Annotated in this window: 55 protein-coding genes (2 of these 55 only partly in view); 26 read left to right on the forward strand and 29 right to left on the reverse strand. The window is 32.5% G+C overall.

The window, feature by feature from the left end; all coding sequences use genetic code 11:
- From C6368_RS05680 to C6368_RS05695, 4 genes are all read left to right on the forward strand, one after another.
- Window positions 1-510: the final stretch of a CTP synthase gene (locus tag C6368_RS05680; protein WP_107038218.1), read on the forward strand. Its footprint begins 1,101 nt before the window's first position; 510 of the gene's 1,611 nt are visible here — the last part of the coding sequence; its start codon lies off the left edge, out of view; it ends in the stop codon at window positions 508-510.
- Window positions 511-545: 35 nt separating this feature from the next.
- Window positions 546-2,513: a membrane protein insertase YidC gene (yidC, locus tag C6368_RS05685; RefSeq protein ID WP_107038219.1), complete on the forward strand. Its 1,968-nt coding sequence runs from the start codon at window positions 546-548 to the stop codon at window positions 2,511-2,513.
- A 134-nt stretch (window positions 2,514-2,647) separates the two neighbouring features.
- Complete coding sequence (locus C6368_RS05690; protein WP_107038220.1) at window positions 2,648-3,121, forward strand: DUF2141 domain-containing protein; 474 nt, start codon at window positions 2,648-2,650, stop codon at window positions 3,119-3,121.
- A 116-nt stretch (window positions 3,122-3,237) separates the two neighbouring features.
- A complete protein-coding gene (locus C6368_RS05695; RefSeq protein ID WP_107038221.1) occupies window positions 3,238-3,852 on the forward strand; it encodes an L-threonylcarbamoyladenylate synthase in 615 nt (204 codons plus the stop codon).
- A 502-nt stretch (window positions 3,853-4,354) separates the two neighbouring features.
- Here C6368_RS05695 and C6368_RS05700 read toward each other — a convergent pair.
- The 11 genes from C6368_RS05700 to hemB form a co-directional block, all read right to left on the reverse strand.
- On the reverse strand, window positions 4,355-5,248 hold the full coding sequence (locus tag C6368_RS05700) for a WD40 repeat domain-containing protein (protein ID WP_107038222.1): 894 nt from the start codon (window positions 5,246-5,248) through the stop codon (window positions 4,355-4,357).
- A 5-nt stretch (window positions 5,249-5,253) separates the two neighbouring features.
- On the reverse strand, window positions 5,254-6,084 hold the full coding sequence (locus C6368_RS05705) for a phosphosulfolactate synthase (RefSeq protein WP_107038280.1): 831 nt from the start codon (window positions 6,082-6,084) through the stop codon (window positions 5,254-5,256).
- Window positions 6,071-7,501 (reverse strand): tetratricopeptide repeat protein, encoded by a 1,431-nt coding sequence (locus C6368_RS05710; protein WP_107038223.1) that lies wholly within the window; start codon window positions 7,499-7,501, stop codon window positions 6,071-6,073. The genes C6368_RS05705 and C6368_RS05710 overlap by 14 nt, the downstream gene beginning before the upstream one ends.
- Before the next feature lie 108 nt (window positions 7,502-7,609).
- Window positions 7,610-7,843 (reverse strand): hypothetical protein, encoded by a 234-nt coding sequence (locus C6368_RS05715; RefSeq protein ID WP_107038224.1) that lies wholly within the window; start codon window positions 7,841-7,843, stop codon window positions 7,610-7,612.
- 45 nt (window positions 7,844-7,888) lie between these two features.
- Complete coding sequence (locus C6368_RS05720) at window positions 7,889-8,353, reverse strand: FKBP-type peptidyl-prolyl cis-trans isomerase (RefSeq protein ID WP_107038225.1); 465 nt, start codon at window positions 8,351-8,353, stop codon at window positions 7,889-7,891.
- A 155-nt stretch (window positions 8,354-8,508) separates the two neighbouring features.
- Window positions 8,509-9,231: an outer membrane beta-barrel protein gene (locus C6368_RS05725; RefSeq protein WP_107038226.1), complete on the reverse strand. Its 723-nt coding sequence runs from the start codon at window positions 9,229-9,231 to the stop codon at window positions 8,509-8,511.
- Between the two features lie 110 nt (window positions 9,232-9,341).
- Complete coding sequence (locus C6368_RS05730) at window positions 9,342-10,124, reverse strand: MBL fold metallo-hydrolase (RefSeq protein ID WP_107038227.1); 783 nt, start codon at window positions 10,122-10,124, stop codon at window positions 9,342-9,344.
- A gap of 98 nt (window positions 10,125-10,222) precedes the next feature.
- Window positions 10,223-12,538, reverse strand: a complete 2,316-nt coding sequence (locus tag C6368_RS05735; protein ID WP_107038228.1) for a T9SS type A sorting domain-containing protein — start codon at window positions 12,536-12,538, stop codon at window positions 10,223-10,225.
- Window positions 12,539-12,641: 103 nt separating this feature from the next.
- The gene (locus C6368_RS05740; protein ID WP_159038465.1) at window positions 12,642-13,436 is read right to left on the reverse strand and encodes a DUF4249 domain-containing protein; all 795 of its coding nucleotides are present in this window, start codon (window positions 13,434-13,436) and stop codon (window positions 12,642-12,644) included.
- Window position 13,437: 1 nt separating this feature from the next.
- Window positions 13,438-15,777 (reverse strand): TonB-dependent receptor, encoded by a 2,340-nt coding sequence (locus tag C6368_RS05745; RefSeq protein WP_107038230.1) that lies wholly within the window; start codon window positions 15,775-15,777, stop codon window positions 13,438-13,440.
- Window positions 15,778-16,173: 396 nt separating this feature from the next.
- Window positions 16,174-17,145, reverse strand: coding sequence for a porphobilinogen synthase (hemB, locus tag C6368_RS05750; protein ID WP_107038231.1), 972 nt, complete (start codon window positions 17,143-17,145; stop codon window positions 16,174-16,176).
- A 242-nt stretch (window positions 17,146-17,387) separates the two neighbouring features.
- On the opposite strand from hemB, the gene C6368_RS05755 reads away from it, so the two are divergent.
- The 3 genes from C6368_RS05755 to ung are packed head-to-tail and all read left to right on the forward strand — an operon-like array spanning window position 17,388 to window position 20,799.
- On the forward strand, window positions 17,388-19,274 hold the full coding sequence (locus C6368_RS05755) for an LTA synthase family protein (RefSeq protein WP_107038232.1): 1,887 nt from the start codon (window positions 17,388-17,390) through the stop codon (window positions 19,272-19,274).
- Window positions 19,271-20,137, forward strand: a complete 867-nt coding sequence (locus C6368_RS05760) for a diacylglycerol/lipid kinase family protein (RefSeq protein WP_107038233.1) — start codon at window positions 19,271-19,273, stop codon at window positions 20,135-20,137. The genes C6368_RS05755 and C6368_RS05760 overlap by 4 nt, the downstream gene beginning before the upstream one ends.
- The gene (ung, locus tag C6368_RS05765; protein WP_107038234.1) at window positions 20,134-20,799 is read left to right on the forward strand and encodes a uracil-DNA glycosylase; all 666 of its coding nucleotides are present in this window, start codon (window positions 20,134-20,136) and stop codon (window positions 20,797-20,799) included. The genes C6368_RS05760 and ung overlap by 4 nt, the downstream gene beginning before the upstream one ends.
- Window positions 20,800-20,970: 171 nt before the next feature.
- Here the strand turns inward: ung and radC are convergent, their stop codons facing one another.
- The 8 genes from radC to pyrE all read right to left on the reverse strand — a co-directional run bounded on the left by radC (window position 20,971) and on the right by pyrE (window position 29,539).
- A complete protein-coding gene (gene radC / locus C6368_RS05770) occupies window positions 20,971-21,666 on the reverse strand; it encodes a RadC family protein (protein WP_107038235.1) in 696 nt (231 codons plus the stop codon).
- 169 nt (window positions 21,667-21,835) lie between these two features.
- Window positions 21,836-24,103 carry an aconitate hydratase gene (locus tag C6368_RS05775; RefSeq protein WP_107038236.1) on the reverse strand — a complete coding sequence of 756 codons (2,268 nt, stop codon included), beginning with the start codon at window positions 24,101-24,103 and terminating at the stop codon, window positions 21,836-21,838.
- A gap of 97 nt (window positions 24,104-24,200) precedes the next feature.
- Window positions 24,201-24,968 (reverse strand): NYN domain-containing protein, encoded by a 768-nt coding sequence (locus tag C6368_RS05780; RefSeq protein ID WP_107038237.1) that lies wholly within the window; start codon window positions 24,966-24,968, stop codon window positions 24,201-24,203.
- Between the two features lie 30 nt (window positions 24,969-24,998).
- Window positions 24,999-26,084, reverse strand: coding sequence for a toxin-antitoxin system YwqK family antitoxin (locus C6368_RS05785; protein ID WP_107038238.1), 1,086 nt, complete (start codon window positions 26,082-26,084; stop codon window positions 24,999-25,001).
- Window positions 26,085-26,089: 5 nt separating this feature from the next.
- A complete protein-coding gene (locus C6368_RS05790) occupies window positions 26,090-26,482 on the reverse strand; it encodes an acyl-CoA thioesterase (protein WP_107038239.1) in 393 nt (130 codons plus the stop codon).
- On the reverse strand, window positions 26,479-28,383 hold the full coding sequence (locus C6368_RS05795; RefSeq protein WP_107038240.1) for a polysaccharide biosynthesis protein: 1,905 nt from the start codon (window positions 28,381-28,383) through the stop codon (window positions 26,479-26,481). The genes C6368_RS05790 and C6368_RS05795 overlap by 4 nt, the downstream gene beginning before the upstream one ends.
- A 103-nt stretch (window positions 28,384-28,486) precedes the next feature.
- Window positions 28,487-28,888 carry an SRPBCC domain-containing protein gene (locus C6368_RS05800; protein ID WP_107038241.1) on the reverse strand — a complete coding sequence of 134 codons (402 nt, stop codon included), beginning with the start codon at window positions 28,886-28,888 and terminating at the stop codon, window positions 28,487-28,489.
- Between the two features lie 9 nt (window positions 28,889-28,897).
- The gene (pyrE, locus tag C6368_RS05805; protein WP_107038242.1) at window positions 28,898-29,539 is read right to left on the reverse strand and encodes an orotate phosphoribosyltransferase; all 642 of its coding nucleotides are present in this window, start codon (window positions 29,537-29,539) and stop codon (window positions 28,898-28,900) included.
- Between the two features lie 8 nt (window positions 29,540-29,547).
- Here pyrE and C6368_RS05810 point away from each other — a divergent pair, with 8 nt between their 5' ends.
- On the forward strand, window positions 29,548-30,159 hold the full coding sequence (locus C6368_RS05810) for an NUDIX hydrolase (protein WP_107038243.1): 612 nt from the start codon (window positions 29,548-29,550) through the stop codon (window positions 30,157-30,159).
- Between the two features lie 101 nt (window positions 30,160-30,260).
- Here C6368_RS05810 and C6368_RS05815 read toward each other — a convergent pair whose 3' ends face one another.
- On the reverse strand, window positions 30,261-31,118 hold the full coding sequence (locus C6368_RS05815; RefSeq protein ID WP_107038244.1) for an OmpA family protein: 858 nt from the start codon (window positions 31,116-31,118) through the stop codon (window positions 30,261-30,263).
- 253 nt (window positions 31,119-31,371) lie between these two features.
- Here C6368_RS05815 and C6368_RS05820 point away from each other — a divergent pair, with 253 nt between their 5' ends.
- The 8 genes from C6368_RS05820 (at window position 31,372) to C6368_RS05855 (ending at window position 38,790) form a co-directional block, all read left to right on the forward strand.
- Window positions 31,372-32,682, forward strand: a complete 1,311-nt coding sequence (locus C6368_RS05820; RefSeq protein ID WP_107038245.1) for an aspartate kinase — start codon at window positions 31,372-31,374, stop codon at window positions 32,680-32,682.
- Window positions 32,683-32,685: 3 nt separating this feature from the next.
- Window positions 32,686-33,825 carry a diaminopimelate decarboxylase gene (gene lysA / locus C6368_RS05825; protein WP_107038246.1) on the forward strand — a complete coding sequence of 380 codons (1,140 nt, stop codon included), beginning with the start codon at window positions 32,686-32,688 and terminating at the stop codon, window positions 33,823-33,825.
- Between the two features lie 353 nt (window positions 33,826-34,178).
- A complete protein-coding gene (locus tag C6368_RS05830) occupies window positions 34,179-35,684 on the forward strand; it encodes a glycosyltransferase family 39 protein (protein WP_107038247.1) in 1,506 nt (501 codons plus the stop codon).
- Window positions 35,685-35,712: 28 nt separating this feature from the next.
- A complete protein-coding gene (locus C6368_RS05835; RefSeq protein ID WP_107038248.1) occupies window positions 35,713-36,702 on the forward strand; it encodes an aldehyde dehydrogenase family protein in 990 nt (329 codons plus the stop codon).
- A 13-nt stretch (window positions 36,703-36,715) separates the two neighbouring features.
- Entirely contained in the window at window positions 36,716-37,285 is a 570-nt protein-coding gene (locus C6368_RS05840; RefSeq protein ID WP_107038249.1) for a Crp/Fnr family transcriptional regulator, read from the forward strand.
- 94 nt (window positions 37,286-37,379) lie between these two features.
- Window positions 37,380-37,763, forward strand: a complete 384-nt coding sequence (locus C6368_RS05845; protein ID WP_107038250.1) for a VOC family protein — start codon at window positions 37,380-37,382, stop codon at window positions 37,761-37,763.
- 98 nt (window positions 37,764-37,861) lie between these two features.
- Window positions 37,862-38,233 carry an iron chaperone gene (locus C6368_RS05850; RefSeq protein WP_107038251.1) on the forward strand — a complete coding sequence of 124 codons (372 nt, stop codon included), beginning with the start codon at window positions 37,862-37,864 and terminating at the stop codon, window positions 38,231-38,233.
- 107 nt (window positions 38,234-38,340) lie between these two features.
- Complete coding sequence (locus tag C6368_RS05855) at window positions 38,341-38,790, forward strand: KTSC domain-containing protein (RefSeq protein WP_107038252.1); 450 nt, start codon at window positions 38,341-38,343, stop codon at window positions 38,788-38,790.
- A gap of 228 nt (window positions 38,791-39,018) precedes the next feature.
- Here C6368_RS05855 and C6368_RS05860 read toward each other — a convergent pair whose 3' ends face one another.
- From C6368_RS05860 to C6368_RS05875, 4 genes are all read right to left on the reverse strand, one after another.
- Window positions 39,019-39,474, reverse strand: coding sequence for a cold-shock protein (locus C6368_RS05860; protein ID WP_107038253.1), 456 nt, complete (start codon window positions 39,472-39,474; stop codon window positions 39,019-39,021).
- A gap of 174 nt (window positions 39,475-39,648) precedes the next feature.
- Window positions 39,649-40,188 (reverse strand): glutathione peroxidase, encoded by a 540-nt coding sequence (locus tag C6368_RS05865; RefSeq protein ID WP_107038281.1) that lies wholly within the window; start codon window positions 40,186-40,188, stop codon window positions 39,649-39,651.
- A 158-nt stretch (window positions 40,189-40,346) separates the two neighbouring features.
- Entirely contained in the window at window positions 40,347-40,883 is a 537-nt protein-coding gene (locus C6368_RS05870; protein WP_107038254.1) for a Smr/MutS family protein, read from the reverse strand.
- Entirely contained in the window at window positions 40,864-41,814 is a 951-nt protein-coding gene (locus C6368_RS05875; protein ID WP_107038255.1) for a site-2 protease family protein, read from the reverse strand. The genes C6368_RS05870 and C6368_RS05875 overlap by 20 nt, the downstream gene beginning before the upstream one ends.
- 64 nt (window positions 41,815-41,878) lie before the next feature.
- Between C6368_RS05875 and C6368_RS05880 the strand changes: the two genes are divergently transcribed.
- The 3 genes from C6368_RS05880 to C6368_RS05890 all read left to right on the forward strand — a co-directional run bounded on the left by C6368_RS05880 (window position 41,879) and on the right by C6368_RS05890 (window position 44,132).
- Window positions 41,879-42,529 carry an ABC transporter ATP-binding protein gene (locus tag C6368_RS05880; protein WP_107038256.1) on the forward strand — a complete coding sequence of 217 codons (651 nt, stop codon included), beginning with the start codon at window positions 41,879-41,881 and terminating at the stop codon, window positions 42,527-42,529.
- Window positions 42,513-43,301 (forward strand): TIGR02757 family protein, encoded by a 789-nt coding sequence (locus C6368_RS05885; protein ID WP_107038257.1) that lies wholly within the window; start codon window positions 42,513-42,515, stop codon window positions 43,299-43,301. The genes C6368_RS05880 and C6368_RS05885 overlap by 17 nt, the downstream gene beginning before the upstream one ends.
- Before the next feature lie 69 nt (window positions 43,302-43,370).
- On the forward strand, window positions 43,371-44,132 hold the full coding sequence (locus tag C6368_RS05890) for a DNA alkylation repair protein (RefSeq protein WP_107038258.1): 762 nt from the start codon (window positions 43,371-43,373) through the stop codon (window positions 44,130-44,132).
- Between the two features lie 10 nt (window positions 44,133-44,142).
- Here the strand turns inward: C6368_RS05890 and C6368_RS05895 are convergent, their stop codons facing one another.
- Window positions 44,143-44,754 (reverse strand): hypothetical protein, encoded by a 612-nt coding sequence (locus C6368_RS05895; RefSeq protein WP_107038259.1) that lies wholly within the window; start codon window positions 44,752-44,754, stop codon window positions 44,143-44,145.
- A gap of 266 nt (window positions 44,755-45,020) precedes the next feature.
- Between C6368_RS05895 and C6368_RS05900 the strand changes: the two genes are divergently transcribed.
- The 5 genes from C6368_RS05900 to C6368_RS05915 all read left to right on the forward strand — a co-directional run bounded on the left by C6368_RS05900 (window position 45,021) and on the right by C6368_RS05915 (window position 48,057).
- Window positions 45,021-45,728: a coiled-coil domain-containing protein gene (locus C6368_RS05900; RefSeq protein ID WP_107038260.1), complete on the forward strand. Its 708-nt coding sequence runs from the start codon at window positions 45,021-45,023 to the stop codon at window positions 45,726-45,728.
- Between the two features lie 108 nt (window positions 45,729-45,836).
- Window positions 45,837-46,313, forward strand: a complete 477-nt coding sequence (locus C6368_RS05905; protein WP_159038466.1) for a DMP19 family protein — start codon at window positions 45,837-45,839, stop codon at window positions 46,311-46,313.
- A 131-nt stretch (window positions 46,314-46,444) separates the two neighbouring features.
- Window positions 46,445-46,609, forward strand: a complete 165-nt coding sequence (locus C6368_RS17380) for a hypothetical protein (RefSeq protein WP_199851596.1) — start codon at window positions 46,445-46,447, stop codon at window positions 46,607-46,609.
- Window positions 46,610-46,804: 195 nt separating this feature from the next.
- Window positions 46,805-47,731 carry an alpha/beta hydrolase gene (locus C6368_RS05910; protein WP_107038262.1) on the forward strand — a complete coding sequence of 309 codons (927 nt, stop codon included), beginning with the start codon at window positions 46,805-46,807 and terminating at the stop codon, window positions 47,729-47,731.
- Window positions 47,732-47,799: 68 nt separating this feature from the next.
- Window positions 47,800-48,057 carry a hypothetical protein gene (locus tag C6368_RS05915; protein WP_107038263.1) on the forward strand — a complete coding sequence of 86 codons (258 nt, stop codon included), beginning with the start codon at window positions 47,800-47,802 and terminating at the stop codon, window positions 48,055-48,057.
- Between the two features lie 78 nt (window positions 48,058-48,135).
- On the opposite strand, the gene C6368_RS05920 is transcribed toward C6368_RS05915, so the two are convergent.
- Entirely contained in the window at window positions 48,136-51,990 is a 3,855-nt protein-coding gene (locus tag C6368_RS05920) for a T9SS type A sorting domain-containing protein (protein ID WP_159038467.1), read from the reverse strand.
- Between the two features lie 216 nt (window positions 51,991-52,206).
- Between C6368_RS05920 and C6368_RS05925 the strand changes: the two genes are divergently transcribed.
- Window positions 52,207-52,719: a rhodanese-like domain-containing protein gene (locus C6368_RS05925; protein ID WP_107038265.1), complete on the forward strand. Its 513-nt coding sequence runs from the start codon at window positions 52,207-52,209 to the stop codon at window positions 52,717-52,719.
- Between the two features lie 149 nt (window positions 52,720-52,868).
- Here C6368_RS05925 and C6368_RS05930 read toward each other — a convergent pair whose 3' ends face one another.
- Entirely contained in the window at window positions 52,869-53,432 is a 564-nt protein-coding gene (locus C6368_RS05930) for an REP-associated tyrosine transposase (protein WP_107038266.1), read from the reverse strand.
- Window positions 53,433-53,723: 291 nt separating this feature from the next.
- Between C6368_RS05930 and C6368_RS17260 the strand changes: the two genes are divergently transcribed.
- A complete protein-coding gene (locus tag C6368_RS17260; protein ID WP_159038468.1) occupies window positions 53,724-53,861 on the forward strand; it encodes a hypothetical protein in 138 nt (45 codons plus the stop codon).
- Between the two features lie 347 nt (window positions 53,862-54,208).
- Here C6368_RS17260 and C6368_RS05940 read toward each other — a convergent pair whose 3' ends face one another.
- Together C6368_RS05940 and C6368_RS05945 are read right to left on the reverse strand one after the other, a co-directional pair.
- Window positions 54,209-54,454: a hypothetical protein gene (locus C6368_RS05940; protein WP_107038268.1), complete on the reverse strand. Its 246-nt coding sequence runs from the start codon at window positions 54,452-54,454 to the stop codon at window positions 54,209-54,211.
- 389 nt (window positions 54,455-54,843) lie between these two features.
- On the reverse strand, window positions 54,844-57,671 hold the 3' portion of the coding sequence (locus C6368_RS05945; protein ID WP_107038269.1) for an ATP-binding cassette domain-containing protein. 1,666 nt of this gene lie beyond the right edge of the window; only the last 2,828 of its 4,494 coding nucleotides appear in the window; its start codon lies beyond the right edge, outside the window — the gene reads right to left on this strand; the stop codon is at window positions 54,844-54,846.

The following is a 57,671-nucleotide window of genomic DNA, read 5'->3' on the forward strand; positions in this document are numbered from 1 at the left end:
AACGCAGTTCAATATGCTAGAGAAAACAAAGTTCCATTTTTAGGAATCTGTTTGGGTATGCAATGCGCAGTTATTGAATATGCTAGAAATGTGATTGGATGGGATGACGCCAATACGGCTGAAATTTCTCCAGAATCAAAACGTCCGGTGATCAGTTTGATGGAAGAACAGAAAAACATTTCTGACATGGGAGGTACCATGCGTTTGGGTCAATATAAGTGTGAGTTGAAATCAGGTTCTAAAATTTATGAGGCTTATAACACCGAAGTTATTGATGAACGTCATCGTCATAGATTTGAGTTTAACAATGATTATTTAGAAGACTTTGAGCAAAACGGACTTAAAGCTACAGGGTTTAACCCTGAAACCGGTCTTGTTGAGGTAGTGGAGGCAAACGATCATCCTTGGTTCGTTGGAGTTCAATTTCATCCTGAATATAAAAGTACAGTAGACAATCCACATCCCCTATTCACAAGTTTTGTAAAGGCGGTTATGGACAATAAAAACTAGACAATTTTAAATATTGCGAATAGAAAAAAAGTGTAATGGATAAAAATACAATAATTGGTTTAGGTTTAATAGGAGTAATTCTTGCTCTTTTCACCTTCTTTAACCAACCTTCGGAAGAAGAACTTAAAGAAAGAATGGCTCAGCAAGAGCAGCTTGCTCAAGAACAAAAAGAAGCTGTTGAAAAAACTGAAAGTAAAAAACCTGAAGTAAATAAGCCTGAGGAAAAAGCAGAACCAATTGCAAAATTAGACATAAACGGAGAACCTGTTTTAGATAGTTTAGGTAATGTTGTTTATTTAACTGAAGAAGAGATTGTTCCAGTAAAAAAAGAAGGGATAATTAAAGCTAGAGATGTTGAAGAGGAAACCTACTTTTTAGAAAATGAACACATTAAGGTTGTATTAACAAATAAAGGAGGTGGTGTAAAAAGTGTTTTCCTAAAAGATCATCAAACTTATGACGATTTTAGAAAAAACGAAGGGACAGATAAAATCGAACCACTTCAACTATTTAATGAAGAAGTAGCCTCTAATGGCTTGAGATTCAAAACAGATAATGGTGAGCAAAACACATCTGGAATTGCTTTTGAAATTTCAAAAAACACTGAAAATTATATTTCATTCATTGCTAATTTTGAAAAAGGAAAATCAATTGAACAAATTTATACTATAACACCAGATCAATATTACATCAACTATGAAGTAAAAATGAATGGTTTTGATGGAGAAGTAAATCCGGATAAAGTATTTTTAGATTGGCAAGTCGAATTACTAAAAACAGAACGTTTACTATCTGAACAAAGAAGAATATCTACAATCTTTTTCAAGGAAACCAATGGTTCTTACGATTATCTTTCTGAATATTCAGATGATGAATTCAATGCTGAAACGAATGTTGATTGGGTTGCTTTTAAACAAAGTTACTTCTCCTCTATTATGATGCCTGCTAAAGGATTCAAAAAGGAAGGAACAAATTTTAAAGTTACGAATTACGCTGAAGGTTCTGAAAAAGATTCAACGCATATTAAGGATTATTCTTCTTCTATGAATATTGCAATGAGCAATACCAATAGCGGTAGTGTTGAAATGAAATGGTTTTTTGGTCCAAACGATTATGATTTATTAGAATCCTATGCCAATGGATCAGAAGATATTATCAATTATGGTTGGGGATTATTTAGATGGGTTAACATCTATGCAATTCAACCCCTATTCGTTTGGTTGGCCGGATTTGGAATGAACTTAGGTATTGCTATTTTATTATTAACAGTAATCGTGAAATTAGTTTTAACACCTATTCAATGGAAAATGTATGCTTCTTCAGCTAAAATGAGAATTTTAAAGCCTGAGGTTGAAGAAATTAACAAAAAATACCCGGAGAAAGATGACGCAATGAAAAAACAAATGGAAATGATGTCGCTTTATCGAGAGTCTGGCGCTAGTCCACTTGCGGGTTGTGTTCCAATGTTGATTCAAATGCCAATCTTGTTTGCGGTATTCCGATTCTTCCCTAGCACTTTTACATTACGTCAGGAAAGTTTCTTATGGGCAGAAGATCTTTCAAGTTATGATTCTATCTTAGATTTAAGTTTCAGTATTCCTTTTTATGGAGCTCACGTAAGTTTGTTTACTTTATTAATGGCAGTTACTACATTATTTTATACTGTTTTGAACAGTAGTAATATGCAGCAACCATCACAACCAGGAATGCCAAACATGAAAATTATTATGTACTTCTTCCCTATCATGATGATTTTCTTCTTTAATAATTACGCTTCTGGATTAAGTTACTACTATTTCATCTCCACATTAATGTCTATATTAACAATGGTAATGATTAAAAACTTCTTTGTTAATGAGGATAAATTGAAAGCAAAAATGGCAGCTCGTCAAGATGCTAGTAAAAAAGATGGTAAGAAAAAAGGAGGTAAATCTAAATTTCAAGAGCGTTTAGAGCAAATGCAAAAAGCGCAACAAGAAAAACTGAAAAACGGTAAAAAATAAAATACCTTCTTCTAGATAACATTAGAACAGCCTTATTCAAATATGAATAAGGCTGTTTTTTTATGCTTTGTATTTTTTTGGACAAGTTTTAATTTTTTTTTGTTCTATATTTAGTGGTAAAATAAATTCTATCAATGCTAAAGAAGTTTCTTCCGGCTTTACATCTAAATTTTAAAAAAATCACAATAGTATTTTTGGTGAGTTTTATATGCTCCTCCTTTTCCTTTGCTCAAGAAAATGGCAATTTAATTATTGAAGTAAAAGGAATAAAAAATGAAATGGGTAAAGTTCGTTTCATAGTTTTTAGTCACCCCCATGGATTTCCAAGTTCACCAGAAAAAGCAAAATATATAGCAGAAGGAGAAATCAACATCAATTCTTCTAAAATAGAAATTAAAAATATCCCATTCGGTGAATATGCTGTGAGTGTTATGCACGATGAAAATAATGATGGCAAAATTTCTAAGAATTTTTTAGGAATTCCGCAAGAAGGCATTGGGGTGAGCAATGACACAAAAAGTACTTTCGGACCTCCTAGATTTGACCAAGCCAAATTTAAATTTACACGAGACAAACAATCGATTGAAATCAATATGCAATACTATTGATGTTCTATTTCCAATTTTAACAATTTGAAGTAATTTCCTTGAAGAATTTATCCTCTATTTATTTTTCTAATGAGTTTTTTCATTAACTTACTTGAGTAAATTATAAAATTGAATCTATGTTAATAGAAATTAATAACGACAACATCGACAAGCGATTAATTGATGATGTAGTAAAAGAATTAAAAAATGGCGAAATTATTATTTATCCAACTGATTCAGTTTATGCCATCGGTTGTGATTTAAAAAATAAGAAAGCATTAGAGAAATTAGCCAAATTTAAAGGGATGAAACTCAAACATTCTAAATTCTCAATCATTTGCAAAGACTTGAGTCAGGTTTCTGAATATGTTAAACATCTCCCTCAGCCCACTTTTAAAATGATGAAACGTACTTTACCTGGTCCATTTACATACATATTAAATGCTTCTGGTGAAGTAACAAAATTATTTGACACCAATAGAACAGAACTAGGAATTAAAATTCCAAATAACAATATCGTTTTGGAAATTGTTAAAGAATTAGGGAATCCCTTGGTAACAACTTCTTTAAATAACAATGAAGATGATATGTTGGAATATTTTATTGATCCTTATAAAATATATGAAGAATTTGATGAGGAGATTAATACTATCATTGATGGTGGGCCAGGAAAAATTGAGGCTTCGACAGTTATTGATTGTACAGGTGATGCACCGGTATTAATCCGTCAAGGTGTTGGAAATTTAGATTAAAATATTTCTATATGGGTTGTTTTGATTAAGCAACCCATATTTTATCGCAAATAATCTATAATCAAATTAATATGAAAATTTTAATACTTTTATTCTTTATTCCGATTGTATCATCTGCACAAAATTACAGAAATTTAGAATTGAAAGAATTAAACGTCTACTGACCTTCTTCGTATAAGTTTGATGAAAATAAATTGTTTGTTCAAACAGATACAATATTAAATTATGGATTTCAATACAGGAACTATTCTGAATTTATACCAATGAATGATTCTATTTTTTCATTGAAATTTTTAAAACAATAAACTAGAAATAATAATTCATTACTTGTAATTAAACCAACTAAATCATCGAAAATACGATACTTTGAATTAATTACAGATCGCAGTACGTATTGGACTTTAAAAAAAGTTGGAGAGAAAAAGTATAGAATGATTGCTAATAGAATCGACGAAGGTTATTATTATTCTTCACTTAAATTTGAATTAATCGAAATTGATAATTAGAACTTGGTTTTCCAAACTTTTATTTTCCGGTCATCACTCACTGTCACAAATTTTTCTTCAGAAATTTTCGCAATTCGATTTACGGTATGGCGATGTCCCCTATTTTTAAATTCAATTCTTTCCACTATAGAGATATCCTCCGTTTTCCAAAGTTTAATAGTTTTATCAAAACTTACCGAAATTAGATTTTGCTTATTATTTATAAATTCTAAATCATAAATAGAAAAATTGTGTGCAGGAACACTTAGAATCAACTGTTCATCCTTCCAATTCCAATTTTTGATATATGCATCTTTTCCTGCAGTGTATAACATATCTCCATCAAATAAAGCACAATTAACACCATCTTTATGGGTTTTGAATTCATGAATTACATTAAAGAAAGATGTTTCTAAAATTCTTATGAATCCGTCTTGTCCACATATGGCTATAAAATCCCCATTTTCACTTGTACTAATTTCGCGAATCTTACCACAATTAAATGGTAAAGTAATGAGTAAGTCAAAATTTTCAGAATTCCATGCACAAAAAACTCCATCATTATCTCCTGAGTAGAAATGATGTTTAGTAAATGAATGAGACAAGGCGAAAACAGATGACTTATGCTGAGACATCAAGCGAATTTCTTCACGCTTTTCTGTATCTATAACATGAATTCCACCATTATTTGTTCCTACAGCTAAAAGTTTAGATTCTGGTGAATATGCAATATTGTATGCTGGTCTTTCGAGCTTTACTGCAAAATTTGTTTGTTCACCAGTTTCTGGATTCCATTGCACTACATATTGGTCGGCACTTGTAGTATAAATGAAAGGTTCACAAAATATTATATCATAAATAGCACCATTATGGCCACTAATAGACAATATATTTTCCAAACCTTTCGCCACAAATATTAAATATTATTGTCATCGTCTTCTTCACCCTCATCAGAATTAACCTGCTTCAAACGCGTAGCATAATCCTCAGGAAGACTTTCGAAGAATGTGTCTCCACGCAAACCAATTCTCAAGCACTCCAAAGGAATAACTTCATTAGGTGCGATATTTCCAAGGTTCACATTTGCACCAAATAATTTAATAAACCAAACTTGTTGATTTTTAATTGGTGCTTCCCATAGAATATCATTTGGATTTATCTTAGCTATAATTTTATTAATCAAAAATGTGTGAGCAGTTCCATTAGGTCTAAATACACCTACATTTCCACTTTCCCTTCCTTCGGCTATTACTTTCCATGATCCTGCTTCTAATTCAGTACTCATCATTTTAATCCACTTATTAGGTGAGATTAAGATCCCTGAATCTTTTGAACCTACTTCAGAAAGTACGGTTCTTCCCTGCGCCATTGTACGAATCAATTCACATTTTTCATCATGCGGAATAATGATAGAACCATCAGAAATTTCAGCTAAATCTAATCCGTATTTATCATTCAGTCTCAAAAAGTCTTCGAACATTCCTCTAGCATAAAATGCTTCAAATAGTGTTCCTCCAAAATAAGGACGAATATTATGTGCTTTATAAAGTGCTATCTTTTCTTCTAATTGATTGGTAACAAAGGCAGTTCCAAAACCAAATTTCACAATATCAGTCAAGCCTTCATTGGCTTCAATAAAATGTGCTGTTTCAGAAAGGCTTAGGCCTTTATCCATCATCATGGTTAATCCTTTTTCACGAGGTTTTTGTCCTCTATCTGGAATAAATGGTAAACTAAAATTCTTCATTGTCTTTACTTTCATCAAATTCTTGCAACCTGTCAATGAAATAAGATGCTTTATTCATCTCAGGAAAATGCAAAAATAAACTTTTTGCTAAATTAGCATCAATTTCCAAAACTTCATCAAATATTATCATTGATTCTGACTGATTTCCTACCATCCAATGACAATAGCAAAGCACCATTTTTGTTACATTATTATTTACAAGGTTTTTATTTTTTTCAACAGCTACAAAAACAGATTCTATCGATTGACCTGCCAAAAATGAAAGATAGTCGATGATTACTTCTTTATCATGCGGTTCTAAATCGATTGCTTTTTCATAGGCATTTAACGCTTGCGTCTTCTGTTCATTATTTTCATAGGCATTAGCCAATGCCCTCCAATAATCTCCTTTTTCGGATTCCAAATCTACCGCAATTAAAAGCTCTTGAATTGCCCTCGTATGTTTTTCTAACAAATCACTCATAATCCCCTTACCTAACCAAGCATCAGCTAATTGCGGTAAAAGCTCTGTGCTTTTATGATACATTTCATAGGCCTTTTCGTATTCATCCAATTCTTCATAACACTCTCCCATAGAACAAAATACCATAGGATCATTTTTATCTAATTCAAGACACTTTTTGTAATATTCTAGTGCCAATTCTATTTTATTGGCGTCTAAATAGGCATTGGCGATATTATATAAAGCAGGTACAAAATCATCTTGAATGAGAATAGCAAATTCATAAGCCCAAATTGCTTTATCTGTATTTTCTAATTTTGAGTAGGTGTTTCCTAGGTTATACCAAGTTGTATATGAATATGGATCTTCATCTATATAAGTCAAGAAGCTTTTAATAGCATTCTCATAATCTCCTATTCTTTCATAACAATGTGCTAGTTCGTACACCAACATATCATTTTTATGACCTTCTTGAATGGTACTAGACAAAACAGTGATAGCAGATAAATAGTCATCTTTATTTTCAAGTTCCATGGCTAAATCAATAGCAATTTCTACTTTCTCATCTCCGGTTGCAACAGAAAACGCTTTACGGAAATATTTAATCGATTGAATACTGTGTTTCAATTGACTATAAAATGAAGCTATTGAAAGTAAAACATCTAAATTGTTGGGTTCAATTTGTTCAAGATTAATTAACTTTTTTAAAGCCGTATTTATTTCACCAGTCATTGACATAACTTGTGCCTGACGAATAATTATTGTGCTATTGTTTGGGAAATGTTGCAGAGCTTTTTCAGCCGCCCATTTAGCTTTAACAAGTTGATTGGAAATCATAAGATGATCGAGTATATACTCAACGTCCTCCGAATCTATATAAATATATTCGTTTCTTTTGTACATTTCATCAAAGTCGGCCAAACTTCTTTGGTAGTCATGGTTCAACCAATCATCTTCATTATCGTCTTCAAACATTGTGCTAAGTTACAAATTTCTTATTCAAATGTACAGTAAAAAGGGCTTGAAACAAATAATTGTTTGAGACAAAAAAAAGTGCCAATGAAAACATCAGCACATCTAATTCTATCCTACTCCGGTATTTGCTTTAGGAGGAATAGTTAAAATTGTTTCTTTATTCATTACCTCCTCAAGAACCCCATTCCTTTTGGCATAAATAGCCGTTAGATGATCAAAAACTTCTTGTTGTCGATCTGGAAACTTCTTTGCAATTTCCTCGGATAAATATTTATTCTGAGGATCATGCCTATCAAATACTTCATTTAATTTTTGAACATACATTTCTGGACTATACTTCATATCTTTTTTTGTATGAATATAATTGAAAAAGAGAAAAATATCAAACTATTCAACAATTGTTAACAAATCGACATCAAAAATTAAAACTTCATTTGCGCCAACAGAACCTGATCCATTTTCACCGTAAGCTAAATTTGAAGGAATAAGCAGAACCCCCTTTCCTCCTTCTTTGAATTTTTGTATTCCTTCTGTCCAACCTTTTATGACCTGTTGCAGATTAAATGTAATTCCTTCTTCGTCGCTTTGATCAAAAATACTTTCTTCCAATGTATACCCTTTATATCTCACTGTTACATTGTCATTCGAAGAAGGAAAATTCCCTGTTCCTAATTCATTAATAACATAATGTAAACCGGTAGATGTTTCCATTGCATTTAGTCCCTTTTCAGAAATATATGCTTTTATTTCTTTTATGTCTTTTTCATATTGCTCTTCAGGACTTAAACTTTTCTCACAAGAGGTACTAAGAAATATTAATCCAATCGAGGCAAATAACATTATTCTTTTCATATTCAATTTTATTTACAAATCTAAGGATAACAGTTAGATTATCGTTGATAAACCTATAAATCGTTGAAGGGTCTGATAAAATTCATGAAAAACCGAGCATAAAAAAAGGATTTATGATGTATTCATAAATCCTTTTATTAAAAAATTATTTTTGATTAGAATCTCCAACCAAAACGTAAAACTCCTTGAGTACCAAGGTAAGATTCTTTAAAACCTCCAGTAACTGCTGTAACTGTAGTAGTTGCTCCACCTGCGGTAAAACTATTAGTTTCCTCAGAATCTTTATAGTTAAATGCATTAATTCCTAAACCTAACTCAGCACCAACATATAGGTTTTCAGCGAAATAAAAATCCATTCCTAAACCTAGAGTTGCACCAAATAAAGAATATGAACCTTCACCTGTAAAGGATACATCTTCATTAAATTCCATCCCATCATACATTGTTCCGGTAACTTCTCTATTACCTCCTCCTAGATTTATACCTAGAGCTGCATAAGGATCAAGTTTTTGAGTACCTAGAAAATGATATTCTGCTCCAACTTGAATATTCCAAGCCATTCTGTTGATCTCTAATGTTCCCTCTTGTCCAGATCCATCTGTATTTTCATAGAATCTTTCTGTATAAGACATTGGACTTACACCGTCACCTAAACCTAATTGAAGACGAGCAGCTATGTTATTATCAAAAAAATAACGTGCACGTAAAGCTGGTGCTGTCCAATTAATACCCGTTCCGTATACTCCACCAACAAGCGTCTCTATTGAGAAAGGAGTAGCATCTGTTGGTTTTTCAACATCAGCAAAAGTTTGAGCATTAACATTACCTACAAATAAAGCTGAAAATGCTAAACAACCTGTTAAAATGATTTTTTTCATAACTATAAGATTTAATAATTCACATTAAAGATAGCAAGTCAAACGACTTTTTCATCTTTTTTACGTTGTTTTTTTCAATAACTCAATGTTAATAACAGTTTAATAGATAGTTAGCATTCACAATTAATAACCAATCCATCATGTGCGGGAGCAACACTTCTGGGTAATTTATTCAATATTTGGGTATGTGTACCAAATAAATGAGAAATATGTGTTAAGAAACTTTGTTCTGGCTTTAAGTAATCAATAATATCTAATGCTTCTTCTAAGTTTAGATGTGAAATATGAGGCTCCTCCCTTAAACAATCTAAAATTAAAGTTTTGACTCCAATCAGTTTTTTTAACTCATCAACTGGTATTGTTTTAACATCAGTCATATATGCGAAATCTCCAATTCGAAATCCAAAAACTGGCATTTTATAGTGATACGCTAATATTGGAGTGATTTCTGGTCCATCTGGCAATTGAAATTTTTTATTCTCAATAATATTAATGTTCACCCTTGGTACACCTGGATACAGATTGTCACCAAATGCATAATGAAATTCACGCTTTAAAGTCTCTGATACTGCTTTTGTACAAAACAACTCCATACTTCTCCCTTCCAAAAAATTGAAAGACCTTACATCATCCAAACCAGCAACATGATCTTTATGCTCATGAGTAAAAACGACTGCACGTAAACTGCGAACATCTTCTCTCAGCATTTGGGTTCTAAAGTCTGGACCTGTATCAATTACAAAATTGACATCATTCCATGTAAATAATAATGAGCTTCTTAACCTTTTATCTCTATTGTCTTTAGACAAGCAAACATCACACTGACACCCTATAACAGGTACGCCTTGAGATGTACCAGATCCTAAAACTTTAACAGTAAGTTTATTTTTCATATTCCATAAATTTAGAAACTAATTCTGTTTCTAAAAATAAATTCCAAAAAAAAGTCCAGACGATAACGCCTGGACTTTTCTTTAAATATCTAAATGTATTATTTAACAACCTTGAATGTTTTAACACTGTTTGAAGTGCGAACATTAACAAAATAAACACCGGCATTTAAATTTGAAGTGTTTACAACAAAGTTAGTAGATGATATAGTTGAAGAGTACACTTCGCTACCTGATGCAGAAACAACTACTACAGACTCAAGTAACCCGTTCTCGTTAGTAATGTTCAAAACATCAGTAACAGGATTAGGATATACAGAAACTCCTGCAAATTCTTCAGTTGAAACACTTACATTAGTAATCGCAACACAATCAGAAGTATCTGAACAAACACCGTTAGTAATAATAACAGCATAATTTCCATTCATTGTAGCTGTGAATGTTTGACCAGTTGAACCTGCAATATCAGCCATGGCATCACAATCATACCATTGGAAAGTTGCTCCAGCTGCTGTTTCTAAAGCAGTGATCGTAGCACCATTTAAAGCTGTTCCATTATCAATATCACAGTCTGGAGTAACACTACAAGGGAATAATTGGTAACCTGAATCATAAGGAGAACTAGTGTCGAATTGTTTCCCAATTCCTGTTAAAGAGAAAGAAGCACTTGGCGTAGGCGTACCTGCAATTGGAGATGCACCTGGTATTCTAACTGCATATGTATTAACACCATCAGTTACATCAATGTTACCGTTATTAGGCCAATTTGCTTCAGCATTAACTAAAGTTAAGTTTTCTAAAGTAACCAATTGACTCTCTGTAGTTTCATCTAACATTGTAACAACAGTTGCAGTTTGTAATGTTGCTCCTTGAGAAACAACAGTAATTGTTTCTGGATTGATTTGCAACAATCCATTGAATTGTGAAATTTGACCATTGATAGTTAACTCATCACCTTCCATTGGAACATAACCATTAATATCATTAAAACTAAAGATGTTGATTCCATCATTGTTGGCGTCAATCAATGTAAGATCATATCCAGTATTTCTGAAATTATCACAGTGAACAACTCCAGTAAGCGTAACATAATCTCCAACCGAAGTACCTTCACCATTCACATCTACTTGAGTAACATTTGCTATTGATGAAACAACATAATTTAAAGTTTCACCAGTTAAAGCTACAATTATATCAGTTGCTCCAGTAGAAGAAACAATAAGGTCACCTGATTGCGCCAAATTAAGAATTGGACCATTCAAACGAACATATACTTTAGTTGAAGCAACAGAACCAGTAGTATTAATTAAAGTAACTGAAGGAGAATATGGGCCTGCTAAAGATGTTGAAACTTCGAAATTAGTTGGAGCTGTAACAACTAAGTCAGCTGTTAAGTTAAATCCTTCAACCATTAAAGAATCTGCATCTGAAGGAGTTCCAACAAAATGAGAGAATCCAGAAATAGAAGTTTCTGATGCAGTAACCGTAGGTGCTGGAGCTGCAATTTCTCCTTCAAGCATCACGGATACATCTGTAGCACCTGTTGAAGTAATAAGTAACTCACCATTTGATGGGTTTGCGATAGTAGAACCATTCAAACGAACATAGATTGGGGTTGATGTAATAGTACCTGTTCCAAAAGGAAGAGTTACTTGTGAACCAAACCCTGAACCTGACGTATTAGATATTTCATAATCTCCTGAATTTACTGAAATAACCACATCAGCTGTCAAGTTCGTACCTGAAACTCCCACTGTTTGTTCAGCCGATGGCGTCCCAATAAACTGAAGGAAACCTGAAACTGTAGAAAATGAAGAGCTTAATGTAGGTCCACTTGCTAGTATAAACGAACCTGCATTAGAAATTGTTTGATAAGTAGTTGTTCCACATAAATTATCTATTGCTCCATTAAAGAATGTCCAGTTACCTGGTACAAATGTTCCATCAGGTCCTGTATTGTCATTTCTTTTAGCATAACCATCCTTGTATTCCCAAACAAGACCTGTTCCACTTATTCCATCCACACCATACTCATCAATTAAAGTACTTGTTGCAGTTTCGATAATTCTAATTCTATCATCTCCGTTAAAACTGATTACTGAACTAGTTATCGCAAGCGAATTTGTTACATTAGGAAATTCTGTTGCGAAACTAGGATCATCACTGTGAAGATAAACAAAGTCATTACTAACTATACCAAGTGCACTTAAATCAAAAGTATTACCCCATGTAGTATTAGCATTAGTTTGGTTTTCCAAAGAATAGTTTGAAAAATCCACTGTTCCTTGTGCGTAAATTTCAAGTACTTTAGGATTACCTCCAATACAATCACCATCCATTATCATGGTAATAATAGGAGACTGTCCCATTACGGTTGATGTTATAAACAACATCATAAATAAATAAATTTTTTTCATAACTTTTTTTTTATAAGATTTTGTACAAAAATAGGACAAGTAAAATCCATTAACATTAAGAAAACGTTAACTATTCTCCAATAGTTATTAACAAATTACAATATTATTCTGAAATAATTATAGTTTTTGTGTCATATCCAAATACCGTGAAACTTCCTAAAGCTTCTTTAGACCAAGTTGAAACTGGATTAGCCGGAGCTGCTGAACCGTCAGATCCTTGAGCTATTGCTACCAATTCACTGAAGTACACATATGATTTTTCACTGTAAGAAATAAGCTCAATTTGGACAGTGTCTTCTAACTGATAGAATTCAAAGAAAAGTGGAACACTTTGAGAATTACCTTCAGAAAAGCTATCATCAAAAAGAAATTGATCAGATAAGTCTCTTTTGTATTCACCATTCACTTTTCTAATCGCTCTATAGAAATTAGAACCAACTGGATCAGTAGCGTTCATTGATAGTAAATATCCTTCATCTGAAAAAACAGACTGAGGTTGGAACTCCGTTGTAAGAGAGTCCAATGGAACAACAGGTACTAAATAGTCTGAGGCTTCATAAACCTCCCCTTCCACATTTATTTTTATGGTATATTCTGAATTATACTGTGGTGCATAATTCGTCAAAGAATAAGCGCCATTGCCGTCATCATTCAAAGTTGAAACAACACCATTGGCATCAATAATTTCAATATTAGCCCCACTAATTTGAGGATAACCTTCATTTGAAAACACATTTATAGTTTTCGACAATTGTACTGTTACAATTTCTTTAATCGCATCATATTTCGCCTCAATTACCATTTTTGGTTCAGCGTCATTAACTTTTAAGTCAATAACCTTCTGACAAGAAGTTGCTGTAAATAAAAGAGCTATTATTATATAGAATATATTTTTCATCTTATTTGAAATTAAAGTTATAGGTAATGGAAGGTATAATTTTGAACAATGCTGTTTGAACTGCCTGTGTTTGACCTGTTGTGTTATCTTCAAAATCATCAACAAATCTAACAGCAAAAGCATTTTCTCTATTGTAAACGTTGTATATTGAAAAACTTAAATTGTGCTTGTAATTCTTTTTGTCCTTCAAGTACCAGGTTAAACCTAAATCTAATCGGTGATAATCTGGTAAACGATTTCCATTTCTACTCCCTACATAGGGTACTTCGTAACCATCCATTTCATATAGTGCACTCGGGAATGTTACCGCATCTCCAGTGTAATAAACAAAACTCGTGCTCACAACAAATTTTTTACTGATGTTATAAGTTAAAACTAAATTTAAATCATGAATTCTATCTTGCCTTGCAGAAAATTCTTGTCCTCCATCAATTTCATCAAATGATCTAAGTGCTCTTGATAATGTATAATTAAACCACCCTGTAAAATCACCTTTAGTTTTTTTAATTTGAAATTCAATTCCATAGGCTCTTCCTTCACCATAAACCAATTCACGTTCAATTTGACCATTTAAAATTAAATTTGCATTTGGTCTATAATCGATTTGATTTTGAAGCCATTTGTAATATGTTTCTACAGATACTTGATACTCATCTTTCTTGAAGTTTTTGTAATAACCAACAGCAATTTGATCTCCAATTTGTGGTTTCACGTTGTTGGAGGTTGGTACCCAAACATCTGTTGGACTGCTTGTTGTTGTATTTGATAATTGATGTATGTATTGGAAAATTCTGTTGTAACCCACTTTAATTGAATTACTTTCATTAATAATAAAACTGGCAGATAAACGCGGCTCCAATCCTTGGTAATATTTTATAGATTCAAATGAATCATAACTTTCTTCTGAAGTAATAGCTCCATCTTCTGCATATTCGTATGCTGTACCTTTCCCCATATAGTTAAACCCAGAATATCTCAAACCGTACATAAACGCCCAACGATTTCCAACTTTTTGTTCATTTTGAAGGTATGCTCCAACTTCCAAAGCATGTCTCTTTTCTAAATCAATTTGATTAAACCCAACGTTATCCCCACTTTCTAAGACACCTGGTTCGAATGTATGGTGGATGGCATTAACTCCAAATTTCAGACTATTATTAGTGTTCAAATAGTAATTATAATCTTGTTTCACATTAAAATCTCTAATAGAAGATCGAATTCCAAATCCATCTTCACCTTGACCAATACTAAATTGATAATCGAATGCACTATAAATAATAGATGTATTCATAAATAACTTATCGTTAAATAAGTGATTCCATCTTACTGTACCTGTTTTATTTCCCCAATCAAATCCAAAATCATCGCTAAGACCAAATTTATCCCTACCAAAATAACCTGATAAATAAATTCTATCCTTGTCACTTAATTTATAATTCACTTTAGCATTTAGATCATAGAAAAATAATTTAGTATCTCTAATATCTTCATCCGGTGAAAAAACTAAAAACAGATCAGCGTAACTTCTTCTTCCTGAAATTATAAATGAACTTTTATCCTTGACTAAGGGACCTTCTATGGTTAATCTTGAAGAAATTAATCCAATTCCTCCAGATGCAGCGATCTCTTTATTGTTTCCATCTCGCATCCTTACATCCATTACAGAAGATGCTCTTCCTCCATATTCAGCTGGAATTCCAGATTTATATAAAGCTACATCTTTGATTGCATCAGAATTAAAAACGGAAAAGAACCCCAATAAGTGAGATGCATTATATACTGTTGATTCGTCTAAAAGAATTAAGTTTTGATCTGCACCCCCACCTCTAACGTAAAACCCAGCACTACCTTCTCCTCCACCCTTCACTCCAGGTGTTAATTGAAGGGTTTTCATAATATCTTGTTCTCCAAATAAAATTGGAATTGTTTTAATGGATTGTGGATCCAACCGTGTTACTTCCATTTGAGCTGAAGTAATATTACTGTTGCTGCGTTTGGAGGTAATATTCACCTCTTCAATTTCTTGAACCTCTTTTAATAAAAATAACTCAAGATTAATTACTGTGTCTTGTGTAATAACTAGGTCAAAAATTTGATCTTCAAAACCAGAATTTCTGTAAGCCAATTGGTGCCTCCCTACCGGTATAGTAAGAGAATAAAACCCATATACATTCGTTCTTGCTCCAGTATTAGTCATATCGGTAGCAATAACTGATGCTCCAAAAAGGTCTTCACCATTTTTGCCATCGGTAATAGTTCCACTGATAGTAATATCCTGTGAAAATGTATGAAATACTGTAGTTAGGAAAAATGTTAGTACAATTAAGCAATTTTGTTTCATTAGTTAAAAATGTTTGGTACGCTATTATTTACAATTAAAAACCTTAAATGTTTGATCATATTTCACATAGGAAAGAAGTTAAGATTTCATCCTTAACGACTTGTCTTAATTGAATCCCATTTCAATTATATAAATTGAAAAAATTAAACATAGATGAACATGAACATTATCAAAAATTCTTTTACACAATTCAATAGTTTAATCCTTATGGAATGGACTATTAAAATGATTATTAATTCTTGACAAATGTAATAGAAAATTAAACAGATACTATTACCGTTCAAATAGTGTATTGATTATTTAAATAATAATTAACAGTAAAAAAACAGACCTCATTTACATGTTTCGATTAACGATTAAATAGTTCAAAACATAATTCCATGAACAATTAATTAACTAGCCTTTATAAAGTTGTGCGAAATCTTTAGCGTGATAAGTTAATATAGAATTCGCTCCTGCTCTCCTCATGCTTAGAAGCGTTTCTTGCATTGTTGCATCATAATTCAACCATCCATTTTTTGCAGCAGCTTTAACCATTGCATATTCTCCTGAAACATTATAAGCCGTTATGGGCTGAACGAAATTTTCATTCAAAACATGAATGACATCTAAATAAGAGAGAGCCGGTTTAACCATTAAAAAGTCAGCTCCTTCTTCAACATCCAAAATTGCTTCAAGAATTGCTTCCTTTTTATTAGCTGGATTCATTTGGTATGTTTTCTTATCACCAGATTTTGGTGTAGAATCCAATGCATCTCTAAACGGTCCATAAAACGCACTGGCGTATTTAGCACTGTACGCCATGATGCTGGTTTGTGTATAGTTATTATCATCCAAAATTTCGCGAATAGCTGCAATTCTGCCATCCATCATATCTGAAGGTCCAATTATATCAAACCCTGCTTGAGCTTGAGCTAAACTCATATTTGCCAATACAGGAAGTGTTTCATCGTTCAAAATAATTCCATTTTCCACAATTCCATCATGCCCATCTGTACTATATGGATCTAGCGCCACATCACTCATTAAGCATATTTCTGGAAAACGTTTTTTTATTTCAGTAGCTACAATTAGATAGAAATTCTTTTCATCTGAACTGAATTCACCCCTTTTGGTCTTGTATTTTTCTGGAACAACTGGAAAAAGAACAAAATTTTGAATTCCAAGTCCTACACATTCTTCGATTTCAGAAAGAATAACCTCAGTTCCCCAACGATAAATACCCGGCATTGAAGTAATTTCAGATTTTTCCGAAGGGTTTTCAGCAACAAATAGAGGGTAAATTAAATGAGATACTGTTAAATTTGTTTCTTCAACCATTCCTCTGATAGCTGCTGATTTTCTGTTTCTTCGTGGACGTTGATACATTTCTCTACTTATTTTAGCTTAAATAATTTAACGGATTGTAAAGTTACTAGAAAAACAATCTTCTTAAAGGTTTTTTAAGTTAATTTAAAGTCTAGATTTATTAATATTCAGATTAAATAAATGAATGTAATTAATATGTGTAGAACATAATCGAAATCATTCGTTAATTTTGTGATAATTGTGGCGGCTTGCCTTTCTTATTTAGTAATTTAGAGTCCTTAAAAAAATAACTTTCGTTTTTAATGAAAAGTAGTGCGTTAATTCTTACAAAGAATATAGAACTGTTCAAACGATTAGGAATCATCTTGTTGATGATGAGTATTGCACGGTTTATATTTTATTTTACTAATTCAGACTCATTTACCTCTGTTCATGCAACTGACTTTTTAGTTGGGTTATGGATGGATTCTATTACAGTTGGAATGTATGCTATTCCATTTTATGTAATTTCTACCCTCCCTTTGCCTTTTTATAAAGAAAAATGGTTTCAGCTAATTCTTAAAGTTATTTTTCATATTACAAATTCAGTTATTATCGCTTTAAATTTGGTTGATGTTGAATATTTTAAATTCACTGCAAAAAGAAGTACTGCTGATTTGTTTTCTATGGTTTCTACGGGAAACGATATGAATCAACTCTTTGTAACCTTTTTGATAGATTTTTGGTGGATTATTCTTTTGTTTATTTCCATGATTATTGTGAGTAATATTCTTTACAACAAGACGATTGGTTATCTAAACAAGAACAGAAATGTTTACATTGATATTTTAAACTTCATTGTTGTAACTGTCTGCTTATTTATTGTTGGTAGAGGTGGATTAGCATTTCGACCTGCGGATATGCTTACAGCTTCCCAACTTACTAACCCTGATAAAACAGCCTTGGTGACCAATACACCATTATCTATTATTAAAACTATTGGTAAATCGACATTAATTGAACAGGATTTCTTTCCTGAAGGAAGCGACAAAATTTATAATCCTATCCATTATGGAACTAAAGAACATCAATTACGTGAAAATGTTAATGTGATGATTCTTATCCTTGAGAGTTTTGGAAATGAATGGTTGGGTAAGAAAACTAATACAGAATTCACCCCTTTTTTAGATTCCCTTTTAGACCAATCTTTATATTTCGATAATGCATTTGCGAATGGAAAAAAATCCATTGAAGCTGTGCCTGCTATTTTCGCAGGTATACCTAGTTTATTGGATAACCCCTATATTTCTTCATCCTACGGAACAAATTCCATCAGCGCACTTCCTTCGTTATTAAAAGAAAAAGGATACACTTCAGCTTTTTATCATGGCGCAACGAATGGATCCATGAAGTTTGATGTATTCACCGCTCATTTAGGGTTCGATCATTATTTTGGGAGAAAAGAATATGATAATGAAGAACATGCTGATGCAACATGGGGAATTTTAGATGAATATTTTATGCCATGGACAGCACGGTCAATTTCTAAAGAGCTAAAAGAACCTTTCTTAGCTGGAATGTTTTCTTTGTCCTCACATCATCCGTATTTCGTTCCTGAAAAACATGTGGATAACTTACCTGAAGGTAAACATCCTATGGCAAAATCAATTGCCTACGCCGATATGAGTTTACGTTTATTCTTTGAAGAAGCTAAAAAGCAACCGTGGTATGACAATACTATATTTGTAATTTGTGCAGATCATACACCTGCAGGTGCTTCCATCAGATATAACAGAAGGATAGGAATGTATCAAATTCCAATCGCATTTTTTGATCCACAAGGAAAAATCAATCCTGGTGTTAATAGTCAATTGTTTAACCATATTGATATCCTACCAAGTGTTTTAGATTTAACTGGTTATTCGAAAGATGTTTATACTTTTGGAAATTCATATTTTCATGATGAAAATTATGAACCTTTTTCAATAAATTATATAGCGAACTCACATATGCTGTTCAAAGATGATTATCTATTGAATTTTGTAGCGGATAAAGCAACAGGACTATATAACTATAAATCAGATACATTAATGAAATATGATTCACTTTCTTTTTATCCAGAAATTAAAAAAGACTTAACACAGCAATTAAAAGGAATAATTCAACGATATAATCACGATTTGATTAACAATACCATGAAGTTAAAATGAAAAAAAGTATTCGCTTTATAATAAATCCTATTTCTGGAATTGGTAAGAAAAACATCTTGCCTGGATTGATTCAAAAATATTTGGATCACACTGCATTTACTTATGATATTATAATGTCTGAGCACAGGGGGCATGCACGACAATTAAGCAAAAATGCTGCGGATGAAGGAATTGATATTGTTTGTGTTGCTGGAGGAGATGGTTCTGTTAATGAAGTAGGTACAGCTTTAATTGATACTAAAACAGCCTTAGCTATTCTACCAACTGGTTCAGGAAATGGAATTGCTCGACATTTAGGTATGTCCTTAAAATTGAAAAAAGTAATAAAAAGAATTAATAAGTTTGAACTTGACACCATAGATACGATTACTTTAAACAGTAGAAAAGCAATTGGAGTTTCAGGTTTCGGATTTGATGCTTTGATCGCTAAAAGATTTGATGATTATCATACAAGAGGTTTTTTTAGCTATATAAAATTAGTTCTAAAAGAGTTTAGACATTACCAAGGAATAAGTGTTGTATTGAACGGTAAAACGGAATATTCAAATTTACTTTTTTGTAGTATTGCTAATACTTCTCAGTTTGGAAATGGATTTTATATTTCCCCAGAGACTGACATAAAAGATGGCCAATTTGAGATTGTTTTTGTTAAATTGCCTCCTATTATCGGATTTGTGGGGTTACTATTCGCCTCAGTAAGAGGAACCGTGCACAAATCAAAGTATGTGACTTTAATCAAAACGAGTGAAGCCAAAATAGAGGTTAAACAAAGTGTTGCTCACATTGACGGAGAACCTATTGATTTTAAAGATTTATCAATCAATTTAAATTGTAATCCCTCATCTTTATCAGTGGTACTATGATAGAAAAACTGCATTCTGCATGGAAAAGTATTCTCAAGGAAGAAATCTCAAAACCTTATTTTAAGGAATTAGAGAAGTCAATTAAAGATGAATATAAATTGAATACTTGTTTTCCCAAAGAAGAAAACATCTTCGCTGCATTTAATTTTACTTCATTTGAAGATTTGAAAGTTGTAATCATCGGTCAAGATCCATATCACGGAATGGGTCAGGCCAACGGTTTATGTTTTTCTGTAAATCCAGACATTGCACCTCCTCCATCACTAATAAATATATTTAAAGAATTGAATCAAGATTTAAATATTCCAATTCCGAATAATGGAGATTTATCCAGATGGGCAAAACAAGGAGTACTGTTATTAAATGCAACATTAACAGTTCGTGCGCATGAAGCTGGCTCACATCAAAAATTAGGTTGGGAAACATTTACCGATGAAGTAATCCAAACAATTTCAAAAGAGAAAGAGAACGTGATTTTTTTACTGTGGGGAGGTTTTGCTAAAAAGAAAGCCAAACTTATTGACGCTAAAAACCATGAAGTATTAATGAGCGGACACCCTTCTCCATTGAGTGCTAATAGAGGTTACTGGTTTGGAAACAAACATTTCAGTCAAGTGAATGAAATCCTTGTCAAACAGGGAAAAGAAAAGATTAAGTGGTAATTTAACTTGGGAATTAAATGATTATCCACCTCTTTATCAGGTAAAAATCTAAATGTTAGAAATATAAAGACAACAATATTAGTAAAAATTCGAGTCCAAATTGAAGATGCTTTTTTTTTCGGATTGGGCCACGCGCCCACTCTATCTCTCCCTCTCTCTTATTTTCAATACCTAACTCATTCTTCCATTCTCCACAAAACTATAATATCCTGTATCTGCCACAATAAGGTGATCCAATATGGGTAAGTCAATTAATTTGCCAAACTCTGCCAACCTTTTTGTTAATTCTAGATCTTGACTGCTTGGAATTAAGCGACCTGATGGATGATTATGCACCAAAACACATGAAGAAGCTTTCATATCGATAAGTTCTTTAAAAATCAATTTCCCATCTGCCAATGTACCCGATCTACCACCTTTTGATATAAGCTTCTTTCCTATTAATCTGTTGCTTCGGGATAATCCTATTATTTTAAATATTTCATGATCTAAATCCTGGAAATCGGGTTTTATTAAATCATAAATATCTTTTGCTTCATTTATTTTTTTATCCAATGGAATATCCGCAACTGCCCTGCGCCTTCCCAATTCCATTACTGCAATTATGCTCAAAGCTTTGGCGTCTCCAACACCTGAGAATTTCATCAAATCAACTTGACTCATTGTTCCTAGTTTATAGAGGCAATCTTTATTTTCAGTTAAAATTTCTTTAGCTAGTTCTACAGCGGATTTTTTCCGAGTTCCAGAACCCAGAACAATCGCTAATAATTCAGCATTTGTTAGTTGCGCTCTCCCCATGTTTTGAAGTTTCTCTCTAGGCCTGTCTTCTTCTGCCCAAGACTTGATTGTGGTGTTATTTACATACATAATATTTGATTTAGGTTATATTAAGATAGTGAAATAGTTGATATGTACAAAGGCAGTTGAGTTCTTTTTTGTTGTAAACATACCTAATTTGAAAAACATTATACAAAAAAATGCTGCCCCATAATGGAACAGCATTTTAAATATACAACTAAAGATTTAAACTAGAATTTTAAGCGTTGGCCTTTCTTCTGATCAAGTTCAATGCTGAACCTGCTTTAAACCATTCAATTTGAGGTGCATTATAAGTATGATTCAATTTGATTTCATCTTTTGAACCATCTTTGTGCGCTAACTCAAGTGTGATTTGCTTGTCTGGTGCAAATTGATCTAAATCCAAGAAGTTAAATGTATCATCCTCTTTTACTTTATCGTAATCACTTTCAGTTGCAAAAGTGAATCCTAACATTCCTTGTTTTTTCAAGTTAGTTTCGTGGATACGTGCAAAAGATTTAACAATAACCGCCATTACACCTAAATGACGTGGCTCCATTGCTGCATGTTCACGAGATGAACCTTCACCGTAGTTATGGTCACCCACAACGATTGATGGAATTCCAGCTGCTTTATATGCACGAGCAGTTGCAGGAACTTCTCCTTTTTCTCCTGTCAATTGATTAACCACTTCATTTGTTGCTTTACCAAATGCGTTAACAGCTCCAATTAAACAGTTGTTTGAAATGTTATCCAAGTGCCCTCGGTAACGTAACCATGGTCCAGCCATAGAAATATGGTCAGTTGTACATTTACCAAACGCCTTAATTAACAATTTCATCCCTGTGATGTTTTCACCATTCCAAGGCTCGAAAGGAGTCAATATTTGTAAACGATCAGAATCATCTTTTACAACTACGTTTATTCCACTTCCATCTTCAGCAGGTTCTTGGTAACCGTTATCTTCTACATCAAATCCTTTTTCTGGTAATTCAGTTCCAGTTGGTGGATCTAATTTAATTTCTTCACCATCTGCGTTTGTTAATGTATCTGTTAAAGGATTGAAGTCTAAACGACCAGCAATTGCCATTGCAGCAACTAATTCTGGAGATGTTACGAAAGCGTGTGTATTTGGGTTTCCATCCGCACGCTTAGAGAAATTTCTATTAAATGAATGAATAATAGTATTTTTTTCTTCTTTATCAGCTCCTGCTCTATCCCATTGTCCAATACAAGGTCCACAAGCGTTCGTGAAAATCGTTGCATCCAAATCTTCGAATACACCCAATAATCCGTCACGTTCTGCAGTAAATCTAACTTGTTCAGATCCTGGATTAATTCCAAAGTCAGAAACAGTTTTTAATTTTTTATCTACGGCTTGCTTTGCAATTGAAGCAGCACGAGTTAAATCTTCATAAGAAGAGTTTGTACATGATCCTATCAATCCCCATTCAATATCTAATGGCCAATCATTTGCTTTAGCAACTTCACCTAACTTATCGATAGGAGTTGCTAAATCTGGAGTAAATGGTCCATTTACATGTGGCATCAATTCACTCAAGTTAATTTCAATTACTTGGTCGAAATATTTTTCTGGTTCAGCATAAACTTCTGGATCACCTGTTAAATGGTCGGCAACTTTATCTGCTAATTCAACAACATCTGATCTGTCTGTTGCATTTAAGTAACGACGCATAGAATCATCGTAACCAAAAGTTGAAGTTGTTGCTCCAATTTCAGCTCCCATGTTACAAATTGTTCCTTTTCCTGTTGCTGAAAGAGATTTTGCACCTTCACCGAAGTATTCAACGATACATCCTGTTCCACCTTTCACAGTTAGAATTCCAGCCACCTTTAGAATAACATCCTTAGAAGCTGTCCAACCACTTAGTTCACCTGTTAATTTAACTCCAATTAATTTAGGAAATTTCAATTCCCATGCCATTCCTGCCATAACGTCAACAGCATCTGCTCCACCAACACCGATTGCTACCATTCCTAAACCACCTGCATTTACAGTGTGTGAATCTGTACCAATCATCATTCCACCAGGGAATGCATAGTTTTCTAATACTACTTGGTGAATAATACCAGCTCCTGGTTTCCAAAATCCAATTCCATATTTATTACAAACAGAACTTAGGAAGTTAAAAACCTCATTGTTTTTATTTAAACTTTCTTGTAAATCTTTGTCTGCACCTAATCTTGCTTGAATAAGGTGATCAGCATGAGCTGTTGAAGGAACTGCTACTTTTGTTTTTCCAGCTTGCATGAATTGCAACAAAGCCATTTGAGCTGTTGCGTCTTGCATTGCAACTCTATCAGGAGCAAAATCAACATACGATCCACCACGTACAAATTCTGTGTCTGCTTTACCATCCCAAAGGTGAGTGTAAAGTATTTTCTCCGACAATGTCAAAGGTTTGTTTACTATTTTTCTTGCTGCAGCGATGCGTTCAGGGTAACGATCGTAAACAGCTTTTATCATATCAATGTCAAAAGCCATGTTTAATTATTTTGTGTTAAATATTAATTTTTCTAAGCATTGCGAATATAACAATTAAAGGCTTTACTAGCAAGCTGTGTAGTGCACTTTTTATAAATTATGTTTTAGCACTACTTGAGATATTCTTTACATAAATATGTTTCGAACGACTATTAGGTGCTTGACGCTCTTCAATCTTCACTGTTCCTATGGAATCCATTAGTGGAGTTAGCTTATAAAAACCAAAGTTACGAGGATCAAAATTCGGTTGTTTTTTGTTGATTAATGAACCTACATCTCCCAAAAATGCCCATCCATCATCATCCGCGCAATCATAAATTGTTTGGCGAATTAAGCGTGTCACTTCTGGCGTTAAATTTTGTACAGTTTTTTTTGTTTTTGCCTTTACCTTGCCTTTACCTTTCTTGTCATCCTTATCTTCAACTTCATCTGCCTTTAGAATTTCTAAATAGATAAACTTATCACAAGCAACGATAAAGGGTTCTGGTGTTTTCTTTTCACCTATTCCTATTACATATTGACTTGATTCTCTTAACCTTGTTGCTAATCTTGTGAAATCAGAATCTGAAGACACAATACAAAATCCATCTGTTTTTCCGCCATACAGTATATCCATGGCATCTATTATCATTGCAGAATCGGTTGCGTTTTTACCCTGAGTATATCCGTATTGTTGAATTGGCTGAATTGCATTCTCTAAAAGAATATTCTTCCATTTTGATAAATGCGGTTTAGTCCAATCTCCATAAATTCTTTTAATAGAAGGTGTTCCGTATTTCGCTATTTCTTCCATCATTTCTCTGATGTATCGGCTTGGAACATTATCTCCATCGATGAGAACTGCTAAATTTGAGTCTTTATTCATTAATTGTAATTTGATTTAAAATGGTTAATCTTATTTCCAGAATTGCCATTTTTTCTTTGATTTTGTTGTTGGAACAGCATCATCCTCGGTTTTATTCTTGGCTTTATCCGCTCCAAATGTTTCAATTTCGTTACCATATTCATCATAAACATGATTCTCGATAAGTTCATCTTTTTTATAGTACGCCTCTCTCTTTAATTTATCATCAGGAAAGCGTTCCATAAATTTTCCGTGTTTCATACCTTTTTTATAGGTTTCTAAACTTTGAATGTGTCCTTGAATATAAAAAGTTTTAAAGGCTCCTTCCTTCACATTGTCTTCCCAACTTTCTGTTCTCAGCAAATTTCCGTCATTGTAATAATACTTCCACTCTCCTACTTTATTACCCATTTCATAGAGTCTCTCTTGTAGAATGCTTCCTTCAGAGTTGTATTCGATAAATGAACCGTCAAAAACACCGGCTTTATAATGCGCTTCTATTTTAATCTTCGAATTCGGTCCAAATTCCTTTCTCACACCATCTAATAAACCTTTTTTATAATATTCAATTTTAGTGGTATCGTTTTCATATACAGCATATTCCACGAATCTTTCAACTCCGTTTAATTGGAATGTATATTTTTCATCGCCTACTTTTCTCTGTTTAAAATAAATTGATTTTCCTTCTTTTTGACCATACATGTAATTGATATTCCATGCAACTAATCCACTGGTATCATGAAAATATGTCCAACTTCCATTCTCCTGACCATCAATATGATTTCTAACCACCTGAGGACAACCCGATTGATAAAAAGTAGAATCTACCCCTTCTGCTTTACCATTTCTAAAATTAATCAGCATCTGTCTCAATCCATTTGGGTAACATGTTTCGCATGAGCCGGTGTAAGGTTCACCATTTTCTCTATTGAAAACGTAGTTTGAACCAGGTTCAGATTCCAATTTTTCGTTACAATCAACAATTGCATCTCTGTTATCACATTCCCAAACAGCATATTCATCACCTAGCCTATCAACAGATTTGGTAAAACATGGCCCTCTTTTAACCCCATCAAACTGTGCAAATAAGATAGCGGAAGTAAAAATCAATAAGGAAGTGAATGCGACTTTAATCATAATTTTTAATCGAATTTTTTAAATGCTTCAATAAATTCAGGAAATACTTTTACACTTGATTGGCTTTTAAAATCAAAGCAAACTAATTTTGAAGATCCAGTTGTTCTCAATTCGCCATTCACCTTAACTTCATAACCAAAAGTGAAGCTTTTTGCCCCAATTTCCACTAAATGTATGGAAATTTCAGGACTATCATGAAGAAATATAGGTTTTAAATAAACAACTTCATTCTTAACCAATAAAGTTCCTTGTTTTTGATAATTCCATTCTTCCCCAACTAATTGGTTAAAAGAATTCATTCTTGCTTGCTCAAAATAACTAAGGTAAACAGCATTATTTACATGTCCCATCATATCACAATCAGCAAATCTCACTTGTATTTTGGTTGGTTTTATCATTTATCTAGTTTTGAAAATTTTGAATTGTTACTTATAAATTCTGGAACTATTTGTTTCATTTTTGCTACTATAGCTTCATTATTTTGACCATTAAATAACACAATTAATTCTTCTATTTTTTCATTTATTCCTGCTTTCGTCTGACAATTTCTAGCAATTAATATTTGAGGATGATGAGTTGGTAAAGTATTTTCTTCATTGGCCAGAAGTTCTTCATACAATTTTTCTCCTGGTCTTAATCCAGAAATTTTAATTTCAATATCTTTATTAAGTTCCAATCCAGAAAGTCGAATCATTTTCTTCGCCAAATCAATAATTTTGATGGGTTTCCCCATGTCAAAAACGAATATTTCACCTCCTTGCCCCATTGCTCCCGCTTCTAAAACAAGCTGACATGCTTCTGGAATAGTCATGAAAAATCTTGTTACTTCAGCATCAGTAACAGTTAACGGACCACCTTGTTCAATTTGTTTCTTAAATAATGGAATCACAGAACCATTTGAGCCTAATACGTTACCAAATCTAGTCGTTACATATTGTGTTTTAGATATTTCATTTTTTGACTGTGCATAAATTTCAGCAATCCTTTTGGAAGCCCCCATTACATTGGTAGGATTAACAGCCTTATCGGTTGAAATAATTACAACTTTTTCAACCTTAAATTCGTCTGCTAAATCAACTATAATTTTCGTACCTAATACATTAGTCATTATTGATTCTGAAGGATTATCCTCCATTAAAGGCACATGTTTGTATGCCGCAGCATGAAAAACGATTGATGGATTAAGGGTATTAAACAGGTTCTTCATTCTACTGTAATCGCGCACACTGCCAATAACAACTTCAATATTTTCAGAAATTTCTTGAGCTATTAGTTCATTATGAAAATCATACAATCCTGACTCCCATTGATCCAATAAGACTAACTTTTTCGGTTTATAATTAATCACTTGTTTTGCAATCCCACTTCCTATAGATCCTGCCGCACCTGTGATGAGAATAACCTTATCCCTTATTTGTTCTTTAACAACCTTTATTTCTAAATTAATAGGGTCGCGACCTAATAAATCATCAATATTAATCTTACGAATTTGGTTTAAGCTAAATTCGCCATCTATCCAATTTGAGAATTTCGGCACTCTTTTTATAGTTACATTTTTCTCTAAACACAATTCTACAATATCCGTAATGTTCTTTTTTATTGGGTTTTGAATGGCAACAACCAATTCTGTAACAGACTGCTTATCAATAACTAAACCTAACTTACTTGAATGAAAAATTGATGTTCCTTCTAAACGGTTCCCTTCTAGTTTTTTATTATCATCTAGAAATCCCACAACCTTTGAGTGGATTGATGGATCCTTTTCAATTGTTCTTTTTGTGATTAGTCCAGAAACTCCAGAACCGTAAATTATAATGTTACTTTTAATCTCGTCTTTTGGCTTATTTATTTCGAAATAAATGATCTTTACTGTAAACCTTAAACCAATCATTAAAAGTAATGAAGCCAAAAATTCAACAACGATAATTGATATTGGTAATATATACTGACCATCAATAAAAAAATATCGAATTGCGCCAGCAAACGAAATGATTAAACTATAAGATAATAAGGCAAAGAATATACGTTTTACATCTTCCAAGGAAGTATGTCTAACCAATCCTTTATGGATTTTAAAAAAATAAAATACAACCGGCTTAAGTAATAAAATAAAAGGAAGAGAATATTTAATATAATCCCATTCCTTTGCTAAATTCTTCGAGTCAGTATAAAAATCAAATCTAATTAAATAGGCCAACCCAAGAGCGAGCAATGCAATAAAGATATCCAGAATAATGACAACCCACCTTGGAGTATTATCAATGTCTAAAAAACTAGTTGTATGTTGAATTTTACTCATTTAGTAACTTAAAGTAACAATCACTAAACTAACCTGAAAGAGTAATAATTTAGTTTTTCAATAAATTCGACCTTATATAAAATTAGAGACTTAAATTATAAATTTATGACTCAAAAACCTCTTTTAACTCGCTTGACATGTGGTTAAACAAATTTGTCAAAGGTTTTTTTACCATCATTTTTAAGAAAGCATTTACCTCACCATCAAAAGCAATATGTCCTTCTGTTTTACCTTCCAAATCATTTAAATGAACAGTTAATTTGAATGGAAAAGGAGATTTTTCTCCTGAAACCATATGAATTTCTTTATTTTCAGAAAGTTCACTTTGAATTAAAGAAATAGTAATTCCTCCTTGTACTTTAAATGAACAATCTTTTTCGGTTCCTTTAAAATCTTTAACTTCATCTTTAGGCAAAAGTTGGCCCAGATTCTCGCTATTAGTTAAAAACATGTACACCTCTTCAATTGGTGCGTTTACAATTGCTTTATTGCTATCTATCTTCATAATTTTCTTTTATTTCCCCCAAGTAGAAGGAGAGATTCTCCACTCTCGTAGGGAAGCCATGTCTTTTTCGGTTACTGTTCCTTGTTTCAAAGCAATTTTTATCATCACTTCATAATTAGAAAGTACATTCAATTGGCAATTTGCTTCTTCAAATGCTTTCGTAGCAGTTTCGAAACCATAATTAAAAATAGCTAAAACTCCCTTTACATTTAAACCTGCTGCCCTCAATGCTTCTACGGCTTTTAAACTACTTCCTCCTGTTGAAATTAGATCTTCTATCACAACAACGTTTGAGCCACTAGAATATTCCCCTTCAATCATGTTTTCTAAACCATGACCTTTTGCCGAAGAACGAACATATACAAAAGGAACACCTAATTCCTGAGCAACCAAAGCTCCCATTGCTATTCCACCAGTTGCAACTCCAGCAATTATATCTGGTTTACCAAACTCTTCTAAAACAGCCTTCGAGAAACCTTGACGTATGAACGTTCGGATTTTTGGGTAAGAAAGTGTTTTACGATTATCACAATAAATTGGTGATTTCCATCCAGAAGACCAAGTAAATGGATCTTTGGGTTGAAGTTTAATTGCTTTAATTTGCAATAAATATTCTGCTATCTTCGCAGCGTTATCAATATCATTAATCATAATTACAAATGTATAAAGTTTTTGTCGATAATATCTCGATTTACTTCCAAAAAGATGGAATCTTTAAAAGTAATATTTCATCTCAATATTTTCCTGCTATTTCAGTGGCTGATTATAAATTATTTATAGAAGAAGTAAATAAAATCAACCTCAAGGAAAAAGTTGTTGTGTTTAGCCCTGATCCAAAAGCTCAATTATTGGAGTTTTTTTCCAATTTCAAATGGATAGAAGCCGCTGGAGGAATAGTTTTGAATACAACTACCAATCAAGCTTTATTCATCCATAGAAATGGTTTTTGGGATATTCCAAAAGGAAAACTTGAGAAAAATGAGAATCCGGAACAGGGTGCAATTCGCGAAATTGAAGAAGAATGCGGATTAGGGAATTTGAAGATCCTAGGAGAACTATCCCCTACTTACCATACTTATTTTGCTTATGGCAAACATGTAATAAAGAAAACACATTGGTTCTCCTTAGTAACTGACGAATTAAATGTAACTCCTCAAATCGACGAAGGAATCACTGAAGTAAAATGGTTTGAGACAGATAATTTGAACCTTATCAAAAATAATACTTTCACTTCTATTTTAGATGTGATGGAGGAATACTTTGGTAAATGAATATGAGCAAAAGGAGTATTTATTAGATTTTCCTCAATTTGGAAGGATGATTTGCAAATCGAACCTACCAGGCGCAAATAATGACATCTATAAATTAAAAATCAGATAAATTTAAAGTCCACTCTCCTATTTCTTTGCTTTCCTTCTTTGGTTTTATTGGTATCAATGGGTTGCCTTTTTCCTTTGAAGTCAATTTCCAATTTCTCAGGTTCAATTCCTTGGTTTTTAAAATATTCCCGAATGGCTTTTGCACGCCTTTCTGATAGTCCAATATTATATAGATCCGTTCCAACAGCGTCTGTATGACCAGTGATTTCAACACGTAAATCATGAATACCATCTAATACACGAGCCATTTTATTTAAATAAGAATAAAACTCAGGTTTAATTTCCGACATATCATGATCGAAATATATGGGTTGAAATTTAAAATTTTGTTGCTCTATTTTCATTAGTTCTGGGGCCGGATAACCTTTATTGTATGCTTTTACAAATCTATGTTTCCAAAGGTGGGTAGATTGGGGATCTTTTTCGGTTGATACATTATGGTCTGAGCGAAATAACACAATTTCACCTTGGTTATTTCTGCAATCCGTACTTTTAAAGCGTCCTTTTAAATAAGCTGTAGAATCATCAAATTCTAATTCATAGGTTAATTTGCAAACAGGTGATTTTCTTGTGTTTGACGATCTTTTTAAAGTTTTTTCCGAAATTGAGATTGTGTTCCTCTTAATTGTTCCTTCATATGCTTTCACAGCAAATTCTACTTCGTCAAGCAATTCAATTCTCGATAGGCCAGATACTTTATTAACATTACTTGAAATTTCAAGGTAAATAACATCAGCATCCTTAATATCTTGACCATTAGTAATTATAATTCCAGACCAATTGCCAGAAAAATCTTGAGCATTTGAACAAAATGAAATACACAGTAATATAAATAGTATAGCTTTTTCCATGAATACCGACAAAGATTCAAAAAATGTTCCATTCTACAAGTACAACTGTATATATAATATGAATTAATGCATTAGAAAATAATATTACACATTCCCAATTCCATAATTTTCAATAGATTCTTTTCAATACGACAAACTTTGAATACATCAATTTAATAGTCCCTAATTAATGGATAAGCAAATTTTAAAAAATTACTATATGCAATCTTAAAGTCTATTTAAAATAGGTACTTTTGCAAAATAGTTTATCAATATGAAAGTAATAAAATTTGGGGGTACTTCATTAGGTACAGCTTTAAGAATGAAAAAGGTTGCAGAATTAGTTGCAAATGAAAACGCCATCGTGGTACTTTCTGCAATTAGTGGGACAACGAATAGTTTAACTGAAATTGTTCAACTTCTTTATAAGAATGAGCGCAACACCGCTAAGGAAACAATAGTAGAACTAAAAAAACACTATGAAAAATTCATTAATGAATTATTAAGCTCGGAAGAATACTCCGATAAGGCTCATAATTTAATCAATAGTCATTTCAACCATATAGATTCGTTTACAGAAGACTTATTTACCATACATGAAGAAAAGACAATTTTAGCACAAGGAGAATTGCTTTCTACAGCATTGTTCAAACTATACTTAGAAGAAATCAATGTAGGATCATGTTTATTATCTGCTCTGGATTTTATGCGCATTGATAAAGACTTAGAACCTGATAGTTTTTACATTCAGCATAATTTAGTTCGTGAATTATCCACTTGTGAAAGTAAATTATACATTACCCAAGGATATATTTGCAGGAATTTCTTTGGCGAAATTGATAATTTAAAACGTGGAGGAAGCGATTATACGGCAGCCTTAATTGGAGAAGCAGTAAAAGCAAGTGAAATCGAAATCTGGACAGATATTGATGGAATGCATAACAATGACCCAAGAGTTGTTGATAAGACATATTCAATAGAGCGTTTATCTTATGATGAAGCGGCGGAATTAGCCTATTTTGGAGCAAAAATTTTACACCCAGCTAGTGTTTATCCAGCACAACTAAGTGGTATTCCTATTTCTTTGAAAAACACTTTAGACCCTGACAAAGTTGGAACTATCATTGAAAAAGAAGTTGGAGAAAGAGAATTTACTGCCGTGGCAGGTAAAGATGGGATAACTGCAATAAAGATCAAATCTGGTAGAATGCTACTGGCTTATGGATTTTTAAGGAAAATATTTGACATTTTTGAGAGATACAAAACACCGATAGATGTAATTACTACTTCGGAAGTTGCAGTTTCTTTAACAATTGATGACCACACCAATCTAGATGCTATTTATGATGAATTACGTTATTTAGGTGAAGTTTCAATTCATAAGGATCTTTCAATAGTTTGTGTAGTAGGTAATTTTTCACATGACAAACGAGGATCAGGTAATAAAATTTTCGATTGTTTAAAAAACATTCCAATTCGCATGGTTTCATATGGTGGAAGTCAACACAATGTTTCTGTTGTCATTGAAACACAATACAAGAAGGAAGCGATGATAGCACTAAATCAAGGACTGTTTAATCAATAAATCATGGAGACAAAAGACCTTATTCAGCATACAACTCCCTTCTATTGTTATGACTTGAAATTACTCAATGAAACATTAGAAGAAGCAAAGAAGCACGCAAAAAAATATGAGTACCACATTCATTATGCTTTAAAAGCAAACACCCACAACAGAATTCTAAATAGTATTCAAGAAATAGGATTCGGAGCAGACTGTGTAAGTGGAAACGAAGTAAAAAAGGCCCTTGAAATTGGATTTCCAACCTCAAAAATTGCTTTTGCTGGTGTTGGAAAAACAGATGAAGAAATATTGATAGGATTAGAAAATGAGATTTTCGCCTTTAACTGTGAATCGATTGAAGAAATTGAGGTCATTAATCAATTAGCTAAGGAGCAAAACAAAACTGCTCGAATTGCGCTAAGATTAAATCCGAATGTGGATGCATATACACATAAATATATCACTACTGGATTAGAGGAAAATAAGTTCGGAATCAATAGTTGGGAATTAGAAAACTTAATTGAGTTGCTGCCTTCATGGGCTAATATTGAACTAACAGGTTTACATTTCCATATTGGTTCTCAAATTACATCAATGACTCCTTTCAAAAATCTTTGTATTCGTGTGAATGAGTTAAATAAATGGTTTAGTGAAAGAAATATACGTATCCAACATCTTAATTTAGGAGGTGGATTAGGCATCGACTATAACGAACCTGAAAAGAATCCAATTCCAGATTTTGAATTATTCTTTGGCGTATTTAATCAATTTTTAGAGCCATTTTCTCATCAAGAAATACACTTTGAATTAGGTAGGTCATTGGTTGGGAATTGTGGAAGTTTGATTTCTAAAGTGTTGTACATTAAAAAAGGAATTAAAACTAATTTCGCTATTCTAGATGCAGGAATGACTGAATTACTTCGTCCAGCAATTTATCAAGCATATCATTATATTGAAAATATCACTACAGCTTCTGACAACAAAGAATTTTATGATGTTGTAGGACCAATTTGTGAATCTTCAGATTGTTTCGGTAAGAAAATGGAGTTGAAAGAAACTAAACGTGGAGATTATGTTAAAATCCACAGTACAGGAGCTTATGGCGAAGTGATGTCTTCAAAATACAATTTGAGAGAACAGAATCCGGTGGTCTTTCTTGATTGATTATTGGGTTACCAAGATAAGTCGTTTTTAGTTAAAAAGGGATTCCTCGTCGTTTCACTTCATCGGAAAGACGGCTTTTTGTTGGTCTGGGAGGGGTTAAGTTTGCTCAAACTTCGCTTGAGCAAACTTAACCCCAAAGACTTCCCTACGAACTGTCATTCCGAAAGTTGAGAAAATCTTAGATTTTACCAGCTGAGGAATCTCTTCTTTTCTTTAGATAAAATTTAACTTCAGGCAAAGTTAATTTATACGATTCTTGGCTGAAATTATTTTAACAAATTGAAATAAGAGGCTTAACTATTACCGTTATATTTCTTATTTTCAAGCTCTAAAATATTTAAAAAAGACATATTTTGAATTCTATACATTCAACTTTACCAAGAGATAAAAACTATATATTTACTGCACTATTTTTAGTCTTGATTAATTTTATACTGAAAGTATGGTTTCTTGGAGAAAACTCATTGGGTGGCGATGAACCTTTCAGTGTTTATCATGCACAAATGGATGTGAGCTCGATTTATCAAATCCTAAATGAAGGAAATAATCCTCCCTTTTATGAAATATTCTTGCATTATTGGATAAAAATATTTGGCATTTCAGAATTTTCTGTGCGTTTTCCATCCTTGATATTTAGCTCTATAACTGTTCTTTTTATTTATAAATTAGGTCTAAAACACTTAAATCCACGAATAGCTCTTTACACTTCTCTGTTTTTTATCTTTTCGAATTACCACATCATATTCGCACATGAAGCCCGAGTTTATGCTCTTTTAGGAATGCTTTCGGTTATGTCGATGTATTTATTTTTAGAAGTGATTCAAAGAATTTCAAGAAAGAAAGCCTCAGTTAACCGTCAAAATAAAAAGAGTTTAATTAAAAAAATTATTCCCTTAGTATTGATCAACGCATTGATAATTTATTTCCATTATTTTGGGTTTTTCATATTGTTTGTTCAATTTCTTTTCTTTTGCTCGAATAAACCACTAATCACTCAATATTGGAAACAGTTTTTATCGGTCATTTCACTTATCGTCATTCTTTACCTTCCAAATCTCATTGTATTTATCAATCGCTTTTTAACTTCTTCTGGAGAAGGTACTTGGATGAAAGAACCTGATGGAATTGTTGATTTGTATAACATGATTTGGAAATTTACCAATGCGCCAATTATTGCAGCTTTGTCCATTACAGTTTTGATTGTGGCTTTGGTGAAATTTTTAATTACGAAAAGAAATGAAAACACACCTCTACCCTTCCGATTAATGATATTTTGGTTCGTATTTGTGTTCTTTTTTATGTTTGGAATTTCATATATAATTCCAATGTTTTTAGACCGCTATTTAATGCCTGCAGCTATTGCATTTTGTTTTGTTGTGGCTATTGCGATGGATTATTTAATTAAAAAACCGAAATTTCAATACATTATTCCTGCGATTATGTGTCTATTATTAATCGTTACGGTTGATCCAAATAAATCCAATAAAAGAAATACTGAAGAAGCCGTAAACAAGGTGATGTCTTTAATGAATACAGATACACAGGTGATTATTGCACCAAAGTCCTTCGTATTAGATTTCTCCTACTATTATAATAAAGACATATTCAAGAAAGTAAACACAAATGAGATCTATTCTGACATTAACGCATCCTTAAAAAAGAATAACATCCATGGCATTTACCATATTGATGAAGTTGATATTTCAAATTGGGAAAACGTTATCTATTTAGATGCCTCAGCAGATTTTTTGAATCCAAATAACAATATAAACCCTACTCTGGATGAAAAATTCGAGAAAACAAGTCAACATAATATCTATGAGATTTTTACGATTTCAGAGTTTAAAAGGCAAGAATAAAATATTAAAGCAATTAATAAAATAGACAATGAAACATTTAATATCTACACTCTTTTTGATAGTTAGTTTTTTCTCTTTCACACAAATAGATGAGGAACTTGAGAACCAAGAATTCGATCTCGACATAACCACTCAAGAAGGTATTGACCAGGTGCTGACCAATTTATTCTCCTTTGTTGGCGATGATTTTGACTCGGTAGATGTACAACTTCTTTTATCTGGAGAATTGATTGCAACTATAATGGTTCAAAAATCCTCGACTGAGAACAATATTACTTACGGGGATATTTATGCGAAAATGTTGAACATCAAACAAAGACCAGAATATTCAGAATACAAAGAAAATTCAATAATTATTCTTGATTTTTCGAAAAGACCTGCAGATTATAATAATTGGGAGAAGGATGTTGTTTTATTGAAGCGAATAGAAATTGATACTCAAACATTAGAGTCCATTAAACAATATATTAAAGAAAAAGGTAATCCAAACTTAACTTATGAAGAAGTGTTGAACGAATTTTATGAGGAGCAAGATGAAAAAAATAAGACGGCCGAATCTCATGAAATACATCAAAAATTCTATGATAATAAACTTTTCAATGAAGTAAAAATCCTTGAAGAAAGTAAGGAATTAGACAAACCTATCCTTCTATATTTTACTGGTTATAACAATGTAAATGGTAGAAAAATTGAGCAAACAGTATTGGTCAGACCTCATGTAGCTGACATGATTATGGACAATTTCATTTTTGTTCCAATATATGTAGATGAAAAAACAAAATTACCACAGGAATTGCAAAAGGAAGTAAAAGATGGTGATAAGTCAAGATTTATTAAAACCGTTGGAGATAGAAATTCATTTTACCAATATTCCCGATTTAATTCAGATACTCAACCCTATTTTGTAGTTTTAAACAGTGACAATGAAATTATTGAAGTAGCGGATTACGATTACAATACAATTGAAAAATTCACTTCATTTTTAGAATTATCTTTAGAAAATTACAACAAGCAATAAATTCTAACAATTTATGGAAACTCAAATATTTGAAAAAACATACGCTCATCCTTTACTAAGGAAACCTGAAATCCTAGCGATAGCAGAAGCTCATAAATGCATAAAATTAAAGAAAGGTGAGAGTTTCCTAGAAGCAGGATCTGATTCTAACAGCTATTTTATTCTCACGAAAGGCTTGATGCGTTCTTATGTTATCAGTCATGACGGTGAAGAAATCACAACTAATTTTTTCAGCAATAATGATATTGTAATTGAAGTTTCATCGCTATTTCAAAGAATAAAATCTCAAGAAAACATTGAGGCGATTACAGATTGCGAAGGTTGGGAAATTCAATTCGATGATTTTCAAAAACTATTTCATTCTATGGAAGGCTTTGTTGAATGGGGACGCGCTTGGATGTCCGGAATTCTTTTCGAAATGAAACAGCGTTCTATTTTCATGATTACAGAGGACGCCACCACGAGATATCAGAATTTGCTTGTAGAAAAGCCTTCAGTCATAAAACACACCCCTTTAAAGTACATTGCTTCATATTTGGGGATAACCAATTCCTCTTTAAGTAGAATTCGCAAAGAAATATAGGCGAAACTGAAGAAACAGTTTTTAATTGCCATAAGACAATTTATAATTAGTCTCATTACATTAATTTAGTATTCAATCTTAAAAATAAAATTTTATGGAATATGTTAACCCTATAGTTTGGTTCGAGATTTATGTAAATGACATGGAGAGAGCTACTAAATTTTACGAAACAGTTTTAGATGTTAAATTGGAATCAATCCCAAGTCCAACAGATGACCCTATGGAAATGAGATCTTTTCCCGGAGACATGGAAAAACATGGTTGTAACGGAGCACTTGTAAAAATGGAAGGATTTGACGTTGGTAAAAATGGAACAATCATTTATTTTGCAAGTAAAGATTGTACAACAGAGGAAAATCGCATTGAAAAAGCTGGAGGAAAAGTGATTAGACCTAAAATGGCAATTGGAGAACATGGTTTTATTACACTTTTTACTGATACAGAAGGAAATATGATCGGTTTACATTCCATGGATTAATAACTTTTCAGTTTTAAATTGCTAAGAAATTCAGTTACTTAGCAATTTAAAATATATATAAGTCTTATTTTCAAAAGAATTCACCTTAAAACTTTTTTATGGACAAGAAAAATACTTTCCAATCGGTAGATGAGTATTTTAATGCACAACCCAAAGAAACGAAGAAGATGCTTCTAGAACTTAAACAATGTATTTTAAAGGTAAATCCTGAGGCGGAGGAATTATTCAATTACAATATTCCGTCTTATACATTGGTGAAAGGAGGAAAACGAGAACAGCAAATAATGTTTGCTGGTTATAATAAACATGTGGGTTTTTATCCTCATCCAACAACCATAGTTGAATTTAAAGATAAATTGAGTGATTACAAAACAAGTAAGGGAACTGTGCAATTTTCTATTGACAGACCATTACCTATTGAACTTATTATTAAAATGATCACATACAGAATGAACGTTTTAAGGGATTGATTATCGAGGTGAAAATGTTAAAAATCAACTTTTTTCAAAACTTTTCCCCAATTTTTATGTCACCCGATAATAAGTGCGTATTTTTGTGCACATTTTAATTTGAAATAATGAAACGTATTACTCAATACAAAAAACTTTTTAACGTTGAATCAACTATTGATTTAGCAGAATTGAAGAAAACTTACCGTTCTTTAGTTAAGGAATGGCATCCAGATAAATTTCAGGAACAAGATGATAAAGCTCTGTTAGCTGAGGAAAAAAGTCGCGAGATTACCCAAGGTTACGAGTTCTTAATTAGTATTGCTCCAGCAACTAAAGAAAACAATTTAGTTGAATATGAACACATTCTTGACACTTGTGGAATTGTTGATTTTAACTGGAAAAACCAAGTTTTAGAAGTTGAATTTACAAACGGTAGTACTTATGAATATTTCGGGGTTTCAAAACCGTTATACATCAAATTTGTGAATGCAGACAAACAATTCAGATTTGGTAAAAGAAAGATTTTCACAACTTGTTTATATAGAAAATCGAAAAGAGATTTAGAAACAGCGTAGCCGAGAAGAGTTTTGAGTCTAGAGTTTTGAGACGAATAAACTATTTTTTTGCTATATTGATATATTTGAATGCCGGTAGCTTTAAGTTATCGGCATTTTTATATTTTATAGCATTACCATGCATTGAAACGCCACAAAAAATAAAAAACTGTCTTCGCACCAAATCCTTTCAGATCTTTATGCAAAGACAGTTTCAAAATTTATATTAGGAAAAAGAGACCTAAGATTTTAAGCTAATGCAACGTTTACCGCATCCATTCCTTTTCTACCGCGAACGATATCAAAAGTAACTTTATCGTTTTCGTTAATGTCATATGTTACGTTATTTACGTGGAAGAAGTATTTTTCTCCAGAATTATTATCATTAATAAATCCAAATCCTTTACTACTATCGTAAAATGCAACTGTACCAACATTTACATCTGGTTCACCTGAATCTTCTTTTTTAGGAACACCGATTACAATGTCTTCTGCTTCGATTTCTTCAACTACTTTCTCTTGCTCTTCCGGTGGAGTGTTAGTTAAATTTCCATAAGCATCAACATAAGCAATCATATCGTCCAAAGATCCGCCTTGGTTGTTGTCTTCATTACGAGACTCTCTTTTGGCCATTTTATCTTTCTTCTTCTTAGCTTTTTTCTTTTCTTTCTCTCGTTTACTAAACGATTCTTGCGATCTACCCATTTATATTTTTAAAATGTTTTGTGCTTTTTGTTACGAAAAGCGTATTAATTGTACAGATAATTGATATCAGGGTTGGTATAACAAATCCAACTCCTCAAAATTAAGGAAAAATTGGTGAAAAACGCAAATTTATTTCACTAATAAAATGAGTATTATTTTTATTAAGAATGTATCTTATTTGCTTTCAATCCAATCAGTGATAACTTTATCTGTTGGAAGTGTTTTAGAATAATAGATTTGCTCCAACTTCCCATTACTACCGATTAAGTATTTTTGAAAGTTCCATTTAACTTCACTATCCATTTTTCCGTTCATTGATTTAGTGGTTAGAAATGCGTACAAAGGATTAATTTCATTTCCTTTTACACTTGTTTTAGACATCATTGGAAAAGTTACTCCATAATTTTTTTGACAAAATGCAGCAATCTCGTTATCAGTTCCTGGCTCTTGTTTCATAAAATCATTACTTGGAAATCCTAAAATCACAAAGTCATCTCCACCATATGTGTCATATAACTCTTGTAATTGCTCATATTGAGGTGTGAATCCACATTTGGAAGCTGTATTAACAATTAATACTTTTTTGCCTTTATAAATAGATAAATCAATCATTTCTCCATCTATAGACTCCACTTTGAAATCATAAATTGTTTTTTCCTGTGCAAATATGAAGCTTGCGCCTGCTAACAGTATTGATAAGATTAATGTTTTCATCTTTGAGTTGTCTTTTGATGTGTTTGAATATTGGTATAATAACATATTTAAAGTGAAATTGTTTTAATTTCAATATCTATTAAAGCCCTCTCCCTCGGTTCCTCTCCAAAGAGGGGTGTTAACAAACCATTTTTTAAAAGAAATTTAGCTTCGAATTATTAACGATAAAACAATTCTACGGTAGTTGCACCTTTGCCATATTTTCGAAAATCAGCATCATAAACCTCTAACCCTTCTTTACCGCTAAGAAATTGACGAATTTCAGATTTAAGAACTCCCTCACCTATTCCATGTATTACAATTATTTTGCGAATATTTTTCTCTCTGGCTTTTCTAAAGAAGCGTTTGAATTCTAATATTTGATAACTCAAAAGTTGTCCATTACTCATTCCTTTTTCACTGTCCATTAAAACATGGGTGTGTAAGTCAATTTCCCAGAAATCTTTATGTTTTGAAATATCTCCTAAATCATCATGATAGCTCACAGTTTCATCAATGACATCATTAATATCAAAATTACTACTTAAAACATTACTTTGGTCACCAATGATGGCGTTGAGTTCATTGATTGGGAATTCTCTATCGAATCCCGTTTCGTCTTCAACAATAACGTAATCCTCATTTTTATAAGATTTTACGATTCCTCCTCCTACTTCTTTGAGAAAACCTACTTTCTCACCTATTTTGAAACGCATTTATTATTGAATTGAAATCTGTGATTATTAAAGCATAAGCTGATAACAAGATACCTCCAGCCCAAAGTACCATCATGAATATTTTAAAAAACACTCCTGCGTCTTTTTTGGTAGGTGGAAATAAAACTCCCTCCACTTGTTTAGCCACTATTTGATTGTATCGGTCTTCTTCATTATATTCTTCAATATCATTTAAAACTGGAGTGTGTTCAATAATAATACGCTTTATTTTAGAATAAGTTTTGTTGGAAATGTCTTCATAATTAGATTCAAACTCTATATCATCGTCTTTCATATCTTTGCGAATCAAATATAACTTGTGCTTGTTTTTAATTCTAAACCCTAGCAATAATCCAAAAATGATTAACAACCAAGAATTAAAATACAATCCAGTAACTGCAATAGCCAAAGATGAGATTATTGTGAAAATTAATTGCGTAAATTCATAATTATTAAAGAATAAAATTCGCATTAACTGACCGCCATCTAAAGGATCTATCGGAATTAAGTTCATTACGTTGAGCATAATTAATATCACTCCTAATTGAATCGCTAAAGAAGTTGGAACTCCCCAACCATAGATCAAAAGACAAGCTCCTATAATAATTCCAGGTAAAGGCCCAGCAATAACCATTAATGAACTTTCAATTTGAGAATATTCTTTCTTTCGACCCGATACCATTGCCCCCATGAATGGAATAAATAACATATTAAGTTCCTCGTAGTTGAATAATTTCATCATTAAGAAATGACCTAACTCGTGAAACAACAACACTCCTAAAAGTATAGAAATGAGCAAGTAATCATCGATAATTAATGAAAAAGTTATCGCGAAAATTACCATTGAAAGAAAGGTCAATGATATATGACCACCGCTTTTCTTTTTAATTAAAATCGGTTTTGGGGGGTAATGTGGTTCAAAATTTTCCATCTCTAATCAACAAATTTAGTTTAATTCAAGTTTATACACAAATTATATATTATTTTCGTCTCCTATGATTCAAGCCAAAAATATTACCAAGGCATACGACCAAGTTGAAGTACTTAAAGGTATAGATATTTCTGTTAAGGAAGGTGAATTAATATCAATAGTTGGTGCTTCTGGAGCAGGAAAGACAACTTTACTTCAGATTTTAGGCACGCTTGAGTCTCCAGACCAAGGAATTTACCAAGTTGGTGATAAACTTCCTTTTGAGTTAACTCAAAAACAATTGGCTCAATTTAGAAACCAATCTATTGGTTTTGTTTTCCAATTTCATCAGTTACTTCCAGAATTTTCAGCAATTGAGAATGCTATTCTGCCTGCATTAATTCGTGGAGATCAAAAAAGTGTTGCTGAAAAACGAGCGAAAGAATTGTTTTCGTTTCTAAATTTAAAGAATAGAGACGATCATAAACCTTCTGCCTTGTCTGGAGGTGAACAACAAAGAGTTGCTGTAGCAAGAGCATTAATGAATAGTCCAAAAGTTATTTTGGCGGACGAACCTTCTGGGAATTTGGATACAAAAAACTCGGAAGAACTTCATCAATTGTTCTTTAGTTTGCGTGAAAATTTTGGACAAACCTTCGTAATTGTGACGCATAATACACAGCTCGCAGATATTTCTGACCGTAAACTTGAAATGGCTGATGGAAGATTTATCTAGTCTTAATTTCAACGAAATAGAAAATTTACTTAATGTAAAGGTTCAACAATTTAATACGATTGATTTCATTAAAGACGACCCTGTACTTCTGCCCCATCGTTTTGGTAAAAAACAAGACATTGAAATCATTGGTTTTATAGTTGCATTGATTGCTTGGGGGAAAAGAAAAATGATTATCGACAATGGAAATAAGTTGATTGATCTCATGGAAAATTCACCTTTCGAATATGTGAAAAATTACGAAACGGGAATGCTATCTGAAAAGGCTTTTGTTCACAGAACATTTAACACACAAGATTTAGACTTTATTCTTCGTGCATTAAAAAACTGCTATGCTAAGAACGACTCTCTCGAAGCTTGGTTTTCTTTAAATTCCGACGAAAAAGGTGTTAAACAAAGAATAATCAACTTTCGTAAAACCTTTATGGAGATTCCGCACGAAAAACGAAGCGAAAAACACATTGCAAATCCTGAAAAAGGTTCGGCCTCCAAAAGAATAAACATGTTTTTGAGGTGGATGGTGCGAAAAGATGAGAAAGGCGTAGATTTCGGTATTTGGAATTCAATTGACATGAACGAATTGTACGTTCCGCTTGATGTCCACACAGGAAACGTAGCCAGAGCACTCGGATTAATCACTAGAAAACAGGACGATTGGAAAGCGCTTGAAGGATTAATGGAGAATTTACGTAATATGGATGAAAATGATCCATGTAAATACGATTTTGCATTGTTTGGATTGGGTGTTAGTGGAGAATTGGTAAAAGAGTGAGAATGATAATCAAAAATTATTGTAAGGGCACTTACAGAACTTCTCAAATATTTAATATAAACATTAGAAATGGCCTATAAAAAACTAAAATTATGGTTTGACCAAGAATTAGCTGAATTGTTGGCCGATAAAATTATTGCTCTCTACCCTATTTTTAATAAGTCTTCTTTTGTAAAAGCAATAAATCAAAAGATATCAAATCTTGAATTAAAAGATCGTATTGCAATAATAGCAGACGAATTAGGCAATCATTTAACTACAGATTACGATACGAATGCCAGAATTTTAACTCAAATTTTAGGACCAGAAAACGAAGAAGAAACAGGAATGTTCACCAATTTCTATTGGATTATGCCGATTGCGAAATACGTTGAAAAATATGGACTCAATCATTTTGAAACTTCAATGCACTTAATTGAAGAAATCACGAAAAGAAACACTGGAGAATACGCTATTCGATCATTTATAGAAGCTTATCCTCAAAAAACAATGAATAAAATGTTTGAATGGTCAACAAATTCTAACAAGCATATTCGTCGATTAGCCAGTGAAGGAGGCAGACCTAGACTTCCTTGGGCACCAAAATTAGATTTATTCATTGAAGACCCTTCACCTTTGCTTCCTATTTTAAACAATTTAAAAGATGATCAATCCAAATATGTTCAAAAATCTGTAGCCAATTGTATTAATGATATTTTAAAGGACAATAAAGAAATTGGACTCCAATTAATAGAAAGTTGGAAAGAAGAAAATATGAGTAAAGAGCGTAAATGGATAATTAAACATGCGCTAAGAAACTTGATAAAAAATGGGGAAATAAAAAATGGATAATTAAATCAAGCTACTCCTTAATTGCGCGATTCACATAGATTGTAAATGCATCAACATCATTTTTACTGATGTGCCTATTATATTTCTTTATGATTTTTTTCACCAATAGTCCATTGTATTTCACATAGTGAACAAATACAGTGAATTCATGTAGCTTTATTTCTTTTGTAATTAACTCCCTTTCACCTGAAGTTAATTCCAATAAATCCAAATGTTTGTCTAAACTCATTTCTTTATTCATGTTGTATTCAAAATGAGCGATGTTTTTATTAAAAGGAATAGAGTCAAATATTTCTCCTAATTCATATAAACCAAAACAAGCGTCATATCCATAGTATAGTTTTCCTGAAGAATCAAAAACTATAATTTGGGTCGTACTTTGAGGATAAGCTTTTTCTATTTTATAATTGTAAAACGCATAAGGACTTACGTTAATGCTGTCTTTATAAATTTGGGGAAGTTGATAAGAATAAGTGGTGTCACCTCCCATTTTTGACAAATAAGAATTGTACTCATTGCTATCCTCTATTTTTGGATCTTTCTTTGAAACAAGATAAGGAATCAAGCAAGCACTAAAAGCGAATACAATTAGCGAGAACAATAAGAATTTGATAAACTTCATGAAAAGTTAATTTAATTTTGAACAATATATAAAAATCCTTTAATTAGAATCCTATGCTCATATATACTATCAGCATATGGAATTTACTTCTATTGTATTTTTTATACTTTATTCACAATTACATAAATAACTGTAAATTAAATATTTGACTAACAAATGAATTCAACCTTAAAAGAATCCACTTGATGTAAATACTAATATTCGCTATATTAAAAGGATATCAAAAACAAATATCAATACTAACATTCTAATAAATCTAAAACAATATGAAATCAAATAATTACATAAAAACGATTCTTCAATTATGTTTAACAGCTCTTTTAACACTTTCATTTACAACTGAAACTATTGCCCAAAAAGTTGTTCCAAAAGATGGAAAAATCGAACATAAAGGCGGCGAACGTCCAAGTATTTATGTCAACCTTGATCCAGAACCAAAACCTCTAAAAAAGGCATGGAAATCTTATTTGAAGGACAATTATGATTTTAAAATTAAAGGGATTGGCTTTCTTAGTAATAAGGATTTGCTCTATCGTGAAGACGTAATAATTCAAAAGTTATCAACTAAGCGCATGGATTTTTATACTAAAATTGTGGAAGACGAGGTTGGATCTGAAATGACCGTTTTTGCTTCATTTGGTTATGATATTTACATAGATAAGAATGAGACACCTGAAGAATATGCAATTATGACTAAAATGTTGAATGACTTTTTAGCTTCTTACTTACCTGATTACTATGAAAGTGAAGTTAAGGAAACTAAAAAACGTGTAAAAAAATTATCAAAAGAAGTAAAGGGGCTCAACAAAGACATTAATAAGAACAATGAGGATATTGAAGAAATGACTGAGGAAATCGAAAAACTTAGCAAAGAAGTTTCAGAAAAGGAAGCAGCCTTGGAGATTGCCAATACGAAACTTGGTGAAAGACAAGAAAAATTGAAACGAATAAATAGTAAACTTAATAGTCAATAAAAGAATAATTGCCTAGGGAAAGCATTCACTTGAATTGGTGGATGCTTTTTTCATTCTAAAATGAATGTTCTACCTTTCAATTTCTATTATTTCTTAACTTTACGGTTAATGGAGAATATTTCAAACAGAGCTTTAATCAGTCGATTATTTAGATCAGCAGAGGAACAACTAGAAGACGCCCAATACGATTCAGAAAAATGGTCCGAATGGTACCAGGTTGTACAAGATTTGACTATTCCTGAAAAAATGGTATTCATCATTGTAAAAATGAATCAATCCGTAACAAGAGGAGGATTTTCAGAGTTTTATGAAACATCATACGGTGTTTTCGCTCCAGAAATCATTCATGTTCTAAATGAAATTAAAGCTATTGAATCAGCTAATATCGTTTCAGACTCTATGACCGTTGTAAATCCGATAGGACTTTTGGATAACGATTTTAAATCCTTTGTATTTGGAATTCAACTTTCAGAACCTCAAAGAATGAAACTTTATACTTGTGATGTAAGATATGATCAATTGCAAGATTTGGAGAATCTAGAAGATTTACTGGGAAATTACCTTAAAGAGATGATTAAGTTATAAAAAAAGTGAAGAGAAATATTTTTTTGCCATATTATGTGCATATTTAGGTGAGAAATTCAATATGAACCAAGTTGCGAGAATAAATTAACGCTTGCAATTAGTATTTGATAAATTTAAATAAAATCATAATTATGAGAAAAGTATTAGTTATATCACTATTGGTTATCGTAGCAATTATCATTGCAGTCTTGACATTTATAGTTGGGGCAATCAAATTTTTTATAGGAGGAATTTCATTAGCCGCTTTAATCGTTATTCTGCTTATCGTTTGGTTGGCTTGGAAAATTAAGGATTAAATTAAGTAGGATACAAATCCTACTTTCAGGGATTAATCAGTATTTTATTGACTCAGTAATTACTTTTGGCAACCCAGTATAAGACTAACAATACACATTAATAACAATTTAGTATTTTTTAAGACATCCAGATATAACATAACCAATTTTGGGTTGTACATTAGTGCCCACTAAAAAAATCTTAGTTTCATTTATATGGATATTAATAAAGACTACACCAATCAAACTATTCAACTTCAACCTGATTACGAAGGAGAGGTTATAGCAACACTTATTGCATCAAAAGCCAATCAAGGAAATCGAAAAAGCGTACTATATCTCCATGGATATGTTGATTATTTCTTTCAAGCACATGTAGGAAAAAAATTTATCGAAAACGATTTTGATTTTTATGCACTAGATTTACGAAAATATGGTCGTTCACTTATGGATCATCAACATCCAAATTACTGTAAAAATATTGAAGAATATTTTGAAGAAATCACAATTGCGATTCGACAAATACATTCTGATAGTAATGGTGAGGTTTATGTGCTAGGTCACTCAACTGGTGGTTTAATTGCAGCCAACTATATGAATTTTGGAGAAGAGAAAGACCTAATTAAAGCGCTAATCTTAAATTCACCATTTTTGGATTTTAACCAATCAGACCTAACTCAATCTCTTGTTTATTTAGCATCACTTCCAGTTGCGGGACTATCTAAATATGCAAAAGTGAATGGTGCCTTATCTCCCGCTTATGTAAAGAGTATTCATAAAGATTTTCATGGTGAATGGGATTTTGATTTAAAGTTGAAACCTGTTAAAGGATTCCCAACCTACTATAAATGGATATTAGCAATGCGTTCTGCCCAAAGAAAATTGAGCAATTCAAATATTAGAGTTCCTATTTTAGTGATGCATTCACACACTTCAGAAAAAATGTCTAAATTCTCAGAAAAAGCGATGAAGCAAGATATTGTTTTAAATGTAATGGATATTAAAAGAGAAGGCATGAAATTAGGACAAGAAGTAACTTTATCTAAGATAGACAATGGTATGCATGACTTATTTTTATCAACAGAAAAAGCTAGAAAAAACGCCTTTTTTAAAATGTTTGATTGGTTAAAGAATTTGAAATAATTTCAATGAAACAATTGTTACGCACAAGTAAATTTGAGATTGGTAAGTTTATACTTTAAAACAAAAAGATGAAAGAAAGACTTCTTACCAATTGGACAATTCTACGGGTAATTTATTTAGTGCTAGGAACTATGGTAATTGTCCAAACAGCAATGAGCCGTGAATGGATTGGTGTCCTTTTTGGAGCATATTTCGTCTCCATGGGACTTTTTGCTTTTGGTTGTGCATCGGGAAATTGTTCTGGGGGAAATTGCTCGACTGATTCTAAACAAAATCACAACAACAAAACGGAAGACATCACTTTTGAGGAAGTCAAGGTTAAATAAGATATTGATTTCAAAGGAAAATCTAAATTATTGATTACACTCCACTGTCTTTGTCTACCAATATCAACAATTTCTCCACTAATTCTTAATTACTACTCTATGCTGAACTCGTTCTCCTTCAGATTCCAGAATTAGAATATAAACTCCAGAATTGTAATCTAAATTAAGATTTATCATTTCTGACTGAGAATATTCTCGCGCTATGAGTACCCTCCCATTCACATCCACAAATTGCAAATCAATAGTTTTGAAATTACTTCCAAGATCGATAGTCAAAGCATTGCTTGTTGGATTTGGATAAACCGAAATCTTAGAAAGTAAGTAGCTTTCAATTTCACTGGTCAAAAATAAATCATAACACGCGGAGGTATCTATGCATAATCCCGATTCAATTTCAACAGCAAACAGTCCTGATGTTTGCGTAGTAAAAGTTTGATTTACTGCTCCTGCAACCGGTTGAAGTGTTTGACAATTAAACCACTGATAATTTGCACCTACTGCATTTGCAAATAGCGTTGAATCATTCAATGTAGTTACTCCGGTATCAACACTCTGAATAGTAAGATCTAAAATAATCGTAGAATCACAGCCAAATGAGTTTGTTAGATTCTGGTAATATATTCCTGAACTGTTATAATTAACTCCATCCGACCAGGTATAATTATCACAAACTGTAACATTTTCAATAGTACTATCACCAGTAATGATTGTCAAGTCTAAGGTTACAATAGAGTCACAACCCATAGAATTTGTCAGGTAATTATAATATGTCCCAGAATTAGTATAAGTAATTCCATTTGACCAAGTCAAGCTATCACATTCTATTAAAGTTTCCGTAGCGGAATCCGGTAATAGAATTGTTAAGTTAAGTGTGAGTAAAGAGTCACAACCTCTATAATTAGAAATTGTATCATTAAAAACACCTGAAGAAGTATAGGTATTCCCATGCCATTGATAGCTTTCGCAAGCAGTTATCGTTTCACTTGCAGATGTTGAGGTACAAACACTGTATCTCGCAAGGAAGAATTCTGAACCATTTCTTACTTTCAACACTTTTTCTGCTTCTCTTGGAACAAAATCAGCATCATAATAAATCTCTCCTGAAATAACAATATTTCCTTTATTATCATACCGGACAAGATTAAAACTAGAAAATCCATAAATTGAAATATCAGAAGATTCTTCCATATTTACTACCCATTTTAAAGTTCCCAAAGAATCATAAACAACAGTATATACCGCACCTATACCATTACTTATAGAGTACGAAGAAACTAACGCAACCGTGTCTGGTGAAGGGTCCACATCCATAAAATCCGGGAATTCTGAAGCAAACCATCCAGTAAAGAAGACACCGGTAAAAACAATGTTTTCTTCGTCATTAATGTCTATACCTCTTGGAATAGAAAATGCTCCCTCATGATCAATAACCCAATCTAAGGCACCATCCAAAGACTTATATCTCGCAATGAATGTTGTACCACCATTTAATACAGTTGTATTGGAGGCACCTGGAACTGGATCGAAATCACAAGAACCTGAATAGGATCCTGTCAAATATACATGGTTAGCGCCAACGACCAAAGATCTCCCTCGGTTTTCACCAGCATCACCTAATGCAAATCCCCATTGTAAATTTCCCGACGAATTATATTTAACGAGTAAGATATTAGAATTTGTAGTTGAATTTAATATAAACGAAGTTGATGATGGGTCAATATCAATATCTTGTTCAAAAGATCCTGTAATAAATATATCGTCATTATTATTCACGGCAATATCAAAATAACCTTCTTCTAGAATACCAAAATCTTTAACCCATAGAAGACTCCCATTTGAGTCATACTTAACTATAAATGATTTTCTCCAAGACCCATAAGTAGCGGCAGGAGAAGTTAGAATATGTTGTGATGCGGAAGGATCAAAATCGACACTACCTTTATAATAGCCAAAAACCAAAATATTATCAGAACTATCCACAACTATTTTTTGGGGAGAAACGGAACTTGTACTGGTCATATTTTCTAATGGGAATCCCCACAAATAATTACCATTGGAATCATATTTAGCTACCAATCCAGAGGATGCGCTTTGACTAGAGAGTATTGCCACTGAAGGAGATGGATCAAGATCAGTTACTCCAATACTTGTAGCAGCAATATAGCTATTTCCGCTACTATCAACTGCTATTCCTCCGTTTAACATTATAGAATCTAAAGTAAAACCCCATTTATAGTTTGCCAAAGAATCATATTTTACAAAAAAGCAACCTTTCTTAAAAAGTTGATTGTTTGAAGTAGGATCAAAATCTGAAACACCTTCCAAATAACCTCTAACAATAGTACTTCCTTCAAAATCTGTTACAATATTTGTTGCATAATCATCAAGCTCATGAGTGTTGGCAATTGAAAATGAAAAACGTCCTATTCTAGCACCATTTTGAAAATCACCATTAACGGAGTAATTAGCCATGAAACTTAAGCGACCACCAGCAAATACCGAAGATGCATAAACATAATGGGTATTTGACGAGGGATCCAAATCAGCCAGACCTTCATAAAAAGATGTTATTATTGGCTCTTCTAATGCGTTCACAGTGACATTTGCCGTTATAATTTCATCATCACATTCTATTACTTTTGCAAACAATGCTCCTCCGCTAGCGCTGTTTTTACATAGAAAACCATTAAATTTGTACGGGCTTAAAAAGTTTCTAATTCGTCCCACAGTATAAATATCATCAACACTGTTAAAAGCAAATTTAGTGACCTGATAATAATCCGTTCCAACCTTATCCACACTTATTAGAGCAGAGGTAGTATCGTACAAAGCAACATAAGACCCTTGAGATGTAGTTCCATTTATAAAAGCTGATCCTGCACCAAAGTCAAAATCGAAAGATTGAGTATTGTCATTAGTATAAACACCAACTACTCCAATTTGATTTTGAGAGTTAATCTTAATGTCTCTCATTCGAACATAACCACCTACATCTTGGTATAAATTTCCCCAGACAAAACTACCTGTACTATCATATTTTGCAATTGTATTTGCACCATCTAAGGCTAAATAATAAGATTGCGAAAAAAGTGGTCCTTGAACAACTTCAAAAACATTATTCGATGGATCAATATCTACTGTGTCTTCTAATTCAGAAAGAACATAAATACCTCCAACTGAATCAGATTCAACGGCATAGCCATTATCATCTCCGGATCCGCCATAGGAAAAAGCCCATTCATATTCACCATTTTTATCATATTGTACAAGAAATGCATCTTTACTGGCAATCCAACTTGTTGAAATTGTATCTGATTGTGTTAAATTACTAAAATAAGCTTGGTGTCGAAAATCACCTGTTACCACAATTTTTCCTTGTGCAGTAACTCCAATATCTGTTGGTTTCAGAATTGAGTTGCATTCAATACGTTTAATCCATTCATACTCGCCAATGCCATTAAATTTCAAAATGAATCCATTGACATTTGAATTACCATTTGCGGCTGTAGATTTTATATAAGCTCCATGAACGACTGGGTCATAATTAAAATAACCATGAAACCAACCCGTTAAAAATATATTTCCAGTGTTATCAAAATCAATTGCAGTAACTTCACATGCTTGACCTCCAAAATCTTTAGCCCAAAGAAAATCTCCTAAAGCATCATATTTAGCAATAAAAAGACTACCCAAATGACCATGACCATTGGCAGTAAGTACTTCAGAGTTACCACTAGGATCAATGTCTGCTCTAAATCTAAAAGTCCCGTAAATAAATGTTTCTCCTTGATCATTAGATTCTTGACCATAAACTTCAACACCAGAACTACTAATGGATGTGTCTTGTGCGACAAGTGCCCAGTCTAAACCATAGGTTTGAGCGGAAATCGTGTTCAACAACACTGAAAAAAGTAATAAGAGTAGATATTTCATAAGTAAATATTTGAGCTTAGAAGCAACAAAAATAAAGTAAATCTTCATTCTTAAATTATTTTGCACCAAAAGTTAGTTTATAATTGAGTGTTTGATTCAAAACAAATTTCGTAAATTGACCTTAAGCTTAATTCAAAATAAACTAACTTGGCACCGTAAATGGTATATTCAATTTGAATTTATTTACAACTTTAAAAAAAAAGAACTTTGTTTTCAATGAAAAGCATTCTCACATTTATATTCTTCAGTTTATTAATATCCTCATGCGCTGCTCAAAAAGTGCAAAGCGGTGCCTACAACACCATGTTGAAATCTGTACTCAAAAATGATGTTCCAGAGCTCACCGTTCAACAAGCTGACAGCATTAAGCAAGTAAATCCGAATGTTGTTTTCATTGATACACGTGAGAAAAGAGAATATGAAGTAAGTCACCTCAAAAACGCTGTTTGGGTTGGATATGATGACTTCGACTTAGCTAGAGTTCAAGAAATAGATGAAAACACTAAAATTATTGCCTACTGCTCTGTAGGAGCCAGAAGTGAAAATATAACTCGACAATTAATTGAAGCAGGATACACCGACGTTAGCAACATGTACGGAAGTATTTTCGAATGGGTGAACGAAGGCAAACCAGTTTATAACCTCGAAGGAGAAGAAACGATGAGGGTTCACGCCTACTCTAAAAGTTGGGGCGTTTGGTTAAAGAAAGGCGAAAAGGTTTATGATTAGAGAAATTTTCTAGTCTTATTTACAACTAATTAGATCGTAATTATTCTCTTTTTTACAGTACAGCCTATTTATAGCGTTGCCGCGAGCTTTTAGCTCGTGGTCGTTATAAATAGAATTACGAAGCGATAATCTCCTTTATTAGTAGCGATCTATAAAAGTAACTGTACAACCACTACTCCATTAACCAAGCCTTCTTCACCACAATAATCTAACGCACTGCTATATAAATAATCCTCTGCGTTGGTTACCATTCCTTTTTTCAAAGGATTATTGTGAATATAATTAATCTTTTGGGTTATTACCTTATTACTCCAAAGTTCAATTGGCATATTATCTTGTTGCCAAAATTGAAAATTCTTGACATTTGATCGATATTCTCCATGACGTCTAAAAGTTTCCATGAACAGTTTTCTGTTTTTCTCTTCATAATTTTCGTTTATCAACTTAACGATTTGCTTACTAGTATGCGTTTTAAATTCTCCAAGCAATCTCCCAGGAGTTATTTCAGTCGTGCTCCGGAACACCAAATGAACATGAGTAGGCATGATAACCCAAGCGTAAATTTCCATTCCTTTCTCTCTTTGACAATAGTTTAAATTATCAACTAGAATATTTTTGTATTTATCTTGATCGAAAACATTCAACCATTCTACAACAGCAAAGCTTACAAAATACGGTGCATTTGGATTGTGGAATCTATAATTTCTACTCATGTGATTTAGCTTGGTAAATATAAGATAGTGAAATAGTTGGGATTTATATAAATTGTTTTTAAAAAATCTTTAGCCTTTCGAAATAAGTTAATATATACCAAGACCACGAGCTACAAGCTCGCGGTAGCTTGGTATAAATTAACTTTAACTAAACTGTAGAAATAACTTTTGGGTAAAAAAAATTATAAAGTACTAATAGTTAAAACAGTAATATTATTTATTGCGCTGCCGCGAGCTTGCGAAAACGTTACATATCAACTCATCGAAGCCGGTTATACCGACGTTAGTAATATGTACGGAAGTATTTTCGAATGGGTAAATGAAGGCAAACCAGTTTATAACCTCGAAGGAGAAGAAACGATGAAGGTTCACGCTTACTCTAAAAGTTGGGGCATTTGGTTAAAGAAAGGTGAAAAGGTTTATGAATAATAATTATTCTCTCGAGATGTAATATATTACCAGATTATGGTTGATTCAATATTTTGTATTAAGTCGTTTTTTGATCCAATACTTGACCTAATTAAAAGACAAAAAGAATGTTCTCCTTCAATGAAAAAGGTATAAGTTCTTAGTTGCATACCGTTTTTCATGGTATGATGAAATATTAAGGAGTTATCATTGAAATTATAAGTCATTTCCCTGTCTTCTTCGAATAGTTTTGATACCTCATAATCTGTTGAAATAAAAAGTTTTTTAAAAGAAGTACCTATTATTGATTCAAAATACTCAATACTACTAGAACTTTTTTTTACTTTTTCACCATCAATCTCATCTTTCTATTGAATAAAAAAGATATCCATACGTAATCCTAAAGGATCTGATTTATAACTCCAAAATCCTGGTTTTTGAACATTTTGCTTTTTCCAAAATGAGGTATCAATTAAGAGTTTTTTTGAATAAGATTCCTGTTGGATTAAAGTATCAAAGTAATTCTCTTTAAAACTACCATCAATATCTATTTGACCTAATATTTTTTGAGAAAAAATTATAATTAAAATTGCTAAGTAGATTTTGTTTTTCATTTCAATATTTGTTTCCTTAATTTCTTTGGTTTACTTAAATTATACTAAATAGTAGCTTGAAAACAAAACAACTCTTAGTTTCAACAATGCAGTAATTTGGTTTCATTCTTCAATTCATAAAAGTACTATATTTTCAAAAATCTACCACTACTGTATCGAAAAGCTTTAAATATTAATATCTACTCCAAAGGGCACATACAGTTTATAGCACTTCCTCACAAGGTAGCTTGGAATAGTTAACTTATGATTAAATATTAATCTCTATTTTTTAAGGTACAATACTATTTACGCACTTCCACGCAAGGTGGCTGAGCTTGCCGAAGTCAGCTCGTGGTGAGCGATAAATAAACTCCCGAAGCCTAAACAAATTTCCCCATTTTCTAAAATTCCTAATTCTCAATTCGTAATTGACTCCCTATTCTCCCCAACAAATACAAATTATGTTCTACCACCAAAACATCATTCTCTTCTGCGAGTTTTTCTAAAATTTCAAATAATAAATCTATATCTGAATAATGTAATCCCACACTTGGTTCGTCTAGGATGAACAACTGATTTGCAGGTTCGCCCTGCAGCCAATTCAATAACAATAATCTCTGTTTTTCTCCTGATGATAAAGATTGAACACTTTGCTCCAAAGAAAGGTGTCCAAGGCCGATTTCTTCTAATTGATTGAGGTATTTAGACGTTTTTGAAGATATTTTATATTCAGAAAACCAATTTTTAATCTCTGAAAGGTTTAATTTCAATATATCAGCAATGTTTTGAGAATCCACTTGAAACTCTAAAATATAATCTTGATAACGCTTTCCTTCACATTCTTCACACTTTTCAATTGAATTTGCTGCGATGTCTAAACTTGTCTCAATGAAGCCTTTTCCTTTACAATTGGGACATTGACTTGATTTCGTTTTGTAAGAAAAGTCCTTTGTTTTTAACCCTGTTTCTTTTGCGAATATCTTGGTTATTTCATTCAAAACTCCTAGATAATCAACCAGCAGAGTGGCTGCGTGGGTTCTTAATTTCTTTGATTCAAAATAATGAACTCCTTCGTACTTTTTGGGTAGTTGGAACTTATTACAATTCACAGGTGTTCCTGTTTCAATACTTGGAATAATAATGTCCTTCACCAAGGTTGTTTTTCCAATTCCTGATTTTCCTATGATGGCTGTAATTCCGCCAACTGGAATTTTTAAAATGTCTTTTACAAGTGTATGTTTCGCTAAATCACGAATTAAAATATGTTCTTTTCCGGGAGTTAATTCCACAGGATGAATTTCATTTTTCAAGAAAGGATGACAATCTTCTTGCTGAAGTAAATTACTAGGTAAACCTTGATAAGTAATTGTCCCTCCGTATTTTCCTGATTTCGGACCTAATTCAATAAGATGATCAGCTGCAAGCATAATTTCCTTGTTGTGTTCAATTACTAAAACTGAATTTCCTTTCTGAATTAACTCTTTTAAAATCTGAATCAAGTCAGGAATATTGTCATTTGATAGTCCTGCTGATGGTTCATCGAGTAGATAAGTAATTCCAGTCAGAGGATTATTTAATTGTTTAATGAGCTCAACACGCTGGTTCTCGCCACCGGAAAGTGTTGCCGATTTCCGTGTCAACTGCAAGTGATCAATATGCAATTGTTTCGCTTTATTTATCGTCTTCAGAATATGTGGTCGAATCTGATCAATTAACTTTCCATCAATGTCTTTATTTTCATTGTTTGTCGCCAACCAATTACCTAATTCTCTAAAATTCATTGACTTGATATCAAAAATCGACTTCCCTGCTATTTTTACAGCTAATCGCTCTTGTTTTAGGCCACATCCTTGACAAACGCTGCATTCTCTCAAAGTTAAAAGCGATTGCAAATTACTGATGTTCTTGTTTTTTCGTGTTTTGTAGAATTCTTCTTTTAAATATTCGAAAATTCCTTCCCACTTCATGGAAATTGCTTGACTTCCCTCACGTGTCTTGGTTTTGAAAATCCAATTCGTATTCCAAATTTCCTCTCCGGTTCCTTGCAAAACAATGTCTTTTTGTGATTCAGAAAGCTCATTAAATGGCGTGTCCAAGGAAAAACCATGTTCCTCTCCTACTTGCTTTAGAATTGCCATGTATTGACTTCCAGGATTACCGTAGTAATCTAGCGCTTTATTGTGTTCAAAAACTCCATCAGCAATGCTTAGATTTGAATCGATTACAACTTTATCAATGTCTGGCAGTAATTCTTGTCCAACACCTTCACAAACTGCACACCTTCCCAACTCATGGTTATTTGAAAAATGACTCGCAGATAAATCCTCTCCTGAAAATTGAGATTTCCTTGAAAAAGCAAAACGTAAGATTTGATCAATCCCAGTTTGTTTAGCGATATCCGAACGTTGAGAATAACTTGTTTGTTTTCGGGTGATACAAATTGTTGGCGTTAATCCTGAGATACTTTCAACATCAAACTGAAAACTCGTTCCAACTCTCGATTGTTGATAGCTAGAAAATTGTTTACTCATTTCCTGCAATCCGTAACCATGCAATGTATCAATGATTAATGAAGATTTACCCGATCCTGAAATTCCAGTAACAACTGATAATTTATGCTTCGGAAAATCTAAATTGACGTCTTTTAAATGATGTGTTCTTGCTCCTTTAATTGATATAATATCACGATTTTGCGGAACTTCATCCTTGAATTCAACCACATCTACTTTCTGTGAATTTTCAATTAACACATCACATTCTGATTGAAAAAGCTCATGATTTTCAAAGCAAATTATTCCTGCTGTACTGCTTTTTAATTGATGCAAAGCGGTGATTAACTGGCTAACATTCTCCTGATGTAAACCAATACTCGGTTCTTCAAGCATCAGAATCGTTTTAGGTGATTTCTTCGCAAAATGCTTCGTCAATTTCACACGTTGCGCTTCTCCACCTGATAATGTGTTTGAAGGCTGGCCCAACTTGATATAGCCCAATCCTAACTGAATCATTAAGGACAAGACATCTGTGATTTTCTTCTCCGTGGAAAAAAACGTAAAAGCTTCATCAATACTTAAATTATAAATTTCTGAAATGTTCTTCTCATTCCATTTAACCTGTAAAACCTCATTTTTAAAGCGTTTCCCATTACATGTCGGGCATTTCTGGTTGATATTCCCCAAAACACTCATCGAAAGCGTAATCACTCCAGCTCCTTCACATGTTTCGCATCGCCCAACTT

Source organism: Brumimicrobium mesophilum, assembly GCF_003025005.1.
GTDB classification, from domain to species: domain Bacteria; phylum Bacteroidota; class Bacteroidia; order Flavobacteriales_D; family Crocinitomicaceae; genus Brumimicrobium; species Brumimicrobium mesophilum.

Coding starts and splice junctions, on each gene's coding strand:
- C6368_RS05780 (WP_107038237.1), bottom strand. CDS start 24,968: ATGAATAAAGACTCAAATTTAGCAGTTCTCATCGATGGAGATAATGTT.
- C6368_RS17380 (WP_199851596.1), top strand. CDS start 46,445: ATGAGAAAAGTATTAGTTATATCACTATTGGTTATCGTAGCAATTATC.
- C6368_RS05795 (WP_107038240.1), bottom strand. CDS start 28,383: ATGAGTAAAATTCAACATACAACTAGTTTTTTAGACATTGATAATACT.
- C6368_RS05910 (WP_107038262.1), top strand. CDS start 46,805: ATGGATATTAATAAAGACTACACCAATCAAACTATTCAACTTCAACCT.
- C6368_RS05730 (WP_107038227.1), bottom strand. CDS start 10,124: ATGAAAAATAAACTTACTGTTAAAGTTTTAGGATCTGGTACATCTCAA.
- ung (WP_107038234.1), top strand. CDS start 20,134: ATGATAGAAAAACTGCATTCTGCATGGAAAAGTATTCTCAAGGAAGAA.
- C6368_RS05695 (WP_107038221.1), top strand. CDS start 3,238: ATGTTAATAGAAATTAATAACGACAACATCGACAAGCGATTAATTGAT.
- C6368_RS05690 (WP_107038220.1), top strand. CDS start 2,648: ATGCTAAAGAAGTTTCTTCCGGCTTTACATCTAAATTTTAAAAAAATC.
- hemB (WP_107038231.1), bottom strand. CDS start 17,145: ATGTATCAACGTCCACGAAGAAACAGAAAATCAGCAGCTATCAGAGGA.
- C6368_RS05870 (WP_107038254.1), bottom strand. CDS start 40,883: ATGCGTTTCAAAATAGGTGAGAAAGTAGGTTTTCTCAAAGAAGTAGGA.
- pyrE (WP_107038242.1), bottom strand. CDS start 29,539: ATGATTAATGATATTGATAACGCTGCGAAGATAGCAGAATATTTATTG.
- C6368_RS05920 (WP_159038467.1), bottom strand. CDS start 51,990: ATGAAATATCTACTCTTATTACTTTTTTCAGTGTTGTTGAACACGATT.
- C6368_RS05940 (WP_107038268.1), bottom strand. CDS start 54,454: ATGAAAAACAAAATCTACTTAGCAATTTTAATTATAATTTTTTCTCAA.
- C6368_RS05855 (WP_107038252.1), top strand. CDS start 38,341: ATGAAACGTATTACTCAATACAAAAAACTTTTTAACGTTGAATCAACT.
- radC (WP_107038235.1), bottom strand. CDS start 21,666: ATGTATGTAAATAACACCACAATCAAGTCTTGGGCAGAAGAAGACAGG.
- C6368_RS05745 (WP_107038230.1), bottom strand. CDS start 15,777: ATGAAACAAAATTGCTTAATTGTACTAACATTTTTCCTAACTACAGTA.
- C6368_RS05725 (WP_107038226.1), bottom strand. CDS start 9,231: ATGAAAAAAATCATTTTAACAGGTTGTTTAGCATTTTCAGCTTTATTT.
- C6368_RS05740 (WP_159038465.1), bottom strand. CDS start 13,436: ATGAAAAATATATTCTATATAATAATAGCTCTTTTATTTACAGCAACT.
- C6368_RS05785 (WP_107038238.1), bottom strand. CDS start 26,084: ATGATTAAAGTCGCATTCACTTCCTTATTGATTTTTACTTCCGCTATC.
- C6368_RS05755 (WP_107038232.1), top strand. CDS start 17,388: ATGAAAAGTAGTGCGTTAATTCTTACAAAGAATATAGAACTGTTCAAA.
- C6368_RS05720 (WP_107038225.1), bottom strand. CDS start 8,353: ATGAAAAGAATAATGTTATTTGCCTCGATTGGATTAATATTTCTTAGT.
- C6368_RS05790 (WP_107038239.1), bottom strand. CDS start 26,482: ATGATAAAACCAACCAAAATACAAGTGAGATTTGCTGATTGTGATATG.
- C6368_RS05735 (WP_107038228.1), bottom strand. CDS start 12,538: ATGAAAAAAATTTATTTATTTATGATGTTGTTTATAACATCAACCGTA.
- C6368_RS05800 (WP_107038241.1), bottom strand. CDS start 28,888: ATGAAGATAGATAGCAATAAAGCAATTGTAAACGCACCAATTGAAGAG.
- C6368_RS05875 (WP_107038255.1), bottom strand. CDS start 41,814: ATGGAAAATTTTGAACCACATTACCCCCCAAAACCGATTTTAATTAAA.
- yidC (WP_107038219.1), top strand. CDS start 546: ATGGATAAAAATACAATAATTGGTTTAGGTTTAATAGGAGTAATTCTT.
- C6368_RS05850 (WP_107038251.1), top strand. CDS start 37,862: ATGGACAAGAAAAATACTTTCCAATCGGTAGATGAGTATTTTAATGCA.
- C6368_RS05890 (WP_107038258.1), top strand. CDS start 43,371: ATGGCCTATAAAAAACTAAAATTATGGTTTGACCAAGAATTAGCTGAA.
- C6368_RS05710 (WP_107038223.1), bottom strand. CDS start 7,501: ATGTTTGAAGACGATAATGAAGATGATTGGTTGAACCATGACTACCAA.
- C6368_RS05760 (WP_107038233.1), top strand. CDS start 19,271: ATGAAAAAAAGTATTCGCTTTATAATAAATCCTATTTCTGGAATTGGT.
- C6368_RS05810 (WP_107038243.1), top strand. CDS start 29,548: ATGTATAAAGTTTTTGTCGATAATATCTCGATTTACTTCCAAAAAGAT.
- C6368_RS05705 (WP_107038280.1), bottom strand. CDS start 6,084: ATGAAGAATTTTAGTTTACCATTTATTCCAGATAGAGGACAAAAACCT.
- C6368_RS05915 (WP_107038263.1), top strand. CDS start 47,800: ATGAAAGAAAGACTTCTTACCAATTGGACAATTCTACGGGTAATTTAT.
- C6368_RS17260 (WP_159038468.1), top strand. CDS start 53,724: ATGTACGGAAGTATTTTCGAATGGGTAAATGAAGGCAAACCAGTTTAT.
- C6368_RS05775 (WP_107038236.1), bottom strand. CDS start 24,103: ATGGCTTTTGACATTGATATGATAAAAGCTGTTTACGATCGTTACCCT.
- C6368_RS05865 (WP_107038281.1), bottom strand. CDS start 40,188: ATGAAAACATTAATCTTATCAATACTGTTAGCAGGCGCAAGCTTCATA.
- C6368_RS05860 (WP_107038253.1), bottom strand. CDS start 39,474: ATGGGTAGATCGCAAGAATCGTTTAGTAAACGAGAGAAAGAAAAGAAA.
- C6368_RS05895 (WP_107038259.1), bottom strand. CDS start 44,754: ATGAAGTTTATCAAATTCTTATTGTTCTCGCTAATTGTATTCGCTTTT.
- C6368_RS05880 (WP_107038256.1), top strand. CDS start 41,879: ATGATTCAAGCCAAAAATATTACCAAGGCATACGACCAAGTTGAAGTA.
- C6368_RS05925 (WP_107038265.1), top strand. CDS start 52,207: ATGAAAAGCATTCTCACATTTATATTCTTCAGTTTATTAATATCCTCA.
- C6368_RS05930 (WP_107038266.1), bottom strand. CDS start 53,432: ATGAGTAGAAATTATAGATTCCACAATCCAAATGCACCGTATTTTGTA.
- C6368_RS05885 (WP_107038257.1), top strand. CDS start 42,513: ATGGAAGATTTATCTAGTCTTAATTTCAACGAAATAGAAAATTTACTT.
- C6368_RS05815 (WP_107038244.1), bottom strand. CDS start 31,118: ATGGAAAAAGCTATACTATTTATATTACTGTGTATTTCATTTTGTTCA.
- C6368_RS05835 (WP_107038248.1), top strand. CDS start 35,713: ATGAAACATTTAATATCTACACTCTTTTTGATAGTTAGTTTTTTCTCT.
- C6368_RS05845 (WP_107038250.1), top strand. CDS start 37,380: ATGGAATATGTTAACCCTATAGTTTGGTTCGAGATTTATGTAAATGAC.
- C6368_RS05900 (WP_107038260.1), top strand. CDS start 45,021: ATGAAATCAAATAATTACATAAAAACGATTCTTCAATTATGTTTAACA.
- C6368_RS05905 (WP_159038466.1), top strand. CDS start 45,837: ATGGAGAATATTTCAAACAGAGCTTTAATCAGTCGATTATTTAGATCA.
- lysA (WP_107038246.1), top strand. CDS start 32,686: ATGGAGACAAAAGACCTTATTCAGCATACAACTCCCTTCTATTGTTAT.
- C6368_RS05820 (WP_107038245.1), top strand. CDS start 31,372: ATGAAAGTAATAAAATTTGGGGGTACTTCATTAGGTACAGCTTTAAGA.
- C6368_RS05715 (WP_107038224.1), bottom strand. CDS start 7,843: ATGAAGTATAGTCCAGAAATGTATGTTCAAAAATTAAATGAAGTATTT.
- C6368_RS05840 (WP_107038249.1), top strand. CDS start 36,716: ATGGAAACTCAAATATTTGAAAAAACATACGCTCATCCTTTACTAAGG.